This is a genomic window from Glutamicibacter sp. (genome assembly GCF_050701915.1).
In the GTDB taxonomy this organism is placed as follows: Bacteria; Actinomycetota; Actinomycetes; order Actinomycetales; family Micrococcaceae; genus Glutamicibacter.
On the sequence record NZ_JBOGEG010000028.1, the window covers coordinates 1 to 50,589 of the forward strand.

At 60.8% G+C, this 50,589-nt stretch carries 42 protein-coding genes; 24 read left to right on the forward strand and 18 right to left on the reverse strand.

The window, feature by feature from the left end; genetic code table 11:
- A partial coding sequence (locus ACRDT3_RS14465) for a choice-of-anchor G family protein (protein WP_431493639.1) occupies positions 1-2,227 on the reverse strand: 2,227 nt, incomplete at its 3' end.
- Between the two features lie 422 nt (positions 2,228-2,649).
- On the opposite strand from ACRDT3_RS14465, the gene ACRDT3_RS14470 reads away from it, so the two are divergent.
- Entirely contained in the window at positions 2,650-3,315 is a 666-nt protein-coding gene (locus ACRDT3_RS14470; protein WP_431493640.1) for a response regulator transcription factor, read from the forward strand.
- Between the two features lie 17 nt (positions 3,316-3,332).
- On the opposite strand, the gene ACRDT3_RS14475 is transcribed toward ACRDT3_RS14470, so the two are convergent.
- The 3 genes from ACRDT3_RS14475 to ACRDT3_RS14485 form a co-directional block, all read right to left on the reverse strand.
- Positions 3,333-4,046, reverse strand: a complete 714-nt coding sequence (locus tag ACRDT3_RS14475; protein WP_431493641.1) for an SH3 domain-containing protein — start codon at positions 4,044-4,046, stop codon at positions 3,333-3,335.
- A gap of 100 nt (positions 4,047-4,146) precedes the next feature.
- Positions 4,147-4,647, reverse strand: a complete 501-nt coding sequence (locus ACRDT3_RS14480) for a ferritin (protein WP_133834868.1) — start codon at positions 4,645-4,647, stop codon at positions 4,147-4,149.
- Positions 4,648-4,792: 145 nt separating this feature from the next.
- Positions 4,793-7,225: a Tex family protein gene (locus ACRDT3_RS14485; protein ID WP_431493642.1), complete on the reverse strand. Its 2,433-nt coding sequence runs from the start codon at positions 7,223-7,225 to the stop codon at positions 4,793-4,795.
- 126 nt (positions 7,226-7,351) lie between these two features.
- On the opposite strand from ACRDT3_RS14485, the gene ACRDT3_RS14490 reads away from it, so the two are divergent.
- A complete protein-coding gene (locus ACRDT3_RS14490) occupies positions 7,352-7,654 on the forward strand; it encodes a hypothetical protein (RefSeq protein ID WP_431493643.1) in 303 nt (100 codons plus the stop codon).
- Between the two features lie 43 nt (positions 7,655-7,697).
- On the forward strand, positions 7,698-8,108 hold the full coding sequence (locus ACRDT3_RS14495) for an RNA-binding S4 domain-containing protein (protein ID WP_431493644.1): 411 nt from the start codon (positions 7,698-7,700) through the stop codon (positions 8,106-8,108).
- Here ACRDT3_RS14495 and ACRDT3_RS14500 read toward each other — a convergent pair.
- On the reverse strand, positions 8,105-10,054 hold the full coding sequence (locus tag ACRDT3_RS14500) for a prolyl oligopeptidase family serine peptidase (RefSeq protein ID WP_431493645.1): 1,950 nt from the start codon (positions 10,052-10,054) through the stop codon (positions 8,105-8,107). The two genes, ACRDT3_RS14495 and ACRDT3_RS14500, sit on opposite strands and share 4 nt — an antisense overlap.
- 75 nt (positions 10,055-10,129) lie before the next feature.
- On the opposite strand from ACRDT3_RS14500, the gene ACRDT3_RS14505 reads away from it, so the two are divergent.
- Positions 10,130-10,669 carry a DUF1697 domain-containing protein gene (locus tag ACRDT3_RS14505; RefSeq protein ID WP_431493646.1) on the forward strand — a complete coding sequence of 180 codons (540 nt, stop codon included), beginning with the start codon at positions 10,130-10,132 and terminating at the stop codon, positions 10,667-10,669.
- A gap of 60 nt (positions 10,670-10,729) precedes the next feature.
- The gene (locus ACRDT3_RS14510; protein ID WP_431493647.1) at positions 10,730-11,386 is read left to right on the forward strand and encodes a trimeric intracellular cation channel family protein; all 657 of its coding nucleotides are present in this window, start codon (positions 10,730-10,732) and stop codon (positions 11,384-11,386) included.
- Here the strand turns inward: ACRDT3_RS14510 and ACRDT3_RS14515 are convergent.
- Both ACRDT3_RS14515 and ACRDT3_RS14520 read right to left on the reverse strand, forming a co-directional pair.
- On the reverse strand, positions 11,383-12,639 hold the full coding sequence (locus tag ACRDT3_RS14515; protein ID WP_431493648.1) for a CynX/NimT family MFS transporter: 1,257 nt from the start codon (positions 12,637-12,639) through the stop codon (positions 11,383-11,385). The two genes, ACRDT3_RS14510 and ACRDT3_RS14515, sit on opposite strands and share 4 nt — an antisense overlap.
- A gap of 17 nt (positions 12,640-12,656) precedes the next feature.
- Positions 12,657-13,211: a TetR/AcrR family transcriptional regulator gene (locus ACRDT3_RS14520; protein ID WP_431493649.1), complete on the reverse strand. Its 555-nt coding sequence runs from the start codon at positions 13,209-13,211 to the stop codon at positions 12,657-12,659.
- Between the two features lie 135 nt (positions 13,212-13,346).
- Between ACRDT3_RS14520 and ACRDT3_RS14525 the strand changes: the two genes are divergently transcribed.
- The 3 genes from ACRDT3_RS14525 (at position 13,347) to ACRDT3_RS14535 (ending at position 16,481) form a co-directional block, all read left to right on the forward strand.
- Positions 13,347-14,864 carry an MFS transporter gene (locus ACRDT3_RS14525; protein WP_431493650.1) on the forward strand — a complete coding sequence of 506 codons (1,518 nt, stop codon included), beginning with the start codon at positions 13,347-13,349 and terminating at the stop codon, positions 14,862-14,864.
- Between the two features lie 294 nt (positions 14,865-15,158).
- Positions 15,159-15,362: a cold-shock protein gene (locus tag ACRDT3_RS14530; protein WP_013349999.1), complete on the forward strand. Its 204-nt coding sequence runs from the start codon at positions 15,159-15,161 to the stop codon at positions 15,360-15,362.
- A gap of 126 nt (positions 15,363-15,488) precedes the next feature.
- Entirely contained in the window at positions 15,489-16,481 is a 993-nt protein-coding gene (locus ACRDT3_RS14535; protein ID WP_431493651.1) for an LLM class flavin-dependent oxidoreductase, read from the forward strand.
- On the opposite strand, the gene ACRDT3_RS14540 is transcribed toward ACRDT3_RS14535, so the two are convergent.
- The gene (locus ACRDT3_RS14540) at positions 16,468-16,902 is read right to left on the reverse strand and encodes a hypothetical protein (RefSeq protein ID WP_431493652.1); all 435 of its coding nucleotides are present in this window, start codon (positions 16,900-16,902) and stop codon (positions 16,468-16,470) included. The genes ACRDT3_RS14535 and ACRDT3_RS14540 overlap by 14 nt on opposite strands.
- 69 nt (positions 16,903-16,971) lie before the next feature.
- On the reverse strand, positions 16,972-18,216 hold the full coding sequence (locus tag ACRDT3_RS14545) for an MFS transporter (protein WP_431493653.1): 1,245 nt from the start codon (positions 18,214-18,216) through the stop codon (positions 16,972-16,974).
- Positions 18,217-18,435: 219 nt separating this feature from the next.
- Between ACRDT3_RS14545 and ACRDT3_RS14550 the strand changes: the two genes are divergently transcribed.
- The 4 genes from ACRDT3_RS14550 to ACRDT3_RS14565 all read left to right on the forward strand — a co-directional run bounded on the left by ACRDT3_RS14550 (position 18,436) and on the right by ACRDT3_RS14565 (position 21,405).
- Entirely contained in the window at positions 18,436-18,930 is a 495-nt protein-coding gene (locus ACRDT3_RS14550) for an Lrp/AsnC family transcriptional regulator (protein WP_431493677.1), read from the forward strand.
- A 135-nt stretch (positions 18,931-19,065) separates the two neighbouring features.
- Positions 19,066-19,329, forward strand: a complete 264-nt coding sequence (locus ACRDT3_RS14555) for a hypothetical protein (protein WP_431493654.1) — start codon at positions 19,066-19,068, stop codon at positions 19,327-19,329.
- A gap of 46 nt (positions 19,330-19,375) precedes the next feature.
- Positions 19,376-20,281 (forward strand): LysR family transcriptional regulator, encoded by a 906-nt coding sequence (locus ACRDT3_RS14560; RefSeq protein WP_105658862.1) that lies wholly within the window; start codon positions 19,376-19,378, stop codon positions 20,279-20,281.
- Between the two features lie 59 nt (positions 20,282-20,340).
- On the forward strand, positions 20,341-21,405 hold the full coding sequence (locus tag ACRDT3_RS14565) for an enoyl-CoA hydratase/isomerase family protein (protein ID WP_431493655.1): 1,065 nt from the start codon (positions 20,341-20,343) through the stop codon (positions 21,403-21,405).
- Here ACRDT3_RS14565 and ACRDT3_RS14570 read toward each other — a convergent pair.
- The 3 genes from ACRDT3_RS14570 to ACRDT3_RS14580 are packed head-to-tail and all read right to left on the reverse strand — an operon-like array spanning position 21,402 to position 26,728.
- Positions 21,402-23,168 carry an FMN-binding glutamate synthase family protein gene (locus ACRDT3_RS14570; RefSeq protein ID WP_431493656.1) on the reverse strand — a complete coding sequence of 589 codons (1,767 nt, stop codon included), beginning with the start codon at positions 23,166-23,168 and terminating at the stop codon, positions 21,402-21,404. The genes ACRDT3_RS14565 and ACRDT3_RS14570 overlap by 4 nt on opposite strands.
- A gap of 60 nt (positions 23,169-23,228) precedes the next feature.
- The gene (locus ACRDT3_RS14575) at positions 23,229-24,989 is read right to left on the reverse strand and encodes an amino acid ABC transporter ATP-binding/permease protein (protein WP_431493657.1); all 1,761 of its coding nucleotides are present in this window, start codon (positions 24,987-24,989) and stop codon (positions 23,229-23,231) included.
- Positions 24,989-26,728, reverse strand: coding sequence for an ABC transporter ATP-binding protein/permease (locus ACRDT3_RS14580; RefSeq protein WP_431493658.1), 1,740 nt, complete (start codon positions 26,726-26,728; stop codon positions 24,989-24,991). Before ACRDT3_RS14580 ends, ACRDT3_RS14575 begins: the two co-directional genes overlap by 1 nt.
- Positions 26,729-26,847: 119 nt before the next feature.
- Here ACRDT3_RS14580 and ACRDT3_RS14585 point away from each other — a divergent pair, with 119 nt between their 5' ends.
- Complete coding sequence (locus ACRDT3_RS14585) at positions 26,848-27,834, forward strand: acyl-CoA thioesterase (protein ID WP_431493659.1); 987 nt, start codon at positions 26,848-26,850, stop codon at positions 27,832-27,834.
- Positions 27,831-28,439 carry a phosphoribosylanthranilate isomerase gene (locus tag ACRDT3_RS14590; protein ID WP_431493660.1) on the forward strand — a complete coding sequence of 203 codons (609 nt, stop codon included), beginning with the start codon at positions 27,831-27,833 and terminating at the stop codon, positions 28,437-28,439. Before ACRDT3_RS14585 ends, ACRDT3_RS14590 begins: the two co-directional genes overlap by 4 nt.
- Positions 28,440-28,642: 203 nt before the next feature.
- Here ACRDT3_RS14590 and ACRDT3_RS14595 read toward each other — a convergent pair whose 3' ends face one another.
- Positions 28,643-29,194 (reverse strand): acyl-CoA thioesterase, encoded by a 552-nt coding sequence (locus tag ACRDT3_RS14595; RefSeq protein WP_431493661.1) that lies wholly within the window; start codon positions 29,192-29,194, stop codon positions 28,643-28,645.
- A gap of 149 nt (positions 29,195-29,343) precedes the next feature.
- Between ACRDT3_RS14595 and ACRDT3_RS14600 the strand changes: the two genes are divergently transcribed.
- From ACRDT3_RS14600 to ACRDT3_RS14615, 4 genes are all read left to right on the forward strand, one after another.
- On the forward strand, positions 29,344-30,714 hold the full coding sequence (locus ACRDT3_RS14600; protein WP_431493662.1) for a sensor histidine kinase: 1,371 nt from the start codon (positions 29,344-29,346) through the stop codon (positions 30,712-30,714).
- Complete coding sequence (locus ACRDT3_RS14605; RefSeq protein WP_431493663.1) at positions 30,711-31,376, forward strand: response regulator; 666 nt, start codon at positions 30,711-30,713, stop codon at positions 31,374-31,376. Before ACRDT3_RS14600 ends, ACRDT3_RS14605 begins: the two co-directional genes overlap by 4 nt.
- 79 nt (positions 31,377-31,455) lie before the next feature.
- Positions 31,456-32,337, forward strand: coding sequence for an ABC transporter ATP-binding protein (locus ACRDT3_RS14610; RefSeq protein WP_431493664.1), 882 nt, complete (start codon positions 31,456-31,458; stop codon positions 32,335-32,337).
- Positions 32,334-33,506 carry an ABC transporter permease gene (locus ACRDT3_RS14615; protein ID WP_431493665.1) on the forward strand — a complete coding sequence of 391 codons (1,173 nt, stop codon included), beginning with the start codon at positions 32,334-32,336 and terminating at the stop codon, positions 33,504-33,506. The genes ACRDT3_RS14610 and ACRDT3_RS14615 overlap by 4 nt, the downstream gene beginning before the upstream one ends.
- 59 nt (positions 33,507-33,565) lie before the next feature.
- On the opposite strand, the gene ACRDT3_RS14620 is transcribed toward ACRDT3_RS14615, so the two are convergent.
- From ACRDT3_RS14620 to ACRDT3_RS14635, 4 genes are all read right to left on the reverse strand, one after another.
- Complete coding sequence (locus tag ACRDT3_RS14620) at positions 33,566-34,939, reverse strand: amidase (RefSeq protein ID WP_431493666.1); 1,374 nt, start codon at positions 34,937-34,939, stop codon at positions 33,566-33,568.
- Positions 34,940-35,034: 95 nt separating this feature from the next.
- The gene (locus ACRDT3_RS14625) at positions 35,035-36,318 is read right to left on the reverse strand and encodes a M20 family metallo-hydrolase (RefSeq protein ID WP_431493667.1); all 1,284 of its coding nucleotides are present in this window, start codon (positions 36,316-36,318) and stop codon (positions 35,035-35,037) included.
- Positions 36,319-36,355: 37 nt separating this feature from the next.
- The gene (locus ACRDT3_RS14630) at positions 36,356-37,702 is read right to left on the reverse strand and encodes an MFS transporter (RefSeq protein ID WP_431493668.1); all 1,347 of its coding nucleotides are present in this window, start codon (positions 37,700-37,702) and stop codon (positions 36,356-36,358) included.
- 162 nt (positions 37,703-37,864) lie between these two features.
- Complete coding sequence (locus ACRDT3_RS14635) at positions 37,865-38,773, reverse strand: LysR substrate-binding domain-containing protein (RefSeq protein ID WP_431493669.1); 909 nt, start codon at positions 38,771-38,773, stop codon at positions 37,865-37,867.
- Between the two features lie 95 nt (positions 38,774-38,868).
- Between ACRDT3_RS14635 and ACRDT3_RS14640 the strand changes: the two genes are divergently transcribed.
- Entirely contained in the window at positions 38,869-39,468 is a 600-nt protein-coding gene (locus tag ACRDT3_RS14640) for a hypothetical protein (protein ID WP_431493670.1), read from the forward strand.
- A 73-nt stretch (positions 39,469-39,541) separates the two neighbouring features.
- On the opposite strand, the gene ACRDT3_RS14645 is transcribed toward ACRDT3_RS14640, so the two are convergent.
- Positions 39,542-43,060, reverse strand: coding sequence for a bifunctional proline dehydrogenase/L-glutamate gamma-semialdehyde dehydrogenase (locus ACRDT3_RS14645; RefSeq protein ID WP_431493671.1), 3,519 nt, complete (start codon positions 43,058-43,060; stop codon positions 39,542-39,544).
- 233 nt (positions 43,061-43,293) lie between these two features.
- Here ACRDT3_RS14645 and ACRDT3_RS14650 point away from each other — a divergent pair, with 233 nt between their 5' ends.
- From ACRDT3_RS14650 to ACRDT3_RS14670, 5 genes are all read left to right on the forward strand, one after another.
- Positions 43,294-44,256, forward strand: coding sequence for a LysR family transcriptional regulator (locus ACRDT3_RS14650; protein WP_431493672.1), 963 nt, complete (start codon positions 43,294-43,296; stop codon positions 44,254-44,256).
- Between the two features lie 135 nt (positions 44,257-44,391).
- Positions 44,392-45,897 (forward strand): sodium/proline symporter PutP, encoded by a 1,506-nt coding sequence (gene putP / locus ACRDT3_RS14655; protein WP_431493673.1) that lies wholly within the window; start codon positions 44,392-44,394, stop codon positions 45,895-45,897.
- A gap of 174 nt (positions 45,898-46,071) precedes the next feature.
- Positions 46,072-47,475: an NAD-dependent epimerase/dehydratase family protein gene (locus ACRDT3_RS14660; protein ID WP_431493674.1), complete on the forward strand. Its 1,404-nt coding sequence runs from the start codon at positions 46,072-46,074 to the stop codon at positions 47,473-47,475.
- 226 nt (positions 47,476-47,701) lie between these two features.
- Positions 47,702-49,327, forward strand: coding sequence for a biotin carboxylase (locus ACRDT3_RS14665; protein ID WP_431493675.1), 1,626 nt, complete (start codon positions 47,702-47,704; stop codon positions 49,325-49,327).
- Positions 49,317-50,552, forward strand: coding sequence for a serine hydrolase domain-containing protein (locus ACRDT3_RS14670; protein WP_431493676.1), 1,236 nt, complete (start codon positions 49,317-49,319; stop codon positions 50,550-50,552). Before ACRDT3_RS14665 ends, ACRDT3_RS14670 begins: the two co-directional genes overlap by 11 nt.
- The last annotated feature ends 37 nt before the right edge of the window (positions 50,553-50,589 follow it).

Sequence of the window (50,589 nt, forward strand, 5' to 3'; positions counted from 1 at the left end):
CAGTCGCGTCAGCGGTTGCATCGGCAGTCGCGTCAGCGGTTGCATCGGCAGTCGCGTCAGCGGTTGCATCGGCAGTCGCGTCAGCGGTTGCATCGGCAGTCGCGTCAGCGGTTGCATCGGCAGTCGCATCGGCGGTTGCATCGGCAGTCGCATCGGCAGTCGCATCGGCGGTTGCATCAGCAGTCGCATCGGCAGTCGCATCGGCAGTCGCATCAGCAGTCGCATCGGCAGTCGCATCGGCGGTTGCATCAGCAGTCGCATCAGCGGTCGCATCAGCCTCGGCGTCAGCGGTTGCATCGGCAGTCGCATCAGCCTCGGCGTCAGCGGTTGCATCGGCAGGACCAACGGTGATGGTTACTTCGTCGCTGGTAACACCATCGGTTGCGGTGATGGTGTGCTCGCCCTCAGGAACGGCTGGGAACGTAGCGGTCCAGTTGCCATTCTCATCCACAGTCACGGTCTGGGTGTTCTCGCCATCGAGCGAAACTTCAACCGTGGTACCTGGTTCGCCAGTACCGGTTACAGGAACATCGTCGCCGTCGGTAAAGGTATCAGTTTCTGTCGGGCTGGTAATGATAACGTCTGCGTATTCAGCCTGTGCGCGAACGGCCGAAGTACCGAGGTCAACTCCGACAGCTGCTGCACCAAGAACCGGCAGAACATCGATTGCGAGAGCGGTTACGTAGTTCAGTTCACCGTCTACAGCTGGATCTACAACCTGCGCAGCAGCCGGAGCAGCAACGTTGGCAGTCGTAGCAGGAACAGTCACTTCAGTCGAAGCCACGGTTCCCTGTTCGTTGAGGGTGATTTCCAGAACCTCTTCAAGAAGTGGCTCGACTGCACCATTGACTACTGGTGCGACGACTTCAGTGACCAGTGCTTGGATGCCTTCTGGGTAGCCATCAAGCAGTGCGTTCACTCCCTGGAAAGCTGGGCCGGTCACGCCAAGAACCAGTTCAAGAACGCTGTCGAGCAGCGATCCAACGTTGATACCATCGCCGAGACCTGGCAGGAGAGTCAGGTCATTTGCAAGAGTGAAGGCCTCAGTATTGCCGTTGAGCAGGTCGCTCAATGAGCCACTGATATTGACGCCGCCGTCGACAAGGTCACCAAGCAGCACTACTTCTGCGTTGACATCTGCGGTCAGGGTGAAGCTCGCTTCAGCAAGGATCTCGTTGACTGCATCAGTCAGGTTGGTGGTGACTTCGTCCAGCAATCCGGTCAGTTCAGCGGTAATGAGTGCTGCGGTTGCGTCGTCCAGCAACGGAGTGTTTGCAGGCTGGTCGTTCAGGCCACCTTCAATGATCTTGGACAGATCAATGTTGACGGTGCCTTCGCCCAAGTTCAGGGAAACTGCACCGGTGTCGGAAACCAGTTCCTGAGCAAGTACGGTGCTCAGGGTGCCGGTTACGTCATCCAAGCCGTTGACAACCAGGTTGGAGTTCGACAGGCCAATCTCTGCAAGGAGCAGATTTACATTGACAGCGTTCAGCGAGCTGCTGATCGTATCGGTCAGGCCACCGTCGCCAACAATCCCGTCCAGCGCAGTACCGAGAGCGGTAGTAGTGGTGGTCAGGTCTGCACTCAGCTGGGAAACCAACGGGCTATGCAGGTCTACAGTCGCGGAAGCGATCTTGTATTCGTGAGTAGGATCAGCGCCATCGGTGCGCTCGGTGGTGGAGCCAAGTGCGCCCAACTGGAGCTCAGCAACATCGAGGACTTCATTAGTCAAGCCGGCTACACCAACCTGGTCGAACAGCTTGGTCAGGTCGATCGAAGCTAGTTCTGCGGTATTGCCGTCAACGGCCAAGGCACCGTCGCCGCCCAAGACGCCGGCAGAAGCCTTGGCGTGGGTAGCGGTGTCCGCGATTGCGTACGAGGACAATGCGCCGGCCTGTCCCAACTGAATGAGGCCAGTTCCATCATCGCCGATGACTGGCAGGCTAAGGGAACCCAGATCGATACCTAGTGATCCGTTTAGCAATTCAAGGTTCAGCGGGTTCTCCTGAGCTGCAGGCGAACTTGGGTTTGCTGAGTAGGAGTAACCAGCATCGGCCACGTCTAGGGTCAGGCCGTCGACGTTAATGACCTTGCCGAATGCTTCCGACAGATCATCAGGAGCCGCAAAAGCGGCAGTTACGGTAGGAGCCACGAAAAGGCTTGCAACGACTGCACCTGCAAGAACGCGGCGTGCGGCACGCGGTTTCTTGCCATTCTTAGGTGGCAAATTGATTTCTTGCACCACTTGTCCTCCAAATGTTGAGAATGATCTAGGGAACTCCAAAGAGCTCCTATTTGACCCTATGCTGGATGAACCCCGACTCACAGGTTTCTTTCAGCCATTTCTTTGTATACTCAGGTCAAACTTCTTAGCCAGGCGGCCAAAAACGTTGGCTTTCAGGTAATACTGACCAGTAATTTAAGTTCTTGCCATTGGAGGAACTAATCTACTTTCAGGTTCTGACCTGAAAATTTACCTGAACAGTAAAGTAACATTATGACAACAGCCTTGTAATGCTATCTGTCAAGCCAAGGAATTAGGCTAGTTGGCCATAGACTGTGATTCACCTGCTAGCTCGCCTCACATCGGGATGTGTTGAAAAGGCTTGCCCGGGATAACTGTGGTTTTTAGGAACTGAGGATTCTTGTATGTCGCATATCCGTATTCATCTGGCCGATAGTGACCATTTTTCACGGGCCGGGATTGCTGGCGTCCTAGCCGAGGCCAACGACTTGGTGATCGAGCATGTTTCGGATTGCATGTCCGAGGCTGTTCAAGCTGCGACCGAATTGAAGCCGGACATCGTCATCCTGGAATCATCGCTGAACGGGACCGACCTGTATTGCTCGATTCGGGAAATCTCCGAAAGTGCACCGAATACCAAGATCGTGGTGTTGGCTACCCGCTACCAGCGGGACGATATCTCCAAGGCCTACGATGCTGGTAGCTCAGGACTGATCTCGAAAAGCTCCATCAGCTCAGAACTGCCCAGCGCCTTGCGCATGCTTGCTGCAGGCTACCAACTTTTTGCCCAGCCACTGGACGGCTGGGAATCGACCGCGAGAATCGTGCGCCGCTCGGGACAGCAATCCGTCGTGCGCAAGCTCAGCGAGCGCGATCGCGGCTTGGTGCGCCTGGTTGCGGCCGGGCTCACCAATTCTCAGATTGCCCGCATCGCGCACATCTCCGAGGGCTCGGTAAAGCTCCATTTGGCGCGCATCATGGAAGAACTGGGTGTCACCAATCGAGTGCAGCTTGCAGTAGTCGCTACGGAATCCGGTTTGGTCTCCTCGGCGGATCTGCAGATCGCCTAGCGGAAGTGCCCTGCCCGCTAGTACACCGTACGAAGCTGGCTGGCAGGGATCCACATTTCCTCGCCATCGCGGTCAATCTGCCGCCACGCGCCCTGACGGGCCACGATGATAACTGCCGTATCCGCTGGAAGAATCCGCACCAGCGAGTAGTGGTCGCCAGGACCGCGTCTCGCGTTCAGGCCGATGGTGGTCAGTGCCCGCTGGTTGGGAACGGCGATCAGCCCGCCCTTGGCTGGACGGGAGGGGATCTCCTGCAAGTACATGCTTGGAACCCAGCCCAGCAATTTGCCGCACTGCACCTGGGACCACAGTCCTTGCTGAAGCATCGAGCGGACCTTGGACCCCTGGTCAATGACCTTGAGCACCGGATACCCGGTGCCACTGCCCTTGCGCAGATTCAACGTTGCGGTCGTAACATGGGTGGCTTCGATCAATGAATAGCGTGAAAGAACTGGCTCGGCCAGCTCGTCATCCTCTTCGGCAACTACCGGCTCGTCAAAGACCGCCGGGATCGCTTCAAGATAGATATTCGGCAGCCAACCGTAGATTTGGTGCACGAGAACATGCGCCCACGAGCCCTTGACCTCAATCAATACCAGCTCTGTGCCCTGCTCCAAATGGCTCTGCACTACGTAGTGGCGGCCGGCGCCCTTGCGTAGCTTGAGCGAGGCAGTCGTCCGGTGGGTATTGGTAACGGACGACGTCCGAGCCGACTGATGTGGATAGCCCACCTGGTTCACAACCACCTCAAATGAAAAAACTTAGGGAAGCAACCACCGGTTGCTTCCCTAAGTTTATTCCATTTTTAGAAGATGCGTGCTTCGCAGCCTATTAGGATGCGGAAGAACGCGAGCCGAGCTCTGCATCCAGCCGCAGCAGACCGCTTCCATCGTTGCCGATCATCCTGACGCGGTCCAGGATTTCACCAACGGTGGCTTCCTCTTCGACCTGCTCATCGATGAACCAGTGCAGCAGCGGCAGGGAGTCAATGTCCCCCTCGGTCTGCGCCAAACGGTACAGCTCACGGATTGCTCCGGAGACCTTCTGCTCGTGGGCCAAGGAAGCTGCGAAGGCATCTGCAACGCTGTTCACGTTCACAGTCGGTGCAGGCTGCTCGCCAATCTTCGGGTGGGCCGAGCGGTCGGTCATGTGGGTCATGAACTTTTCCGCGTGCACGATTTCCTCGCCGGCCTGGGCACGGAACCAGCCAGCAATGCCTGGAAGGCTCAATACGTCCATTTCAACTGCCAGCTGACGGTAAACCGTTGCTGCGGTTAGTTCGAGAGTTACCTGGGTGCTGAAGGCTTCTGCCAGTTTTCCTGTAAGTTCCATGTCATCAGACTAAACCTGTTTCCCCACCTTGTCACCGAAGTTCGGACTCACTTAGTCAAACCGGAATTAGGGAATCATCCCTAGTTGGGATCAAGTTAACGTAGCCGATACTAACCTAAGTTAGGCACGCCGATACGCTCCTAATCTACTTACCCAGCCCTGCTCTGCGCAGTGCCTCAGCCATTGCGGTGTTACCCGGTGCACCTGGCTTGCCCTGCGCGGGCTGGGCCTTGCGATTCTGCCCATTGCGGTTCTGGCCCGAGCGCGCCGAACGGCCCGCTCCCGGTCCCTTGCGTTCGCGTGGCCCGGAGTTCTTGGACTCCTCGCCGGCAACTGGCAGCTCATCATCCAGGCGCAGGGTCAGCGAGATGCGCTTGCGCACGGTATCCACTTCCAGCACCTTGACCTTGACAATCTGGCCAGAACTGACCACTTCACGAGGATCAGAAATGAACTTGGTGCTCATGGCCGAGACATGAATCAGGCCGTCCTGGTGAACGCCCAGATCCACGAATGCGCCGAAGGCGGCAACGTTGGAGACGGTGCCTTCCATGATCATCCCCGGCTTGACGTCCTTAATGGTCTCGACGCCTTCCTTGAGCGTGGCCGTCACGAATTCGCCACGGGGGTCGCGGGCAGGACGGCGCAACTCGGCAATCACGTCGCGAATGGTTGGCTCGCCAAACTGGTCCGTGGCGAAATCCTGCGGGTTCAGCTCTTCAAGCCGGCGGCCCTGCGCTTCGGCGCTGGACTGCAGGGTCTTGGCCAGAACGTAGGCTTCGGGGTGCACCGAGGAAGCATCGAGCCGCTCTTTGCCACCAGTAATGCGCAGGAAGCCTGCGCACTGTTCAAAGGCCTTGGCTCCCAGGCGCGGCACCTTCAGCAGGTCCTTGCGGGTAGCGAAAGGGCCGTTGGCGTTACGGTGATCCACGATATTGCGGCTGAGCAGCGGTCCCACGCCGGCCACACGGGCCAGCAAGGCAGGCGACGCGGTATTCACGTCGACGCCGACGGCATTCACGCAGTCCTCGACCACCGCATCCAGTGCGCGGTCCAGCTTCGAGGCAGTGACGTCGTGCTGGTATTGGCCCACGCCAATGGACTTCGGATCGATCTTCACCAGCTCGGCCAGCGGGTCCTGCAAGCGGCGGGCGATCGAGACCGCGCCGCGCAGCGACACATCCATGTCCGGCAATTCCTGGCTGGCCAGCTCGGAGGCCGAGTACACCGAAGCGCCTGCTTCCGAGACGATGACCTTGCTAACGCCCTCGCCGCCAAGCACCTTGATGACTTCGGCCGCCAGGCGGTCTGTTTCGCGCCCCGCCGTGCCATTGCCTACCGCAATCAGCGTCGTGCCATGCTTCTGGGCCAGCTTGGCCAGCACCGCAATGGATTCATTCCACTTATTGGCTGGTGCATGTGGATAGATCGTTGCTGTTTCCACCGATTGGCCGGTCAGGTCCACCACTGCAACCTTCACACCGGTGCGCAGACCCGGGTCCAAGCCCAGCACGGCCTTGTTGCCGGCCGGCGCGGCCAGCAAGACATCGCGCAGGTTCGCCGCGAAAATCTTCACCGATTCATCTTCCGCGGCTTCGAACAGGCGTGAGCGCAGGTCGGATTCAAAGCGGGTCAGCAGGCGGGCTTTCCACGCCAGACGCACGGTCTGCGCAATCCATTTGGCAGCAGGCGCACCGGTTGGAACGTTCAGTCCCAAGGATGCGGCAATAGCGTTCTCGTAAGCGCTGCGGGCTTCGTCCAAGGCCTGTTCGTCCCGTGGATCAGCTTCCGCGAGCTGCAGATTGAGCACCCCTTCACGTTCACCGCGCAGCAGTGCCAGAACCCGGTGCGATGGCAAGTGATCAAGCGCTGCCACGTAGTCCAGGTAATCGGAGTATTTCCTCTGGCCTTCTGCGGTGGCGCCCGAAGCGACGCTGGCACCGATCTTTCCGGTGTTCCACAGGCGTTCGCGCAGTTCGCCGGCGAGAACGACATCCTGGGATACGCGCTCGGTCACGATGGAACGCGCTCCGGAGAGCACATCTGCGTCGGTGGCAAATCCGGCGTCGGCATTCAGGTACCCGGCCGCCGCCTGCACCGGATCCGTCATTGGGTCCGCGAGCAGCAGATCAGCCAAAGGTTCCAGGCCTGCCTCCCGGGCAATCTGGGCCTTGGTACGGCGCTTGGATTTGAATGGCAGGTACAGGTCTTCGAGTTCCGCCTTGGTGGTGGCGGCGCGAATCGCTTCGGCAAGCTGGTCGGTCAGCTTGCCGGCTTCGGCGATGGCTTCAAGTACAGCTGCACGGCGGTCTTCCAATTCACGCAGGTAGCGCAGCCGTTCTTCGAGCAGGCGCAGCTGGCTGTCGCTGAGCATGCCGGTAACTTCCTTGCGGTAACGGGCAATAAAGGGAACCGTTGATCCGGAGTCCAAGAGCTCGATAGCTGCCTTGATTTGCCAGGGGGCTACGGCGGACTCATCGGAGAGTTCATGGGCCAGCTGGGCGATGATTCGCTGCCTGGTCGCGCTGTCATTTGCGGTGTTCTTCTGCTCGCTAGTCACCGATCCATTGTGCATCATGCCATCCGATCTTCAGATGATCGACTCGGTTGGCATTCAGCAGAAACTCAATCTCCATGGCTATGATTTATTGTTATGGGGATTGAGAAAGTTCGAAAGGTAGCAGCGCTAATTGCTATCTCGTCTATGGCGCTATTGAGCACCGGATGCGCATTCGTTGAAGATACTGCTGCAGACGCGGCCAACCAGCTTACCGATGCAGCGTCCAAGGAAATCGTGCGCCAGGCATGCGCACCGGTCCAGGACGGCACCATTGACGCCAGCGAACTTCGCGTCCTCTCCTCCATTGTGAAATCAGTCCAAGGCGGTGGCCTGCCGCAGGACCTGGTTGACGTGCTCCAGGAACTGGCTAATTCAGGAGACCAGGCACCGGAAGCATTGCAGCAGCGCCTGGTTGAGATTTGCGACGAAGCTACAATTTCGAACTAGCAGCTTCAGCGGCACCAACCATCCGCTGATCTAGACTTTTCCCATGGTCGAAATTCCAAGAAGCGGCAAAGTACGTCTCGATGCGTGGCTGTGGTCGGTGCGTATCTACAAGACTCGTTCCTCCGCGACTACTGCCTGCCGTGCTGGACATGTTCGCTTGAACGGCGATCCGGTGAAGGCTTCGCAAACCGTTGTTTCCGGTGATCGCATCCGTGTGCGCAAAGACGGTTTCGACCGCGATCTCGAAGTCAGCGGGCTGATCTCCAAGCGTGTTGGCGCGCCAGTTGCCGCAAAATGCTATATCGACCACACCCCGCCGCGCGAACGCCTGGTCATCCCCCAGGTCCCGATTCGCGAACGCGGTGCCGGCCGGCCCACCAAGAAAGACCGCCGCGAAATGGATCGCTTGCGGGATTCCTGGCAGGCCCCGGAGTCCGGCTCAGATCTTTCCTAGGACAGCACGATCGCCGGAACGTCCGTCTGGAATCCGAAGATCTGCGCGTAGAAAGCCAAGGAGCTTTCCAACGCCTTGATGATGTTTTCCGACTTTCTGAAACCGTGCTGTTCTCCTTCAAAGAGGATGTAGGCATGGGCAATGCCGCGTTCGGCCAGCGCATCTGCGACCATCTGCGACTGCGCTGGTGGCACCACCTTGTCTTCATCCCCCTGCAACAGCAATACGGGGCAGGAAATCTTCGCCACATGGTTGATTGGCGCACGCTTCTCATATAGATCAGCAGCTTCCGGGTAGGGTCCCACCAACGAGAACATGTACTGCGATTCGAAGTCGTGGGTGTCCTGCACCAGGCCCACCAGATCCGAAACACCGTAGCGGCTGATGCCCGCGGTGAAGGCATTGGAGAAGGTCAGCGCGCACAGCACGGTCCACCCGCCGGCGCTGCCTCCTTCGATGCCGATGCGTGCGGGGTCGGCAATGCCCTGCGCTACCAGCGCGTTGACCACGGCGACGGTATCGGCCACATCGACTACGCCCCAGGAGCCACGCAGGCGGTTGCGGTATTCACGGCCATAACCGGTGGAGCCGCCATAGTTCACGTCGACTACGCCGATTCCGCGTGAGGTGTAATAGGCAACCGTGGCACTGAGCGTAGGCGAGGCCTGGCTGGTTGGACCGCCGTGCACAAAGGTGACAAATGGCGGCAGTTCGCCCGCCATCCCTGCGTAGCCTTCCTGGGAAGGCCGGTAGAGCAACGCATGGACGGACTGGCCGGCGAGGTTCTTGCACTCGAATTCTTCCACGTCTGGAAGCACCGCCGGATCTGGCAGCTGCGCAATCGCACGGGTCACCGGGTGGTGTTCCAGGGTGTCGAGGTCGATCAAGGTAATTTCTTCGCCCTGGGTCATTGACGACGTGCCAGCAAGCAGCCACCCATCACGCAGTGCGAAAGGGCGGATGCGGGTGAATGGCAGCGCGATGTCTTCCAGTCCCCCGGTGTCCGCGTGCAGGCGTGCCAGCTTGGTGGTGCCGGTGCCGTAGGAGCACAGCATGGTTCGGGCGCTTTCTGCCAGGTACCATCCGGTGCCTACCTGCCATAGCGGGCCGGCGAATTCTGCGGCACGGTCAACTAACCGGGTGGTGCGTGCAGAGCTGTCTTGGTAGAGGTAGGGATTCCACCAGCCGCTGGCATCGGAGATGAAGGCCAGCTGGTCGTCATCGAGCCATTCTGGTTGCATGACCGAGACTTCTGCTCCACCGGCAATGACAGTGTCCTGGAGTACGCCGTCTTCGGTGAAGTCAGCCAGGTGCAGCTCGGTGGAGTCCCACGGCATATTCGGATGCTCCCAGCTGATCCAGGACAGCCGGGTACCCGCGGGGCTCAGGCGTGGCGCTGCGACGAATCGTGCCGGGGCGCTGAGGACGCGGATCTTGCCCAGGACCTCGGCTGCGCTGCCGTCCAAGGGGATCTGCACGATGTGGCGTACCGGTTCTGCCCGCAGGTCTTCCATGATGGCCAAGATGGTGCCTTCTGGCCCCGGGGTGAATTCTGCGAAGCGCAGCTGCGGGTCTGCATCGGCTCCGCTGGCCGGGGTCAGGGCCGTAGCGTCGTGCTCGCCTACGGTTTGCCGGTAAACCCGCTGGTCAGCGAAGTTCGCAAAGACAATAGCCGGGGTGCTGCCTTCGATGAGCATCCAGCTGGAGCCACCGTATTCGTGGACCCGGGAGCGCACGTTGAATGGTGCCTGGATGAGCTCTGCACCGGCAGTGCCGTCGGTGCCGTATTCCATGAGCGTGATGCGCCCGCCTTCGGCAGGACGGCCTTCTTGGACAATGAGCCCGCCTGAAAAGAAGCAGGCGCCGCCCAGTGGTTTGGTTCCGGCTGCGACGTCATGCGCGGAAATCGATGATGGCCATGATCCGAAGGGTAAGTGCGTAGGCATATTCTTGATCCTAGCGATCTTTATGATTCATAACGACCCTCGACAAGCATCAATCCGATGCGCTTGGATTGATCCATGACCAGATATGCCGTATTCCTGCGTGGTGTGAATGTCGGCGGGGTCAAGGTTCTGATGAAGGACTTGGCCCAGCTGCTTCTCGATGCTGGTTTCACCGACGTGAAAACCCTTTTGGCCAGCGGCAATGCCGTGCTCAGCGCACGGAGTTCTGATCCGCTGGCAGTCCAGGAACAATGCAATGCAGTTCTGGCCGGGCACTACCGGCGGCCGATTCCCGCGCTTGTCTACACCGCCGCGGAGATCCAGCGGCTGTCCCAGCCCTTCCCGCTGCCCTTGCCTGACCCGTCCAGCGACCACCATGGCTACTTCACGCTCTGCGAATCGGAAGAGGATGCACAAGCGTTGGGCGCTGCTATCCAGGGACTTGCGCAGCCCGGAGCCTATCTGGTCCAGGGCCGTGCCGTGGCGTGGATTGTCCGCAAGGGCGAGAGCACCACGAATCCGATCGGGAAGCTCATGGCCGCACAGGCAAAGCAACGCATTGTGACGACCCGGAACCACAACACCTTGGTCAAGCTCGCCAAGATTCTTGGCTGAGATCACCGGTGAGCAATAATTGAGCCTTGTCCCACTGATTGACCTGCAAAAGGCCCTGGAATGTACATCCTGATCGAGCTCATTGGCATTTTCTTCTTCGCCGTCGCTGGTTCATTGATGGCCGCGCGCCGTGGCTTCGATCTGCTCGGTTCGGCCTTCCTTGGCGGGGTCTGCGGCCTGGGCGGCGGAGTGGTTAGGGATTTGATTCTCAATCAATCACCGGCGACTTTCGCGCATCCGATCTACTTTGTGCCCCCGGTGCTCGCGGCTCTTTGCGTCTACGCGTTTACCCCCGCGGTACAGAAGCTGCACCGCCTGGTCCAGCTGTTCGACGCGGCAGGGCTGGGCCTGTTCTGTGTCACCGGCACGCTCAAGGCGCTGGAAAACGAGTTCAATCCGGTCACCGCGGTCCTGCTTGGCGTCATCACCAGCGTGGGCGGTGGCTTGATGCGCGATGTCATTTCCAACGTCACCCCGGATCTGTTCAATCCGCGCGATATCTACGCGTTGGCCGCCATGGTGGGTGCGGCGCTCACCGCCGTGGTGTGGCACCTGGAGCTGATGAACGCTCTGGTGGGTGCCGGCATCGCCGCCTTGGCTTTTGCCATCCGCGTGGCTTCCATCCGCTTCGGCTGGTCGGTCCCGTTGGCCGCGGGCCATTGGCATCGTGCCCACCCCACGCCACCGTCCAACGAGGGTCCGCAGCGCCACTTCTAGTCGATGCGCTCGAGCTTGCCCAGGTCTTCGGTGCTTGGCGAATCATCTTCGATGGTGCGCGGCGGGTTGATGATGATCGCACCGACCAGCATCACGATGACGCAGGCGCCCAGCATGGAGAACGCCGCACCCCATGAATCGGTGGCTTTCTGCACCACGCCAAAAAGCATGGGAACCACCGCGGCACCGGCATAGCCCAGGCCCTGGGCGAAGCCCGAGAGCACGCCTGAACCGTAGGTAGTGCGCGAGCGCAGGTTCATCATCAGCAAGGCAATGGCGAAGGTGCCCTGGCCGAGGCCGGCCAGGCAGATCCACAACGCAGTGTTCTGCGTTGGCGACAGGTAGATGCCAAGGTGCCCGGCAATCCAGCACGAGGTGAAGACCAGGACTGCAACGATCGGGTGCTTCAGGCGCGGCACCCAGAGCGGGACCAGCAGGCTGACCGGCAGGCCGAGGATCGCGAAGAGCGCCAGCATGTTGCCCGCTGCCATTTCGTCAAGGCCGCGGTTCTGCAGGTAGGGCGGAAGCCAGGTGAAGTAGACGTAGGTCTGCGCCGAGTTGCCGGCCAAGAAAATCGCCAAGCCCCATGCCACCTTGGACTTCCAGGGATTGATCTTGGCAATAGGTTGCGGATGCCCGCTGGCGTGGACCGGGTTATCCGGGCGTTGCGTCCCGCGGTCGGCAACCAGCTGCACCAGCCATGGCACCAGCACGATGCCTGACAGGGCAGCCCAGGAGCCAATGGAGACCTTCCAGTCGCTGAGATTGGCCAGGGGAACGGAGAACTGCGGGGCCATCCAGGTGCCGATGGCCAGCATCGTGACATAGCCGCTGGTGACCATGCCGATACGGTCCGGGAAGTACTTCTTGACCAATGGCGGCAGCACCACGTTGCCCATGCCGTAGCCAGCCAAGGTGATGATCGACAGGGCGAGGAAGGAGTAGACCTCGGGCATGAAGACCCGGGCGATCTGGCCGCTGACGGCCAAGCCCAGCGAGATCATCAGGGTTTTTTCCAGGCCGAAAGCCTTGATCAGCCGCGGAGTGAGCAGGCCGAATACTGCGAAAGCAATGGGCGCGAGCATGGCCAGCAGGCCGGTGGTGAACTCCGTGAACTGGATATCCGCTTCAATGCGGGAGAGCAATGGGGATACGGATACCACTGCGGCGCGAAGGGAAAGGGCTAGCAGCAGGATGCCAAGCAGCGCTCCAACTCGTCCCCTGATTGGAGAAGCAACGCTCTGGTTCTTCATTGATTTCTACCTGCTCGCTATTCGTTGAGGTTCCCCAACTTTTTTATTTTCGAGACCAACTCTAGTAAGCGATTGAGCTCGCCATCAAAATTGCGCTCGTACCATGTCCCGGGCAGGGCCAGATTCGCGTAGAGCCCCTCGCCGGCGAGCATCACCAGATGCGCGATGTCCTTGCTGCCGACTTCATCCAGAATGCACCGGTACCAGCGCTCATTGGTGCTCTCGATCTTCTCCGTCGCGGCTTTGACCCCGGCCTGGGCCAGGCGCTGCAGGGCCACCAGGTGCCGATCCAATTCGGTATCGACTTCCGCGCTGGTGCGCACGTAATAAACGGATGCTCCTTCCGCTGCGGTGCGCATCTCCTCCACATCCCGGGCCACATGTTCCTCCGCAGCCTCGATGACCGCGTCGGCCAGGGCTTCCTTGGAGGCGAAGTGGTAGAGCAGTCCGCCCTTGGAGACTCCAGCGCGTGCGGCCGTGGCATCCAGCGTGGCTGCCCGTTCCCCTTCTTCGCACAATAGCGCGATATAGGCGTCAAGCACTTTGCCGCGGGCAGCAGGTGGGCGGGCCATAGTTCTCCGTTCCAAGGTGTAGTTCGTGATCGATCTGACTTTACCAACAATTGTAACTATACCGTCTAGACGGTACAGTTATAAATTGCGGGCAAACCTCCGCGCATTCCACCTCCTACCCCAAGGGCGAACGTCATGACCTCAAACATCTCCGAACGCGCATCAGTGCTCAGCAAGCCGCGCCGTTGGGCGGCCTTGGCGGTCCTGCTTTTCCCCGTACTGCTGATTTCAGTCGACAACACCGTCCTGTCATTCGCAGTGCCGGCCATCACCGCCGCACTCTCCCCTACCGGAAGCCAGCTGCTGTGGATCATCGATATCTACCCGCTGATCCTTGCCGGCCTCTTGGTGCCGATGGGCTCCCTGGGCGACCGGTTCGGTCGGCGCAAGCTTCTGCTGATCGGCGCAACCGGCTTCGCCTTGGTTTCGGCCATTGCGGCCTTTGCCACCGACGCCACCCAACTGGTTGCCGCCCGCGCATTGCTCGGCATCTTCGGCGCCATGCTGATGCCCGCTACCTTGTCGCTTATCCGCAATATCTTCCCGGACGACAACGAACGCCGTACGGCCGTCGCCGTGTGGGCTTCGGCCTTCTCCGGCGGCGCTGTCCTGGGACCAATTGTTGGAGGCATCCTGCTGGAGCACTTCTGGTGGGGTTCGGTCTTCCTCATGGCCGTACCGATGCTGTTGCCGCTGCTGATCGGCGGCATGATCCTGGTTCCCGAATCCAAGGACCCCAACCCGGGCCGGGTGGATCCGCTTTCGATCCTGCTGGTGGTCTTCACCCTGCTGCCCTTCGTCTACGCCATCAAGACCGCAACTACCGCTCCTTGGTACCTCTTGGCTGCCTCTGTTGCCCTTGCCATTGCTTGCGGTGCGGCTTTCGTCCGCCGCCAGCTCAAGGCTGAACAGCCGATGCTCGATGTGCGCCTGTTCTCCAACGCCCCCTTCTCAGGCGCGTTGATGGTCAACCTCATTGGCGTATTCTCACTGGTCGGCTTCATCTATTTCGTCTCCCAGCACTTGCAGCTCATTGCGGGATTCAGCCCGCTTCTAGCTGGCTTGTGGATGACTCCGGGGCTGGTGCTGACCATGGCATTCGGCCTGATCTCGGTGGGCCTATCGCGCCGCTTCGGCTCGCCGAACATCATGGCCCTGGGCCTGGTCTTCTCCGCTGTTGCCTATCTTCTGGTGATCTTGGCCGGAGAAGGAGCCAATCCGATCTTGCTGATGGCGGCCTTCGCCGTCTTGGGCACCGGCATCGGCATGACCGAAACCCTGTCCAATGACATGGTGCTCGCCGCAGTCCCGGCTTCCAAGGCCGGCGCGGCATCAGCGATCTCGGAAACCGCCTACGAGGTGGGGTCGGTATTGGGCATCGCAGTGCTGGGAACCATCTTGAATACGGTTTACACCTCGAGGTTGCTCGCCCCCGGTTCGCTGACCGATGCCCAGCTGCAAACTGCCGGCGAAACCCTGGGCGGCGCGCACCAAGTCGCTGCCACGCTGAGTGCCGCCGATGCGCAAGCACTGGTGGACTCCGCAGCCATGGCCTTCGACCACGGTGTTCTGCTGACTTCCGGCATTGCCGCCCTCTTGTCGCTGGTCGCCGCGGCAGTGGTGTTCCGCGTCATCAAACCGGCATTTCGGTGAACTCGGTGAACCTGTTTCCCAAATTTTTGATTAATTGGTAAAAAGTTGTTCAATTGTCGCCAGCAAACACGTAGGCTAGGCATTGTAGTTCCAAAGTAATTCGCGAAGTACCCGTTAGAAGTTTGTGAATGTCGTACCACCTCGGTTGACGCGAGCCCCTTCTAGACGTGAAGTGAATGACTTGGCTGCTTCGCATTGTTCGCATTCCATCCTTGGGATTCGGAGGGTGCGTAGATTACAACCAAGCTCGCCAACTAAACCGGCGAGAAACGTCTGAAAGGACCAAATAAGAAAATGGCAACCGGAATCGTCAAGTGGTTCAACGCTGAAAAGGGCTTCGGCTTCATCGCTCCAGACAGCGGCGATCCAGACGTCTTTGCACACTTCTCCGCAATCCAGACCCAGGGTTTCCGCACCCTGGACGAGGGCCAGAAGGTGGAGTTCGAAGTCGTTGAGGGTCCAAAGGGTCTGCAGGCTGCAGACATTCGCGCTCTCTAAAGAAGGTCTTTGGCGCTAACGCCAGACTTAGCCAGGGAACGGCTATCCGCACTGCGGATAGCCGTTCCTTGCGTTTGAGGCGGAAGTTACAGGAATACTTCCTGGATACCACCGGTTGTACCAAGTGTGAAGCTTTCTATCTTGGATCTGGCTCCGGTTGCACCCGGGTCAACTATTTCCGACTCTTTCAAGTCCTCCGTCCGCTTGGCGCAAACCGCAGAACGCCATGGGTATGAACGCGTCTGGTACGCGGAACACCACAATATGCCCACCATTGCTTCCAGCGCGACCTCGCTGCTGATCAGCCACATAGCCCACCACACCGAGAAGATTCGCCTGGGTTCGGGCGGCATCATGCTGCCAAACCACTCCCCGTTGGTCATTGCCGAGCAGTTCGGCACGCTGGCCGAAATCTACGGCGACCGCATCGACTTGGGCTTGGGCCGCGCCCCGGGTACCGATATGACCACCTTGCGCGCCTTGCGCCGTGATCCGTCGGCCGCCGATTCCTTCCCGCACGATGTGCTGGAACTGCAGGCCTACCTGGCCGGCGAATCCCGGATTCCCACCGTTCAGGCGACCCCGGGGGCAGGAACCAACGTTCCACTGTACATCTTGGGCTCTTCGCTCTTCGGGGCCAAGCTCGCAGCCCAGCTGGGACTGCCGTATTCCTTTGCCTCGCATTTCGCGCCGGCAGCGCTGCATGAAGCGATCCGCGTCTACCGCGAAGAATTCACCCCATCAGCGCAGCTGGCTGAACCATACGTAATTGCCGGCGTGGGCGTCCTGGCTGCGGAATCGGCCGAACACGCGCACGAACTGCTGGAAGTTGCCAAGCGCCATCGCGTGGCAAGCTTCATCGGCCGCTCCGCGAAGAAGGAGTTCACCGAAGCGGAAGTCGACATGCTCATGGATACTCCGCAGGCGCAGCAGATCCTGGACATGATGCGCTACACCGCGATGGGCACCGGGGAACAGGTAGCTGAATACCTGCGCCACTTCGCTTCGGCAGCGCAGGCGGATGAACTGATCACGATCCATTACCCCACCGAGGAGCAAGCTCGACTGGAATCGGTGATGATTACCGCCGAGGCCTGCCAGCTGGTTAGCGCTCAGTAATTCTGATCCAGCGCCTGGTTGCCATCAGCAGCAGCGCAATCAAGGCAAGGGTCAAGCAGAATTCCACGCCGATATAGGCGTAGTGCCATAGCGATCCGCCATCGGAGACTCCTGCAAGTACCGCTTCGGTACGCGCAGAGAGTCCCGGGCGGATCGCTACGGTTTTAATCAGCAGCAATAGGCCGACCACCCCTACGCCCCAACCCCAGGCCTTGCCGGTACCGCGCTTGGCCGTCCCGGCCACCAGCGCGATGAAGAAGAGAATCTCGACCATGTTCATGGCGAAGAAGACGCGGCGGCCAATGCCCAGACCCAAGGGAATGGTGATTCCGGGTGCGGTGAATTTCAGTGGCGCCTCGATGAATGAGATGCCGATAATCAGGCCGAGCCAAAGTGCAGGAATGTAAATGCGTGCAGCCACGGCCCACCTTGCACCCCTGGTAGCAGGCGCTGGAAGAGGACTAGTCATACCTCCACAGTACGCCGGGTTCTAGCGCGCTTTGCGCAGTCCTGACAGCGCCCAGGCCGCTAGCGCCGCGGCCACCACGGCGCAGAGGACGGAGAATACCAGGATGCTTTGCTGCTGCCCGAAGACGCCAACAGCCCAGCCCAGCGCGATGACTGGAACAGCGCTGCCCAGGTAGGTCACCAGGTAGATGGTGGACACGGTTTGGGCGTGCTGCTTGTCATTGACCGCGTCCACGGCCGAAGCAAAAGCGGTGCGGAAGGCAATACCCTGGCCCAGGCCCAGGAAAACCAATGCCACGACGGCCCATGCCAGCTGGCGATGCCCGGCAGCCACTGCCAGCACCACGGTGGAGGCTGCCATCAATCCCAGGCCAATAGGCAGCAAGGACTTGCCACCGCGCACAACCAACTGCGACAGCGCGGATATGCCCAAGGGAAGGCCGGCAATCAGGCCAATTACCAACAGCGAGTCCAGGCCGAAGGCCTGGGCGAAGTAGCCCGGTGCCAAGGACAGCACGAAGCCGAAGATGGCAAAGCTCAAGAAGCCGACGAGGGCAGCGAGCCAGAACTGCGCACGGGCCGAGCTGGGCACGCCCAAGCGGCGTGGGGCCAGTGCCTTGCTTCGTTGCCCGCGCTCAGCCAGCGCAATCGCAGGACGAGCCTGCAAGGTGCTCAATGGGATCAGGACCAGCAGCAGCAAGAACGCCTGCACCATGAACACGGTATGGCGCCCGCCAGGCAGATGAGCCAACAGCCCGCCAAGCACCGGCCCGAAGGCGACACCGCCCGAGGAGGCCAAGAGGGTGAAGCGCGAAGCCCACTCAGGCCGGGCAGGAAGCAGTTCGCGCAGGGCCGCAGCGCTAGCTCCGGTAGCCAGCGCGACACCGGTCCCCTGCAAACCACGGCCAAGGCACAGTTCCAGCAGGTTGCTGGCCGATCCGAAGACCAGGGTCCCGGCGAAGGAGACAACGACTGCGATCACCAGCGCTGCACGGCGGCCGATATGATCCGACCAATGCCCCACGGTGGAAAGGAACAGCATCAGCGAGCAGACGTAGCTGGCGAAGGCCACGGTGGTTCCCATGGCGCCAAGGCGCAATTCGGATTGGAGTGCCGGGTACAGCGGGGTGGCCAGGTTGGCGCCAACCAGCAGCAGGAAGCTGACGGCCACGGTGATCACCAGTCGAGCGGTCAGCCCCGGGTTCCAGGAGAGTACGCGATGGTTCATTGGCTGCATGCGCAGCTCGCTGATAACCGACAAGTTCACTCCCAGAATCAAAGTAGCCCAGAACAGCTGGGCACAAAGAATGCCCAGAAAAAGTTTTTACCGGTGGGGCCACTCGCTGCCCCACCGGTTAGTTGAGCGTTCTGCTTGCGTTTGTCTACTACAACAGACCGTTCACTCACTAATATCCGCCTATTGAAAGCAACCAGAGATATTTCTTGCTAGGATTTGAGCAGATTGTTCAAAAATTTGGCCCCGCAGATGACCCGGAGTGAGCATATAGTGCGATTAGACGATGTAGACCTGAAAGTACTGCTCTCGCTGATCAAGGATCCCCGCATCCAAATCTCTGAACTCGCAGATGAGGTCGGTGTTGCGCGCAACACAGCGCAGTCGCGCCTGCGCCGCTTGCAGCGCGCCGAAATCCTTCGCGACGGCGGCCGCGACATCGATTTGAGCAAGCTCGGCTACGATGTCCTGGCCTTCGTGACGTTGGAAGTGAACCACCGCGATCTGGATACCGTGGTCACCGCGCTGCGCCAGATCCCCAGCGTGCTGGAAATCCATGAGACCTCCGGACGTGGCGATGTCTGGGTGCGGCTCATCGCCACGGACACCCACCAGCTGCAATCAGCACTGCGCCAGATCTTGCGCATCAAGGGTGTCACCCGTTCGGAAACAACCTTCGCGCTCCATACGCACTTGGCCTACCGCGCCGCTCCCCTGCTGGAGCATTATGCCGAACATGACCACTGAGAAGTCATTCACTGTCAACTGCAGAAAACAAGTCTTTCGTTTCCAGAATTAGCGTCCTACTCTGGTGATACGAGAAGTCACGAGGTAAATCCCCGACTTCCGGCGGATCCCTCGTATTCGACGAAGGAGTACGCAATGACCAAGGATTTCGACACCACAGAATTTGCGCCGGAGTTCGGCAACGACATCTACGAACCAGATGACGGACGCGATTCCCAGGCTTACGAGGGCTCAAGCGACATGCCGGAAACCATGCGCAACCTCGACCCGCTGGCACAGCGCAATTACCTCTACGACGATGACCTGGAAACCGAGGACCAACTCGACAACGAATTCGCCGCAGACGATGAAGAGGAAGAGGAAAGCACAGAGCTTGTTGACCTTGAGGACGAACTCTAGGCCGTGGGCTAAGCAAATCTTTGGCTAAAGGCCATAGACTTTAGAAGTGATTAATCCAGTTCATCTGCGCACATTGCTCGAAGTGGTGGCGCATCGTTCCTTTGCCACGGCCGCAACCCGCTTAGGCTACACGGCCAGTGCTGTCTCCCAGCAGATGACAGCATTGGAGCGAAGCACCGGTACTACGCTGTTCCTGCGCGGCGCACGCTCCATCACCCCGACGCCAGGTGCCCTGCGCATGGTGCGCCACGCCAAACGAGTGCTTACCGACCTCGATGCCCTCATGGCAGACGTCGCCACCATCTCCACCGAAGCTACCGACCTTGAGGAAATCAAGCTCGGCATCTTCCCTTCCCTGGCGACCTACGCGCTGCCGCAGATCCTCAAGGCACCGGATTGGTCCTCCTTGGGTATCAACTTGCGCCTGTGGATCGGCGAACCCCAGCAAACAGTGGCGGGCCTTGGCACCGGCGGCGACCTCGACCTCGCACTGATCTTCCAGGTAGGACCCGGCGGACTGTCGTGGCCAGCATCCCTGGAACGCACCTGGCTGGGCGATGACCAGTTCCGCGTAGTGATCCCGGCATCCTGGCCTATCGCTGAAGACGCTCAGCTGACCGTGGACCAGCTGGCCGAATGGCCGTGGATCTTCCACCACCCGGGAACCTCGGACGCCACCTTGATTTCGCGCTTGTTCTCTTCATACAACATCCACCCGCAGGTCGCTGCCTATTGCGATGACTTCAATGCGTCGCTGAGCCTGGTTTCCTCTGGACTCGGCGCCGCACTGGTCCCCGATCTGGCCATGGCCAATGCTCCAGAAGGCATCCGCATTGTGGATGCCCCCGAGATTCGACTGGCCCGCTCCATCTTTGCGTTGAAACCGGAAAATTCCAAGAAGCCGAAGGCCGCGCTGGTATTGGACCGGCTCGCCCAGGTGCTCTCCCGCTGATTCGTTGCGCCGCGGCGCCAGCGATGCCTGCATTCGTCCCAAGAAAGGGGAATTTCCCGGTGGAGAACCCAAGCCCTGCTTCTTCCAGCGATAGCCTGGTCATCTCGGCCGTGCATGGCCACATCGGCCATATCGAGCTGAACCGTGCCAGCAAGCTCAATGCGTTGACCTTGGAAATGCTCGCCGAGCTGAGCCGGGTGCTGCGTGCGTGGGCCGTGGACCCATCGATTTCCCTTGTACTGCTCACCGGCCGCGGGGAGCGCGCCTTCTGTGCCGGCGGAGATATTGCCGATTTCCACGCAGCTGTCACCACCGGCCGCCATCAGGATTTCGTTGATCTGCTCGCGACCGAATTCGAACTTGATTACCTGATCTCCACCTATCCCAAGCCCTTGATCAGCTTGGCTCATGGCATCACCATGGGTGGAGGCATCGGCTTGGCCTCGCACGCACCGGTGCGCCTGGTGACCCCGAACGCCACCATGGGAATGCCCGAAGCGAAGATCGGCTACACCCCTGACGTGGGAGGCAGCCACCTGCTGGCCAGCGCACCGGGCCACTTCGGCGAGTTCTATGCCATGAGCGCGCATTCCTTCACCGGGGCAGATGCCGTACTTCTCGGTTTTGCCGATGTCGTTGTCACCGAGGACTTCGCCGAGAACATCCTCGATGAGCTCGATGAGTTCGCAGGGCTGCACGCCGGCGAGATCGCGGCCGCTATCGAGGTCATGCACGGTGCCCCCGAGTCCTTCGCCCTGGAGATGGACCGAGGCTGGATCGATCATGCTTTCGGCGCCGGCACCCCGCAGGAAGTATTGGAACGCTTGGAGCAGATGGTTCATCCTTCGGCGCAGCGTGCCGCGCAGATGCTGGCAGCGAATTCCCCGACCAGCGTGGCCAGCGCGTTCTACAACGTGCGGGCTGCACGCGAGGAGCAGGACCTGCGTTCGGCATTGGACCGCGAACTGCGCCTGGCTCGATACCTGATGCACCGTCCGGATCTTGCCGAAGGCATCCGTGCCCAGGTAATTGACAAGGACCGCAACCCTGCATGGATTCCGGCTTCGCTGGACGAAGTGGACCACGCAGCATTGCGGTCTCTGGCTGCTGATTCGGACAGCTAGCTGTCAACTCCCGGTTTGCCTTCTGGCCGGGTGACATCTGCATGCACCGGGCGCACCTTGGCCGAATCCCTGGGCTCAATGCGCGGTGCGTTCACTGCATCTGCGGGTTCGTGAACCACCGACGGTGTGATATCCACGCTCTTGGGCGCCGCGTAGTCCAGCGGTGCATGCTCGCCGAAGTGGTCCGCGTCTGCTTCATCCCAGTCTTCCTTCCAGGAACCAGGAATATCCTCGAGCAGTTCGCCGGGACGCAGCCACTGGAACAGCGAGGCGTAGGAGCGAGTGGACTGCAGATTCACCCGACGGCGCAGCATCCGGGTGTTCAGCTGTTCCGGGCTGGTCAGTCCCATCGATGCCATGATCTGCGCGCATTCGGTGACGGTCAAGCGGTGGTAGTTGTAGACGCGGTGGCCCTTGTCCTCCACATCCAGTGCACGCATCAGGCGCTTGTTCTGCGTGGCAACACCCACGGGGCAGTGGTTGGTGTGGCACTGCTGGGCCTGGATGCAGCCGGTGGCCATCATCATGGAACGTGCCGAGAAGGTGAAATCCGCGCCCTGGATCAGCCGCTTGATGATGTCTGAGCCGTTGGCGACCTTGCCTGCCGCGGCGAGGCGAATTTCATCGCGCAGTCCTGCACCCACCAAGGTGTTGTGCACCAGCATCAGTCCCTCGGTCAGCGGGGCGCCAACATGGTCTTCATATTCCAGCGGGGCGGCGCCGGTGCCGCCTTCAGCGCCATCAATGGTCATGAAGTCCACCAGGATGCCGGTTTCCAGCATGCCCTTGCACAGGGCCATGATGTCGGTGCGGGAACCAACGCAGAACTTAATGCCCACTGGCTTGCCGCCGGAGAGTTCGCGAAGCTTCGCTACGAAATGCATCAATTCGCGTGGGGTGGAGAATTCCGCGTGGCTGGCCGGGGAAATGCAGTCCACGCCCATCGGGACGTTGCGGGCCTCGGAGATTTCCTCGGTGACCTTGGCTGCAGGCAGCACGCCGCCGAGCCCGGGCTTTGCGCCCTGGGACAACTTGATGGTGATGCCCTTGACGTTTTCATGGTTCGCCTTGGCAGCGAAGGTTTCAGGGTTGAAGCGGCCCTGCTCGGTACGGCAGCCGAAGTAGCCTGAACCGATTTCCCAGAACAGGTCGGCACCGTATTCCAGGTGGTACTTGGTCAGTCCGCCCTCACCGGTTTCGTGGACGAATTCGCCCATCGCGGCGCCCTTGTTCATGGCCAGCACGGCGTTGGAAGAGAGCGAACCGAAGCTCATCGAGGAGATGTTCATCAGCGAAATCTCGTAGGGCTGGAGGCACTGGCTGGATCCCACGCGCACGCGGTGCTGCGATGCCACCGGGGCAACCGGGGCCGCCGAATGCAGCAGGTATTCGTGGCCGACTTCATTGACATTCAGCTCCGTGCCGAAGGCCTTGTGGCTATCTGCGCCCTTGGCCCGTGCGTAGATCAGCGAGCGGGTGTCGCGGTTGAAGGGACGGCCATCGGTATTGCGCTCAATGAAATACTGCTGGATCTCGGGGCGGATGAACTCGAAGAGGTAGCGGGCGTGCCCGACGATCGGGAAATTGCGGAGAATCGCGTGCTTCTTTTGCACCAGGTCCCTAATGCCCAGCAGCACCAGCAAACCGGTGAGCACGACGAGGATCCACCACACCCATTCTCCGGAGGTGCCGGCAAGGATTGCGGTCACCACGAAGCCTGTGAATAGGACGGCCAGGAACAGGAGAACCACTATTCGCATCATGATGCGAGCCTAGTACCTCCCTGCCACCTTGTCAGTTCCATCCGCAGAGCATGGCGTGGATCAGCTCGGCAAAATCCGGTCTGCTTCACGCACGGCCATGCGGGCGAACAAGGATTGCCCATCGGCCAATAGCGCGGGCGCCGCACCGCGTTCCAGCACCGCTCCTTCATGGAGCACCAGTACGTTCTGTGCCCGGTTCAGGATCGATAGCCGGTGGCTGATCATCAACACCGCCAGCCCTTCACCGCGTCGGCGTTCCACCGCATCCAGGACCAGCTGCTCGCTGCTTGCATCCAGGGCGCTGGTGGATTCATCAAGGATCAATACCGCAGGCTTGCGCAGCAGCGCCCGGGCCAGGGCCACGCGCTGGCGTTGGCCGCCGGAAAGCCTGGCAAAGCGATCCCCCAACCGGGTCTGCAATCCGGCCTTCTGCTTGCGCAGCCACGGACCCATTCCCAGTTCTTCGAGGACTTCTTCCATCTCGGCGTCGCTGATCCCCTCCGCACCCAGCAAGAGGTTCTCGCGCAGCGTGCCGCGGATCATCACCGCTTCCTGGGAAACCAGGATTATCCGGTTGCGCAGTTGCGCCAAGCTTGCGGCCTCCAGCGGCACATCGCCAAAGCTAGCGGTGCCAGCAGCTTCCACCGAGCGCACCAGGGCGGCGGCAACCGACGACTTGCCGGAGCCGCTTTCGCCCACCAGGGCGAGCAAGGATCCCGGTGCCAGCTCGAAGTCCACGCCGTGTACTACCCGATGGCGTTCGAAGGCGACCGCCAGGTCCGCTACGCGCAGGGTGCCAACAGCAGGAAGCGGAACCGGGTTGTCGGTTTCACGAACCGGATGGCTGGCTATCGCGGTGGCATACAGCCGGCGAGCGCTGGCCAGCGAATCCTGCAGGCCCACGATGAAGCCGTCTACCGCGCGCACCGCTTCATAGGATGGGACCAGCGAACAGCACAGTACGATCAACGGGCCGAATTGCCCTGCGGTTCCCAGCAGGGCAAAGAGCGCGAGCAGGCTGCCCCAGACCACCAACTGGGTCAGAGTGGCCCGTACCGCGCTCAGGGCTCCGGCCGATCGCGCGGCGTGCCGGGTTTCCTGCAGGCTTTCGCGCATCCGCGCCATGACGGGTTTGCCGGCATTGAATCCGTGAATCACCTCGATGCCGGCAAGCGTGTCGGTCAGCAGCTGATTCTGGGTGCCGCGAGCCGCGGCGGTGGCCCGCGCGGTGCGGCGCAGGGCGCCGACGCCAATGGCCGGAATGGCCAGGCCGATCAGCGCATAACCGGCGAGCAGCACCAGGGCCGGTTCCATCCCGAAGACCGCCCAGGTGCCCCAGGTTGCCAGGCCGCTGACCACCACGGCCGCCACGGCCGGGGGCAGGGTGTGGGCGAAGAACACTTCGACCTTGTCGATGTCGCTGGTGGCCTTGGCGAGCATGCCGCCGGAGTTCTTGCTGCCCGCGGCAAAGGGCGCTTGGCGTTCGAATGCCTCGTACATGCTGTTGCGCAACCGCGCCAGGGAAAGGAAGGCGACCCGATGGCCTACGTACTGCTCGAGGTAGCGCACTGCGCCCTTGATAAGTCCTAGCAGGATGACCGCAGTGATCAGCGGTCCCCAGCCAAGGCCCAGTGGCAGCTGCGCAGCACCCAGGTGCAGGGCCTTGGCCAGGCCGAGCCCGGCAACGGCGTAGATCCCCAGGGAGGCCAGTCGAGTGGCGCAGGCCAGCACGCAGGCAAGCAGCAGCGGCGGGAGCAGATCCCTGGTGCTGCCAATCAGCCAGGCCACGGTTTTGAGGGTGGAGATTTTCTGCGTGTGCATTAGTTCCCCTCCCCTAGCTGGCTCCGGCCACTGGCATGCAGCGCATCGGCGCGTTGGCGGAATCCATCCATGGCCTCCTTGAGATAGCCGTCGGCGGCCAGCAGTTCTTCGCGGCTTCCGGCCTGGACGAGCTGTCCGTGGTCCATGACCAGCACGTAGTCGTAGTCGGCCAGCAACCCCAGCCGGTGGGTGACGGTGATGACCGTGGTGCTGCGGTCCAGGGCTCGCAGGGTCCGAAGCACTTCCGCTTCGGTCTGGACGTCCAAGGCGCTGGTGGGCTCATCGAGCAGCAGTACCGGACGCTGGGCGAGCAGGGCGCGGGCTAGCGACAGCCGTTGGGCCTGTCCGCCAGAAAGGCGTGCCCCGCCCTCGCCCAGGGGTTGTGCCAATCCCCCGGGTTGCCCATCGAACCACGATCCCATGCCGACCTGGCGCAGCGCCACGAGCAGTTCGCCGTCGGTGGCCTCGGGTGCACCGAGCAGGAGGTTCTCGCGCAGGCTCATGCCAAAGAGCGTTGCGTGCTGTTCCACCACGGCGGTATTGGCCTTCAAGGTTGCCGGGCCCATGGCTTGGCGGGCATCGCGGATGGTGCCTGCCGAAGCTTCGAGCTGGCCCTGGAGCACGCGCAGCAAGGTCGTCTTGCCGCTGCCCGAGGGGCCGATGACGGCAGTACGCGAACCTGCCGGGAAATGCCACGAAATGCCGGCCAGCGCGTGCTGCTCGCTGTCATAGCCGGCGCTGACTTCTTCCAGGATCAGGTCGCGGTGGCGCAGGTCCACGTGCAGCGGGTTGGCCATGGAGCGGTGCATCGGGATTTCGGCGACTGCGGCCAGTTTCTTCTCGGCCGCCTTGCCGGTCATCCCGATGTAGAAGAAGCTGCCGACGTAATTGACCGGGGCGAGCATCAAGAAGCTCAGGATCACCAGGGACAGGGCAGAGCCCGGGGTGATGGCGCCGGAGCCCGCGCGCCACCAGGCCAGCAGGGCGGCACTGGCGAGCAGCAGCACGGCGAAGCTGGAATCGATGACCAGCAGGATCAGCTGGTTGCGGGCCAGCAGTTTCATCACTTGCTGGCGCACGCGTTCGGTGGCCTGCTGGATGCGGGAGCCCATCCACCGGCTGCCGCCGTTGAGCTTGAGCATGCCCAGCGAGCGCAGTGCGTCCAGGAAGGTCGCCGAGAGAATGCCCTGGGCTCGGCGGTACTCGCCGTTCGAGGCGCCGAAGCGCCGCTGGAAGCCCAGGACGATGACCGGGACCAGCGCGGTGGGAATCAGCATCATCAGCGCGCTGAGCGGGTCAATGGCAAAGGCGATGAAGCACAAGATCAATACCGGGGTGGCTACCGCGGAGATTGCCGGGCCGATGAAGCTGGAACGGTATTTCACTGACCGTTCCACCGAGTCCATGGCCGCATGGACCAGCTCCCCCTCGCCGGCGGCGCGCACCGCCAGCGGGCCGATGGACAGATAGTGCTTGAGCAGCTTCATGCGGTGGTAGTCGGTGAGGTCATGGCCGTTGCGCGAGATCACGACCGGGACCAGGAAGGTGGCTACGGCCATGATCAGCAGTTCGCCGATGGCGCTGAAATACCATTGGGTGCCCAGCGGGCGATGGGCCATGAGTTCATCAAGGCCTTGGCCCACGACGATCACCAAGCCGGCGGTTCCGGCCGCGGCAATGAGGCTCAGTGCCACCACGATGGCTGTTGCAGCCGAAAAAATTCCAAAGACCCTACGCACCCTCCTATCCTAGGCCAGAGCCAACCGGCAGCTCCCAGCTACGGGCGCTTGCAGGCAAGGCTGGGCCGTGGAGCGTCATACATTGCCCGTGATGTCCGATGTGCGCGAAACTGGAGTGCATGAGCACTCCGGAGCTGAAACAACGTCCGCATTCTGTCACCTTGCGATTCCTCGCCGCACCGACCGACGTCGATGTCACCGGGATTGTTCCTGCGGGCACCGTGCTGGAGTGGGTCGACAAGGCCGCCTACGCTGCAGCGGTGGGATGGTCCTCCAGCTATTGCGTCACCGCCTATGTAGGCAATATCCACTTCGAAGACCCGATCCACTCCGGGGATCTGGTGGAAGTCACCGCTTCGGTGGTGTACACCGGTACCAGCTCCATGCACATTCATACCGAGGTATCCTTCAGCGATCCGCGCGAATTGCGGCCGGTGAAGTCCAGCAGCTGCCTGGTGATTTTCGTAGCCGTCGGCGAGAATGGCAAGCCCACTCCGGTCCCGGCGTTCACCCCGGGTACGGCCAAGGAAATCGCCATGCGTGAAAGTGCGTTGGCGCGCATTGAGATCCGCGAGCAGATAGTCGCGTCCATGAATGAACAGGTATACACCGATGAGGGTACCGCCGAGCGCATTACCCTGCGCTTTTTGGCGGCGCCCACCGATGTGAACTGGGGCGGCAAGGTCCACGGCGGCATCGTGATGAAGTGGATAGATGATGCCGCTGAGCTATGCGCTGCCCGCTACTGCCAGCAAGAAACCGTCGCGGTATTCTCCGGCGGGGTGCGCTTCTACCGTCCGTTGCTGATCGGCCACCTGGTAGAGGTCGAGGCTCGCCTGGTCTACACCGGGAACAAGGGGATGCACATTGCCGTGCATGTGCGCTCGGGCGATCCGAAAACCACTGACATGCAGCTGACGACCTACTGCCTGACCGTAATGGTGACCCGCGATGAAACGGGCACCGCTGTTCCGGTGAAGCCATGGGTCCCCGTCACTGATGAAGACAAGCGGCTGTGGAATCACGCACGCGACTTGTTGGCCATCCGCGCCAACGCGCCTGGCGGTTACACCCCAATCCATATGTCCAAGGAGAACGCCCAGTGAGTGCAGCGAAGCCCTTCGTAAAAGTTTGCGGCTTGTCCACGGCCCAGGATGTGGAAACCGCTGTCGCCCATGGCGCTGACGCCATCGGGTTCGTGCTGACGCCAAGTGCCCGTGAAATTTCCGTGCACCGGGCCGCCGAATTGGTGAAGGCAGTTCCTGCAGGCATTGCCACCGTGGCGGTTTTCCGCAGCGAGGAGATCCAAGCGGTGCTGGAGCATGCCGCGCAAGCCGGCGTGAGTTGGGTGCAGCTGCACGGACAGCGCACGGCAACGGATGTAAGCGCCGCTCATGAGGCCGGGTTCAAGGTCATCCGCGCGGTGCGGCGCAACGACCCGGAAGAGCAGTTTGCCGATTGGGGCGAAGATCTGCTGCTCATTGACGCCTCGGTACCCGGCAGCGGCGAAAGCTGGGATTATGCGGCAGTGAAGGATCTGGCCGCTGGGCGGCGCTGGCTGGTGGCCGGCGGGCTTTCCGCGCAGAATGTGGCTGATGCCCTGGCTGCGTCCAGCGCCTTCGGCGCCGATGTCTCCTCCGGGGTGGAGTCCTCCCGCGGTGTCAAGGATCCCGAGCTGATCGCCATGTTCATTGATGCGGCCAAGGCTTAGCCGAAGCAGCCGCTGCATGCTCCGCAGGCTTCGCCAAACCCCGCACATCGAATCCCCCGGCAGGGCGTTCGCGCCAGTTGAGAGTGCCTGGATAGCGGGGTTTTCGTTCAGGATTCATGTCCCGCCGGTACCGCTGCCGCGGTGCATTGCCCCAGCCCGGGCCATGGCAGCGCTGTTCCCAGGGGTTCCGCGTGCTGGTTGATTCAGCGGATCCAATTGTGCGGGGCAGGCTTGCGGGTGCTGGGCAGCGCGCCGTCTTCACGCCACTGGTGCAACCACTCGGGCAGCACCATATCTGTTGGCAGCTCCAAGCCGACTGCGGCCAAGATTTCCTCATTGGAAACCGCACCCTTTTTGGAGGTCATCCGGGTGGCCACATAGGCGCGAGCGTAGATCTCGCCCTTCACGACGATGCGCTGCTCGAAGAAGATGCACTTGTCGTCCATGCCGATCAACCGGGTCTCCTGGGAGAACTTGGTTCCCAGGCGTACCGATTTGCGGAAGGTGATGGTCTCGGTCTGCACGACCGGGACCCATTTATTCTTGGACATGATGTCCCAGACACCTGAGCGGAACATCAAGTCAAAGCGCCCGAGATCGAAAATCGAGAAGTACATGCCGTTGTTGATGTGGCCGGCAAAGTCGATATCGGTCAGCGTGGCACGCATGCCCACTGAGCTGGTGTCGAACATGGACAGCTTGGACGCCTTCTTGCTGTTCAGGTAAACCATGAGGATTCGGAATATCATGTGCATACCATCACATTACTGCTTAGTAACCCTTCTGCCTAGCGCATTTCCTCCCGGGTCAACGCCAGGCGTAATCCTTCCGGCTCATGCCCGGAAAACCGCAAAACGGTAAAGTCGATTTCAATGCCTGGCCAACGAAATGATCAAGGAGCACCATGCGTCGACTCCCCGAACTAGTGCACCGGCGGCTCCCAACGCTGCCACCGGTGGATTGGGAACGTCCGTCTCCGGATAAGAAGAGCTTGCGCCGCGATGCTGTCGTCGCATCGGGCTTCCTTCTCCTGGCGCTGACCATGCACGAACTCTCGCTGTCCCTGACCGAGCAAGAGAACGCGCCTGATCGTCTCCTCGCGTATCTCGTGCTGGCATCCCTGATCGTGCCGCTGATGTTCCGCCGGCGCTGGCCCATTTCAATGATGCTCATCGGTTCGGCTGCATTCGTGGGTGCCGGAAGCGAAAATACCTACCAAGTCGGCATGGAGCTCTGCGCACAGCTTGCCTATTTCATTGGCATCTACACGGCGGTCACCTGGTCGAAGAACCGCAGGGGCATGTGGACCGCTATGAGCGTGGTGCTGTTGTTCATGGCCACCTGGGTGATAATCACCTTCTTCACCTCTGATTTGCTCAAGGCCACCGGCACAGCAATGGTCCAGGAACCAGCAGGCGTCCTCCCGACGCCCACGGCTTTCATCTTCTACAACCTGCTGATGAACCTGTTGTACTTCGGCGGCGCGATCTTCTTGGGCATGGTCAGCTGGACCAACGCCTACGCCAGTCAAATAGTGGAAACCCAGGCTCAGCGCATTGCCGATCAGTCCCAGCAGCTGGCAGACCGTGCGGTCAATGAGGAACGGCTGCGCATCGCCCGCGAGTTGCACGATGTCATTGCCCACCACATTGCCTCGGTGGGAATCCAGGCCTCGGCCGCCCGCATGGTGCACGAGCGAGATCCCGAGCAGTCAATTGAACTGATGCGCGGCATTGAATCCTCGGCACGCAGCGCAGTCAGTGAAACGCGGGCACTGCTAGGCGTATTGCGTGAGCATGACGGTCCGGGCGATGTGCCGAACTCCACTGAGCGGGCACGCAACCCCGAACCATCCATGGCGCAGCTGGATGAGCTGATCAGCGCGAATGAGCGGCAGGGACTGAGCATCCAGCTCTCTCGCGATGAACACCAGCCCGGCTTCATTTCTGCCCTGCCAGCCGGCCTGTCGCTCGCGCTCTACCGCATCAGCGGCGAGGCTTTGGCCAATGTCCGTGCGCATTCCACGGCCCGCACCGCCACCTTGTCGCTGCGTTCGGGAACCGATGCGGATGGCGCATGGATAGAAGTCGAGGTCACCGACAGCGGCCGTCCCCGGCCAGATTCCGCCGGTGGCGGCTACGGCCTGCGTGGCATTCGCGAACGCGCCAAGCTGCATCACGGGCTGGTGGAAATCGGTCCGCGCATTCCGCATGGTTGGCGTACCCGAGCCCGGTTGCGCGTGGTTTCCGACGCGGCAACTAGACTATCAACATGAGCAAAATTACCGTGGTGATCTGCGATGACCAGTCGCTGATCCTCTCGTCGTTGAAATTGATCTTGCAAACCGATCCGCAGATCCAAGTCATCGGCACAGCGGACAACGGCCACGCGGGCCTGGAAATGGTTCGCGAGCTGAACCCCACGGTGGCGCTGATGGACATCCAGATGCCGCAGATGGACGGCATCGAGGCCACGAAGCTCATCGCCAGCACCACGCAGACCAAGGTCATCGTGCTGACCACTTTCAACCGCGACGACTACCTCTTTGATGCCATGGACGCCGGTGCCAGCGGTTTCCTGCTGAAGAATGCAGAGCCTGAAATGCTGGTCACCGCCGTGCACCAGGTAGCCGCCGGCCACGGGTTGCTCTCCCCCGAAGTCACGCTCAAGCTCATCCAGCGTGGCACCGGGGCGGTCCCTGCCACGGATTCGGCAGCCGCAACTACCGAGGCCCAGCAGCTTGGAACACTCACCGAACGCGAACGCCAGGTACTCTGCGAACTGGCCCAGGGCAAGAACAACCAGGAAATCGCCGCGGTGCTCTGCCTGTCGGAGGCCACGGTGAAAACCCACCTGTCGAACCTGTTGGCGAAGCTGCACCTGCGCGACCGGGTGCAGGGTGTCTTATTCGCCCACCGTGCCGGACTCATCCAATAGTTTCATTCCTCAGACGGAGCGCAGATGCGGCTTCCTTTCCTAAGCTGATGAGTAGAAACATTACTTGGCAGAGGAAAACATGCTTGAGCTACACGATGTGTCACGGTCATTTGCACAGAATTTGGTGCTCGATGACGTCAGCTTCACCGTACCTGGCGGCGCGCTAACCGGATTCGTTGGTGCCAACGGTGCCGGCAAGACCACCACCATGCGCATCATCATGGGATTGCTCGGCGCCGATTCCGGTTCTGTTACGCTCAACGGCCTCACGCTCGATGGACCCACGCGCCCCAATTTCGGCTACATGCCCGAGGAACGCGGCCTGTATCCCAAGCAACCGGTCATTGACCAGCTGGTCTACCTTGGACAGCTCCATGGCATATCCCGCCCCGGGGCACGCAAACGAGCCATGGAACTGCTGGCCCGTTTCGGCTTGGCTGACCGCGCCAAGTCCAAGCTCGAATCCTTGTCCCTGGGCAACCAGCAACGCGTGCAAGTCACCGCAGCGCTGCTGCACGAACCCGACGTGCTCATCCTCGACGAGCCTTTCAGCGGCCTTGACCCGATCGCGGTAGACGCCATGAGCTCCATCCTGCGTGACTATGCGGCGCGTGGTGTTCCGGTGCTTTTCTCTTCGCATCAGCTGGATCTGCTCGATGTGCTGGTGGACCATCTGGTGATCATCCAGCACGGCAAGATCCTCGCAAATTCTTCGGCTGCAGGGCTCCGTGCGACGCAGGCTTCCCGGCACCGGTTGTCCCTGGGCTCCGACACGGGGTGGCTGCGCAATGAACCGGGCGTCACCGTCATCGATATTTCAGGTCATGAGGCGTTGGTGAATTTCGATTCCGAATCAGATGCCCAACGCGTGCTCGCCACCGCCATGAGCCGCGGGCCCGTCGCAGAGTTCGCGGTCCACCGCCCTTCGCTGGCCGATATCTACCGGGAGATCATCAAGTGAACACCTCCACAGCTCCATGGCTCATTGTTGCCCTGCGCGAAGTCGAAACCAAGCTGCGCGACAAGGCTTTCATCGTCAGCACCATCGTTACCGTGCTATTCATCATTGGCTCAGTCGCCGTTACCGGTTTCCTCGCAAATCGCACTTCCAATTTCGCCGTGGCGGCCACCGATGATACTAGTTTCCAGGTGCTGGAGCAGGTCATCCAGGATCGTCCCGAAGACGTGGAATTGAGCATTTCAAGGCTCACCGCGGAACAGGCCGAGCAGCAATTATCCGCTGAGCAGCTGAACGCGACCTTGTCCAGTTCCGATGATGCGCAGGAATTCACGCTGACCGGTTTCAACGAGGTCGACCAAGAACTCAGCTCCCTGGTCCGCGAGGCAATGAAATCGGTGATGGCCGATCAGCTGCTAGCCGAGGCCGGTCTGGAATCAGCGAGCCTGCCCGATAACGAGAACCTCGTCCTCGACCAGCTTCATGGCGATTCCGAACGATCCGCAATGGTCAGTGTCATGGCCTTGGTCTTCTCCTTCCTCTTCTACATGGCCGCGTTCCTCTTCGGCATGCCCATAGCCAACTCGGTAATTGAAGAGAAGCAAAACCGTGTGGTCGAGATCCTGGCCAGCACCATTCGCCTGCGCCAGCTGCTGGCGGGAAAAATCGTCGGAAACGTCATTCTCGCGATGATCCAGCTGCTGGCCTTCCTCAGCATTGGCTTGCTGGCTGCCTACCTCTCCCCGATTCAGATCCCCTTCCTCGGAATTGTCACCCAGGTGGCCGGGTGGTTCGTGGTGTTCTTCTTCGGAGGTTTCCTGCTTCTTGCCGGGATCTGGGCGGCCTTGGGCTCCTTGGCTACCCGCACCGAGGACCTGCAGCAATCCAGCGGACCGGTGGTAGGGCTCTTGATGGCGGTCCTGTTCATCGGGTTGTATGCCAAGGGCAGCTTCCTGGTGATCGCTTCCTACATCCCCATCGTCTCCTCGGCGGCGATGCCTATCCGCTTGCTCTCGGGCGAGGTAGCGGTCTGGGAACCGATTCTTTCCTTGGTAATTCTCCTGGCAGCCTGCTGGCTCGTGCTGCTGTTCGCGGAGAGGATCTACCGCCGGGCAGTGATGCACACCGGTGGCGCGCTGACCTTGCGCAAGGCCCTGAAGCTTGAGCTCTGAGCTAGCAAGAAAAAGGTGGGGACCGGTTCTGTGAACCGGTCCCCACCTTTTCCCTGGGGTTAACTGGTCAGTGTTCCTTCCAGTGCTGGGTATGGATTGCTGCTGGAAAATTGGATGACTCGTTCCATAGCGAGTGCAGTTTGGAATACGGTCTTTTCATCCCATGGCTGGCCGACAATCTGTATTCCAATCGGAACGTTGGCTTCTCCCACACCGCACGGAAGATTCATCACCGGTCGATGATTGGCGATGTTGAAAGGACTGGTCATATGACCCTCCCAATAGTGCTTGAGCTTCCGTCCTGCCGCGCTGATCCCATCCAGGTAGTCTCCGTCGGCCCGCAGCCAGTCGACTGCGTTCGTCGGGCAAAGCAAGACATCCACGCCTGACATTGCCGTGTTCAATTGCTGATTGAACCGTGCGTCCAAGCGAAGCGAATCGACCAATGGCGTTGATTCTGCCTGGGCCAATGCGTCGGCAATGAATTGATCGGTATAAGCGGCTCTCGGATCTTTCGAGTCGCCGATGATCTGGGTCATCGCTGGGGCAAGTATTTGGCCGAAGTGGGCAAAGCTTGTTTCCCTGACCTGATCCGTCGTCCAGGGCAGGTCGACTTCTACAATGTTCGCGCCCAGATCCCGCAACCGCTCGATCGTCGAGGCGAACGCTGCGGCCACCGATTGGCTTACCGGGTAATTGCCCAGTTCCAGGGACACCCCGATCTTCAATCCGGCGAGAGACGCTTCTTCAAGTTGGGGGCTGGGATTTGTCGGTCCCCAAGAGTTCGAATCGGCCGGGTGCGTACCGCTGATGATTGATGACATGAGCAGAACATCCGCGACGGTTCTTCCCATTGGCCCATCGCCTCGGTAGCGATCAGCGGCCAGTTCCCCAGCCCCGGGGATCCTTCCATACGGTGCCTTATACCCAACGGTGCCGGTAAAGGCGGCCGGGATTCGGGTTGATCCTGCAATGTCCGAGGCGGTAGCCAACGTGGTAAATCCGGCCGCCAGCGCTGCACCCGATCCCCCGGATGATCCGCCCGGTGACATTTGGGGGTTCCAAGGGTTGCGCGTGACTCCCCAGATCGGAGAGTGCGTTACAGTGGCGCAGCTGAACTCGGGACTTGTCGCCCGCCCGTGGATAATGGCTCCGGCAGTTCGGAGCCGTTCGATGATCGGATGGTCGACGTCAGCAACGAACTGTTTCTGCGAAAGCAGCCCCATCGAAAGGCTGTGCCCGGCTAGCCCGTGTTTCTCCTTTGCGACGACACTGATGCCTAACAATGCCGGCAGCTGTTGCACTTCATTTGCGCGACGGGCTTTGGCGTACGCTTCCGTAGTTCTGGCTGCTTCCGCACGAGCTTCGGCTTCCATGGTCTCGGTCAACGCGTTGATTTTCTCGACCCCGCGGTCCCGGTCGGCATTGATCAATTCGAGCTGTGCTTCAAGCACCTCCGCCGGAGAGATTTCTCCGCTGCGGAAAGCTGGTAATTGTTCCGTGGCACTGAGGTAAGCCAGATCAGCCTTCATGCGGGAATCCCATGAATCGAGTTGCTCTCATTGCCAGCAAGTGCCGCGTTTTCCTCCAAAGCACCGAAGATCATTTCCCAGCCGATCTCAGTGAGGACTTCCAATCCATGGATCATGTCGTCGTCTGTAGAGAATTCTCGTTCGCAATGGCTAACGCCGTCGATTGAGGGAATGAAGAGCATGACCGTCGGCACGATTCGGTTCATTGCAACCGAGTCATGCCCAGCCATCGTGCGGATACGACGAACGCTCTTGCCCAGATTAGCGGTCGTTTTCTCGGCTAATTCAAGCCCAGACTCCGGATAGTACTGAATCTCTCGAACATCGAAATCATTGACGTTGATCCTGATGTCGTGTTCGCGGGCAATCTCCGCAATTTGCCCAATCAGAATCTGTCGCGCCCGCAGGACGTCGGCTTTCAACTCGGCGCGAAGATCAGCAACCAAGTGCACTCGACGGGCTACGACAATCGGGGAATTCGGTTCCAGCGTCATTTGCCCGACCGACGACACGATGCTGCCCTCAGCAAAGTGTTCTACGACGTCGTGGACTTTCAAGATCACCTTGCTCGCAGCAACAAGTGCGTCATGGCGATCGGCCATGGCCGTTGCACCGGTATGGGATTGTTCCCCGAGTACCTCGACGTCCAGCTTCTGCGTGTGCCAAGAAAAGTCGACGGCTCCGATGCTGATCGATTCCCGTTCCAGGATGCGTCCCTGTTCGATGTGGATCTCCGCATAGCCTGCAACTTCTGGACGCTGGTCGTGGCCGAGGTATCCAATAGATTCCAGGGCTTCTGCGACGCTGACTCCCGCCAGATCCCGGGTTTGCAGCATCTGTTGTTCGTCCATGGACCCCACGAACACTGAAGAGCCCATGATGGACGGGGCGAACCGGCCGCCTTCTTCATTGAACCAATTGACTACCCCAATGTTGAAGACCGCCTGCTGGGATTCCGCTTTCAACCTTGACTCGATGGCCTTGGCAGCGTGCAGGCCTGCGAGGACTCCATAGGCACCATCGAAGCGTCCACCCAGTGGTTGCGAATCCAAGTGCGATCCCAGCAATATGTACGGGGCGCCTGGCGTAAGTTCGATCAATGCGAACATGTTGCCAATAGTGTCGACACGAAGTTCCCAACCGTGCTCCCGAGTGAATCGCGCGAACCAATCTCGACTGAGTTTGTCCTCGGGAGTCGCTGCCTGCCGATCGACACCGTTTTTCTCCGTTGCTCCGAATTCGGCAACGTGGTGGAAGTCAACGAGAAATTCGTTGTGCATGGTGAATTCCTTTCTGTGAAGCTAAAGTTCGATGCTTTTACTGGCCGGTAGCTGGCGAGGACTTGGCATATAACGGGTGGGTTTCTGGCACCGGGGTGAAGACCAGCAGGCACAGCACGATAAGTGCGGCTGCGGCCATGTACACGCCTGGAATCATCGCGATACCGGTGCCCGAGACCAACCACGTTCCGACAAATGGAGCAGTGCCGCCAAAGATCGCGTAGGCAACGTTGTAGCTGATGGCTGAGGAAGTGTATCGAGTTCTAGTGGTGAAGATTTCCACGAAGAAGGTGTAGCAACCGCCGCCGTATATGCACATGGGGACCACAAAGAGCAACTGCCCGATGATTGCCAGGGCGAGTGATCCGCTGGTGACCAGCATGAAGCATGGAATGCTGAGTATCATCAGTGCCGCGGAACCTGCGATAAGCATCGGCTTACGTCCGTAGCGGTCACTGAACCGTCCGCCAATAGGCAGCAGGACCGCGTAGCTGGCCATGGCTACGGCGTTGGCCACTAGCGACATTTCCAGGCTCAGGTTTCCGGTTACCTGGACATAGGACACGAAGTATCCGGAGAGGAAGTAGAACCCCATGGCTGTCAGCGCCATGACGAAGATGACCTGGAGCATCCGAAGCTTGTTCTGTGCGAATGTCTGTCGCAGAGGACTGTATTCCTTGTGCTCGTTCTTCTTGAGCACCTGCTGGAAGGCTTCCGACTCTTCGGTTTTGGAGCGAATCCAAAGGCCGAAAAGTGCTAGCGGGAGTGCGAGCAGGAATGGTATGCGCCAGCCATACGACGCGAAGTTTGCGGGGTCCATCGTTGTGGACAGCACCAGGATCAGGGTGCCGCCGATTACCGATGGCAATGCGGTTGCTGCCAGCGTGATGTTCAGCCAGAAGCCTCGTTTATCAATTGGCGCATGTTCAAAGACGAAGGCTGGTGCACCGACAGATTCGCCGCCAGCCGAGAATCCCTGGATCAGTCGGCACAGCACTAGAAGTGCTGGAGCCAGGGCGCCAATTTGCGCGAAGGTCGGCAACAGTCCGATAGCGAATGTTGCCAGGCCGATGGTCATCAAGGTGATGAACAGGACCTTGCGGCGGCCGAGCTTGTCTCCCAGCACGCCGAAGAACATTCCGCCAAGTGGTCGCACGAAGAAGGCGACTCCGAAGGTCGCGAACGTAGCGAGCAGGCCTGCCAGCGGGCTGTCTGATGGGAAGAAGAGTGCTGAGAGCGTGACTGCCGACAAACCGTAGAGCGTGAAGTCATAGAATTCGATGAACTGTCCGATGCTGCCACCGGCCAGCACACGGCGCTTCTGTTTCATGTCGGATTGCGTCGTGGACGGCACAGAGCCGGCATCAATGCTATTCAGGGTCACGAGTCTGCCTTCTTTCGGGCTAAGCTCCACCGATTTCTCAGGAAGCGGCTGGGGAAGGAGCGGACGAGAAGTCCGGCCTCTTAGTACTCAACGATCTGTGATCCACGCCATATCGTCCAACGCAAAAGTTTTATTAGCTTGATCGTTAAAAGCGATCAGCTATTACCCGTCATTCAGGATCTCGCCCGCAAGGTCGGCAAACGCCCGTGCTTTTCGCGTCATCTGCATTTCCTTCGGATAGGCGACGACAATTGAAATAGGAATAACCGGATCCCTGATTTGCAGTGGCACTACAGCTCTGCCGGTATATGTCAGGTCATGCGACAACCGCCGATTGAGAACCGAATATCCCAACCCCATGGCCACATAGGAGCGGACAGTCTCGTATCCGGAAACCCAATACGCCACATTTGGTTGCAGCCCTAACGACGAAAAGAGCTTGAGAAAGTACTCTCTTGAATGCTCTTGATCAAGCAGAACCAGGGGCTCGTCAACGAGCTCTTCAAGCGATACTGTGCCGTTGCCTTGCGCCAGCGGATGCTCATGAGCCACGATGACGTGCGCACCTAGCCGGTCGACCTGGTCCATCGAAAACTCTGCCCCGACGCCGAGGTCATACATGAGCGCTAATTCGCACTCGCCCTTGCGCAAGGCATCGAGAACTTGTTGTTGCTCGCCTTCAATGAACTGCAGTTCAATACCGGGAAATTTCGATTTGAATGCTGCGAGCAACCGCGGAGCAACGAAGGGTGCCAACGGCGCGAAAATACCTACGCGCAACCTTCCGCTAAGTTCATGGCTTGCCCCGCTCAACGACGAGTGCAAGATCTCCGCATTTTCCAAAAGGTTCCGGGCACCTGCCACGAGCCGTTTCCCGTCCTCGGACAGATTCAAAGCACGGTTTGGCAAACGCAGGAACAGCTGCACGCCCAAGTCGTGTTCCAAGTGGTTGATGGCGGCAGATAATGTCGATTGCGAGACATTCAAGGACGCTGCTGCGGCACGCATGTTTTCGAATCGAGCAACCTCAATGAAATACCGCAACTGGATCAGAGTGAATGAACGCGCCATGCAAGTCATCCTAGCCACTGCAATGGCCTACTAATCGGTACTCCATTAGGGCGAAACCAAGAAGATGCACAGCCAGCGTCATTAGACTTGGCTAAGTGAGCGAAGAAAAACCCTTGTTGCATCTGCCGGCCCGCCTGATCATTGTTTGGCTGGTGCTGATCGTTGGCATCACCGGATCCACGCTGCTGTCCACCGCCGACTATGTCACCGGCGGCAGCCTGCTCTCCCTGATCGCCTTATGGGTGATCAGGCTCGTGGCGATCGGCAGCTTCTGGTTGCTCGAAGCGCGCAAGGACACCAAAGTCTTTGCGATGCTGCTGGTCCTGCTTTCGCTGGTCCTGGATATCCTGCTGAAGCTGCCGGTGCTGGACACCGTGGAGTATGGCGATTGGTTCTTGGTCTCCGCGCTGGATCTGAGCGGGATGTACACCGGCTACTTCACCGTATGGGGACTGGCCCTTCCGGTGCTTTCGCTGGTCGGCTGGTTCGTCTTGCGTCCCCGGAAGCTCGCTGGCTGGATCGTCGGCCTGCTCTCCGCGGTGGGCTTGGGATTCGCGGCCCTGTCGGTGGCTGGTTCGGCCAGCGGATCAGTATTCGCCTTCACCCTGGTGACCTTGGCGCGCTACATTCTTCCGGCGGTCCTCTCCGCCACCGCAGATTTCCTGGTCGCTAAGCTCAAGGATCGCAAGAAGTAGGAGTTTTCAGGCAAAAAGCAGTGGCCAGCATCCACATGAATGGATGCTGGCCACTGCTTTTTGCGCTTGCTGGCTAGATCAGCGAATCACTGAGGTGATTCGGGGTGCCGAAGCGGTGCGCGGTGATGGATACCGCCTGCTCATGCAGGAACGGAAGCATCTCCACACGGCCGGCTGCGGTGACTGGCGATCCGTAGATGGCCACATCAGGCTTGCCGTTGGTTGCCTCTGCGACTGCCTTCATCGAGCCGCCGATCAGGCGGATGCGGGCAGCGGACTCGGGGCCGGTCTTCGCAGCCAGCTTCGCCGCACGGGCGGCGAAAGCCGCAACGTCTTCGCGCACCACGGTGACCGAGTTCTCGGCCAACAGGTTGCGCACGCCCAAGGGCAGCTGCACGTCAGCGGAGAAGATCACCCGGGAACCTGCGGTAACACCGGCGGCAACTACGCGCAGCGCCTCGGCCAGGCCGTGGCCGCTGGTGGCTTCTTCGAAGCGCACGGTCACATCAACGGCGCGGTATCGGAAGATGTTGCGTTCGGCGATCAGACCCGAGCGGTCCTTGGCCTGGTTGAACTCGTTGTTCCACCACAGCTTGTCGCTGGCCAGTGCCGAGCCCAGCCACTGGGCCTGCTCCGAATCCAGTTCTGCGGTGTTCAGCAGGCGCTCGTCGAATGCCGAGAGCGCTGCGCCCTGCTTGGCGGGGGCATCCACCCAGGAGCCCATGCCGACCAGGTAGTTCGGGCCGCCGGCCTTGGTGCCTGCGCCGATGGCCGACTTCTTCCAGCCGCCGAAGGGCTGGCGCTGCACGATGGCACCGGTGATGCCGCGGTTGGCGTAGATGTTGCCCGCCTGGATGTTCTCCAGCCAGTAGCCCATCTCCGCCGAATCCAGCGAATGCAGGCCCGAGGTCAGGCCGTAGTCCACCTCGTTGACGATTTCTGCCGCTTCTTCCAGGGTTTGCGCGGTCATCACGCCGAGGATCGGGCCGAAGTATTCGGTCTTGTGGTATTCGCTGCCGCGGGCCACGTCGTAGCGCACGCCCGGTGAGTACAGCTTGCCCGAGTCATCGAGCTGCTTTGGCTCGATGGCCCAACGCTCGTCAGCGCCCAGGGTGGTCAGGCCCCGCTTGAGCTTTTCGCCCGGCTCGCCGATCAATGGACCCATCTGGGATTCTGGGTTCCACGGGTAGCCGACCTTCAGCGACTTCACCGCATCGATCAGCTGGTTGTTGAAGCGCCGTGATTCAGCCACCGAGCCAACCAGCACCACCAGCGAGGCAGCCGAGCACTTCTGGCCGGCGTGGCCGAAGGCCGACTGCACGACGTCGCGCGCGGCCAGGTCCAGGTCGGCATTCGGGGTGACGATGATGGCGTTCTTGCCGGAGGTCTCTGCCAGCAGCGGCAGGTCCTTGCGGAAGGAGCGGAACAGTTCCGCGGTCTCGTAGCCGCCGGTGAGGATCAGGCGGTCCACACGCTCATCGGAGACCAGCTGCTGGCCCAGGGAGCGGTCGCCCACGAAGACCAGCTGCAGCACGTCCTTCGGCACGCCGGCATCCCACAGGCACTGCACCATGACGGCACCCACGCGGGCGGCCTGGCTGGCAGGCTTGATGATGACCGGGGAACCGGCGGCCAGGGCCGAGAGGGTGGAACCGGCCGGGATCGCCATTGGGAAGTTCCATGGCGGGGTGACCACGGTCAGCTTCGACGGGACGAACTTCGCGCCATCCACGGCATCCAGTTCGCGGCCCTGTTCCGCGTAGTAGTGCGCGAAGTCGATGGCCTCGGAGATTTCCACGTCGCCCTGGTCAATGGTCTTGCCGCATTCGGAGCCCAGGACCTCGAGCAAGGTGGCGCGGCGCTCCTCGAAGAGCAGGCCGGCACGGTGCAGGATCTGCGCGCGCTTGCCCGAGCCCAGCTGCTGCCAGCCGGCAGCGGCGTCCACGCCCATGGCGATGGACTCGTCGAGCTCGCCGGCACTGTTCAGGGTGTTGTTCTTGACCAGTTCCTTGCCCAATGCAGATTCCTGCATCTTGGCCAGGATCTCCCGTCCCCAGGCCCGGTTCTGGTCCAGATCCGGATCGGTATCCGGGGTGTTGAAGAATTCGGTGGAGCCGTCGGCGAAACCGGCCACGCGCGTGCTCAGCGCCGGATCCTCGACCCGGCGGTCCTGTACGCGGTGCGGGGCAGGGACCACATTGGTCATGGCTTCCAGGGAAGCGAGGAAACGGTTCTTCTCGCGTTCGAACAAGGTCTCGTTCTTGGACAGCTCGAAGACTGCGGACATGAAGTTTTCCTGGCTGGCTCCCTCTTCGAGGCGGCGGATCAGGTAGGCGATGGCCACGTCGAATTCCTGCGGGTGCACCACCGGGGTGTAGAGCAGCAGCGAGCCGACTTCCTTGCGCACCGCTTCGGCCTGGCCGGTAGCCATGCCCAGCAGCATCTCGAATTCGATGCCGTCGGTGACGTTGCGCGACTTGGCCAGCAGCCAGGCCAGGGCCACGTCGAAGAGGTTGTGCCCGGCGATGCCGATGCGGATGTTCTTCACATGTTCCGGGCGCAGCGCGTATTCCAGCACGGACTTGTAGCTGGTGTCCGAGTCCTGCTTGGTGTGCCAGGTGGCCAGCGGCCAGCCGTGGATGTCCGCTTCCATGGTTTCCATTGGCAGGTTGGCGCCCTTGACCACGCGGACCTTGATCGGTGCGCCGCCCTCGGCGACGCGGGCTGCGGAGAATTCCTGCAATTCGATCATTGCGGACAGGGCATCTGGCAGGTAGGCCTGCAGCACGATGCCTGCAGGCAGGTCCTTGAATTCCGGCTTGGACAGGATCTTGGTGAAGACCGCGATGGTCAGCTCCAAATCCTTGTACTCTTCCATGTCCAGGTTGATGAATTTCTTCTTCGGGCTGTTGGCAGCCAGCTCATACAGCGGCTGCAGCTTTTCCACGATGTGCTCCACGGCTTCATCGAAGGCCCAGTGGTTGTGCGGTGCGACGGTGGAGGAAACCTTGATCGATACGTAGTCCACGTCATCGCGTTCCAGCAGCTTGATGGTGCCGCCCAGGCGGCGTTCGGCTTCGCCTTCGCCGAGGATGGCCTCGCCGAGCAGGTTGACGTTCAGATCCACGCCCTCGCGCTTGATCTTGGTGATCGCGCCGCCCAGCTTGGCATCCGAGGCGTCAATGATCAGGTGGCCGACCATCTCGCGCAATACCTTGCGGGCGATGGGAACAACTACCTGCGGCAGAACTGGGGCCATGGCGCCGCCAACTGCGACGGCCTTGCGCATGTACCAAGGCAGGAAGCCTGGAACCATTGGAGCCAGCTGCTTGAGGTTGGCTGCCGCGACATTCAGGTCTTCGGGGCGGATCACGCCATCGACGAAGCCTACGGTGAAGTCCAGGCCCTTGGGGTCCTTGAGCACGCCGGCCAGGCGGGCCGCGGCAGCATCTACAGGGTATTCGGAAGCTTCGGTGAGCCAGCGGCGCACCAGCCTAATGACGTCGTCAGCAAGTTCGGCCGGCGAGGTGAGCGGGTTGCCGTTGGCATCTAGTGCGGCTGGCACTACGTGCTGGGTGGAGGTGAAAGACACTGGTGGTCCCTTCGATGCAATTCGTACTTGTGGTTCGGCACCGAACGCTGATTTCGTTATGGCTAATCCGGTGTTCCGCTGTCGCCAGTGAACCGCCAAGAAAAGCTGTGTGCAAGATCGAGTATGAACCTATATTGTCTTAAGCAAAAGTGAACAAAACCGAAGATCTTCGTTCGGTTTTGCCAAAGTGTTTAGACTCCGTGAGTCCCCATTAACTGAATGGCAGGAAATCCGTGCTTGAACTGAGAAGATTGCGCTTGCTTCGCGAGTTGCATATCCGCGGAACCATTGCCGAGGTGGCCGATGCGCTGAGCTATTCTCCCTCCTCCGTATCGCAGCAACTGAGCCAGCTGGAAACCGAAACCGGAGTGGAGCTGTTGCGGCGCACCGGGCGCACCCTCAAGCTCACTCCCCAGGCGCAGATCCTGGTGGCCCACACCGAAGAACTGCTCGACTCCATGGAGCGCGCCGAAGCGGATTTGTCCGCGGCCATGTCCACCGTCTCTGGAACCGTCCGACTAGCGGTTTTCCAGACCGCGATGCTTCGCCTCATGCCACCGGTACTGCGCGAACTGCGCACCAAGCACCCCAACCTGCGGGTGGAAATGAGCCAGCAGGAACCAGCCGACGCGCTGAATGAAACCAGCAGCCGAAGTTTCGATTTGGTGGTCGCAGAGCAATATTCGGGGCACTCTGCACCGCATTACGACAACCTCGATCGACGTGTTCTGACTCACGATCCGATCCGCCTGGCCTTGCCGGCACGAGGAGCGGCCGGAAACGCCGAATTCGACCGCGTGCACACCCTGGAGCATGCCAACTCCATGCCCTGGGTGGTGGAGCCAGCGGGCGCCGCCAGCCGGCACTGGGCCCTGCAGGCTTGCCGGCTGGCAGGGTTCGAGCCGGACTTGCGCTATGAAACCGCTGATTTGCAGGCTCACGTGCAGTTAGTCGCCTCAGGCAACGCCGTGGCGATGCTCCCTGAGCTGGTGCTGCGCGACCAGCGCGGCAGCCTGCGCACGGTGGATCTTCCCGGCTCTCCCGAGCGCACCATCTTCACCGCCATGAGGCATTCCTCCACCCAGTCCCCGGCCATCCGCGCGGTGCGAAAATCGCTGCACGCGCAGCCCGGTATGAGTGATGCAAGCAACTCCGCGATTTTGGCTACCCCCGCAGACTTCGATACGGTCGACTAGATAACAGAATGATCACAGACCAAATGGCACCCGGCGACAAACCGGAGAATTAGTGCCATAGTGGTGACTCGCACCACAGAAATCCGCGCCTATGGCGGCTGAACAAGCCGCAGGCACAAACGGTAATGAGGAAAAATGTCCGACCAGACTTTCCAGATGATTGCGATCGCAATTTACATGGCCGCGATGCTTGGCATCGGCTACATTGCATATCGCCGCACCAACAACATTGACGACTACATGCTGGCCGACCGCGGCCTGAAGCCATGGGTCGCAGCGCTTTCCGCGGGCGCATCCGACATGTCCGGCTGGCTGCTCATGGGCCTGCCCGGCGCCATCTACCTCGGCGGCTTGCACGAAGCATGGATCGGCATCGGCCTGCTGATCGGCGCATGGCTGAACTGGAAGTTCGTCGCTCCGCGACTGCGCTCCTACACCGCGATCTCGCAGAACGCCATCACCATCCCGAGCTTCTTCGAAAAGCGCCTGAAGGACAACAGCCACCTGCTGCGCATCGGCGCATCGGTCATCATCCTGGTGTTCTTCACCTTCTACGTTTCCTCCGGCATGGTTGCCGCCGGCAAGTTCTTCGAGGCTTCCTTCGGCTGGCCATACCTCTCCGGTCTGCTCTTCGTCGGCTTCATCACCTTGCTCTACACGCTCTTCGGCGGCTTCCTCGGAGCCTCGCTGACCGACATGGTCCAGGGCGTGCTGATGTTCGCGGCCCTGATTGCCGTGCCAATTGTCGCTGCCATCCGCATCGGGGATATCGATTCCCTGGGATCGAAGATCAGCGCTGTGAACCCGGACGCCTTCAATCTGTTCTCGTCCTTCAACGACAACAGCGCCATCCTGGCCGCCGTGGCCATCTTCTCCACCGCCGCGTGGGGCCTGGGCTACTTCGGCCAGCCGCATATTCTCGTGCGCTTCATGGCGCTGCGCACCCCGGGCGAGGCGAAGACCGCACGCCGCATCGGCATCGGATGGATGTTCCTGACCAGCGTGGGCGCCGTATGCACCGCACTGATCGGCGTTGCCCACTTCGCCAGCGAGCCACTGGACAAGTCCAGCAGCGAAACCGTATTCCTGCTGCTCAGCCAGATCTTCTTCCACCCGCTGATTGCCGGCCTGGTGCTGGCAGCGGTACTGGCGGCCATCATGTCCACCATGTCCTCGCAGCTGATCGTCTGCTCCTCCGCGCTGGTGGAGGACCTGTACAACATCACCGGCCGCAAGGCCTCGCCCAAGGCCCTGGTCAATCTGGGCCGCTCCGGCGTGCTGCTGGTGGCCATCGTCGCCGTGCTGCTGGCATTGAACCCGAACTCCTCCATTCTGGACTTGGTCGCGTTCGCCTGGGCCGGCTTCGGTGCAGCCTTCGGCCCGATCGTGTTGCTGTCGCTGTACTGGCGCAAGCTGACCGCCGTGGGCGGTTTCGCGGGCATGGTCACCGGTGCAGTCGTCGTCTTCGTCTGGGGCAACGTCGATGCCCTGGCAAGCAACATGTACGAAATCGTTCCCGGATTCATCGCCGCACTGGTTGTTGCATGGCTGGTTTCGCGGGCAACTCACCGCCCGAATCCAACCGTCGATGCCGAGTTCACCGAGATGGAAAAGGAAGTCGGCGCGAAGGTTACCGTCTAGCCAACGCCCCTGTTCAAAGCTCCCTTGGTCCGCACGGGCCAGGGGGGCTTTTCCCTTTCCGGGACCTTGGCATAACAGTTCGGGCAGGCTTCTATGTCTATGCCGACTAAGTGCCCCGGGCACAGTAGCCTAGGATTATGGCCGAGGAACCGAGCTGGAAGGAACTATTCCAAGATGAGCACCACGAGTAAATTCACGCACTGGCAGCGCACCGAGTCCCAGTTCCTAGCCGCCGAACCGCAGGCCGTCTACTCGATCGTGGGCAACCTGTCGCAGACCGGCCAGTGGATGAAGAGCTTCGATGGCTTCGTCGTGCATGACGACCAGCGCGGAGTGGGCACCAAGGTCGATCTGCTGCCGCCGGGCAAGTTCTTCGGCCCGTTGCACCGCAGCACCGCCCCTTCGGGCTCCATCACCCGGCGCAACCAGGACACCCTCATGGTGGAGTTCACCCAGCCGCAGCCGGCCGGTGAAATGGTTTTGCGCTGGCAGGTAGAGCCGCATGAGCACGGATCCGTGCTGCGCTTCACCGCAGAGCTCAACGGCCCGGGCACCACAGCTTTCAAATTCACCGTGGCCAACGCGCTATGCAAGGACTTCGCCATCGCGGCGGCCCGCCTGTACCGGATCATCGCCCCCAGCGCGCACCGCAAACGCGATGCCCATGTGGTGATCTCCGGCGGGCGCGGTTTCCTTGGCCGCAATCTCGTCGCCGATCTGGTCTGCCGCGGAATTTCCGTATCGGTGCTGACCCGCAACCCCGAGAATGATTTCCCCGCTGAGCAGTACAGCTGGGACGGCGTCCACCAGGGTGCTTGGGCCAATGTGCTGGCCAGCAAGAATCCGGTGCACCTGGTCAACCTGGCCGGCGAGCGCGTCGACAAGCGCAACACTCCGGAGATTATCGCAGCGCTCACCGACTCGCGCGTGGCCTCCACCAAGACCCTGGCCGAAGCCGCAGCCGCGGCACCCCAGCTGGCCACCTGGATCCAGGCCAGCACCACCGCCATCTTCGGTGATGCCGGCGAGGAAGAGTTGACCGAGTCCAGCCCCGTTCCCAGCGATCAGCGCGCCCTGCCGGAAATGACCGGGGTCGCTTCGGCATGGGAGCAGGCCTTCGCCGAAGCGGCGGTCAATGCCAAGCAGCGCTACGTCTTGCGCACCTCGCTGGTGATGCACCCCGATGCTCCCCTGCTTGGCCCGCTGAACCTGCTGGTGAACACCGGCATGGGCGGTCCCATGGGTGACGGCAAGCAGTGGTTCAGCTGGATTGGGCTGGAAGACTGGCTGCGCTTGGTCCGTTGCCTGCTCGGCTTCGAAGAGCCCTCGATCCCTGCCGGCCTGGTCCATGCCACCTGCCCGAAGCCGCTGCGCAATGCCGAGGTCATGGCCGCCCTGCGCTCCATCGCGGGTCTGCCTGGCCTGCCCACCGGTTCGGTGCTGCCCAAGATTGGCGCGGCGGTCATGGGCTCCAACGCCCGGGTCGCGTTGACCGGCCGCAAGGTCACCAGCGAAGTGCTGCAGCAGGCCGGATTCGAATTCCAGCAGCTGGATTTCGTCTCGACGGTGGCTGGCTAGCCGCCGCCAGCTAACGCAATAAGGAGTAACCTTTACCTCGCTTTGAGCCCGCATTTGCCCTTGCATGCCAAGTCACAGGCCGCAATGGCGGGTGCGGGCTCAATGTTCACCACGCGTTAAGCAGAACGTGTGCCGTTGCTTACGATCAGCGCTGAGCATGAAACTGTCACGCATTGCGCCGTGCCATCGCCCTTCTTCGGACAGTTTCAAAGGACATCTGCACATCATGGCCAACATTCTTGAAGCCCACGCCCCGGCTTCTCGCCACCGCATGCCCAAACCCAGCGATCTCGACAAGCTGCGCCACAAGGCGCGCACTGTCACCGATCAGCTCAGCGCCAACGTCGCGGTAGACGCCGCCTACAACGAATCCGAACCCGCGAATCTCCCGGCCAAGGTCCTGCGCATGGACCGCAAGCTGAAGAACATGAGCGAAGTACGCCATTTCTTCCGCACCAACACCACCCCGATCTTCTTCCTCGGCGCCACCCCGGTCAATTTGCTGGGCCTGGACCGCTGGGTCCGCAAATTCAGCTACATCACCTACTACGATGGCTGGGACGGTCACCACCCGCGGGTCTTCACCCCCGCCGAGAAGCCCTATGTCGATTTCCAGAGCGCGGAAGAGATCAACAACTGGCTGCTGGAGAACTCCGAGGTCCGCGAATACATCGATGCCCAGTGCACCCCGGGCGGTCCCCGGCCGAAAATCGCGATGGTCTTCTTCGACGAGGAAACCGAAGCAATCTGCGAGGAATTGGGCTACGACCTGATCCTGCCCTCGGCCGCGTTGCGCACCGAGCTGGATTCGAAGATCGTCACCACCAAGCTGGGCAACGCCGCCGGCGCGCCATCGGTGCCCAATGTGCTGGGCACAGCGGATAACTACGACGAGCTCATGGAGCTGGCCGAGGACGCCGGCCTGGGCAAGGACCTGGTAGTCCAAACCCCCTACGGCGATTCGGGCAAGACGACCTTCTTCATCGATTCCAAGGCGCAGTTCAAGGCGCATTCCAAGAACATCATCGGCGAACAGCTGAAGGTCATGAAGCGCATCAACAACCAGCCGGTGGCCGTTGAAGCCGTGCTGACCGAATGCGGAACGGTGGTGGGCCCGATCCTGACCGAACTGTCTGGCTACAAGGAATTGACCCCGTACAAGGGCGGCTGGTGCGGCAATGAGATGCATCCGGATGTGGTCACCGATTCGCAGCGTTCGCGCGCCATCGATCTGGTCCGCAAGGTGGGCAATGGCCTGAAGGACACCGGCTACCGCGGCTTCTTCGAGGTGGACGTGCTGGTGGACACCGACACCGACGAGGTGTACCTGGGCGAACTGAACCCGCGCATCTCCGGGGCCAGCGCCATCACCAACGTTACAGCCGGCGCCTACGCCGACGTGCCGCTGTTCCTCTTCCACCTGCTTGAATTCCTTGATGTGGAATTCGAGCTGGACGTTGACGAGATCAATGCCCGCTGGGAAGAGATGAGCGGGGCCGATGTCTGGAGCCACATGATCATCAAGGAAACCGATGACATCTTGCAGTACATCACCCATGCCCCACGCACCGGGAACTACTACCTCGATTCGCGCGGCAAGCTGCAGTTCTCCCGTTCCGCCCTGGACTGGCACCAGCTGCAGACCCACAAGGAAGCATTCTTCCTGCGCATCTACGGCGTAGAGGATTACCGATGGAAGGGAGCCGATCTTGGGGTCCTGGTCACCAAGGCCAAGCTGCAGTACGAAGGCAAGAAGAAGACCAAGCTCAGCATCGATGCCAAGCACTTCATTTCCTGCATCCGATCCCAATACAAGGGAATTGACGTTCCGCCATCAGAGCATGGCAACTGAAGCGACTGATGCCGCCGGGCACATGGCGGCTAACTTGGCAGGTCCTCCCAGCAAGGCGCTGAACATCGCTACCTGGCAGTACCCGCAGAATATCAAGCGCTCATTCCAGAACATCGCCAGGATCCATCCCACCGTGAAGGTTTCGCGCGGCGATGGCCCGATCGTCAAGCTGCACCTGGCCGAGGAGAAGCTGGGCAAACTGGAAGTCGCCAAAGCGAGCATTACCGACCCGGCACAGACCGTGCGCGGGGTAATGCACGCGACGAATACCGACGCCGTGCTGGTCATGCACAATGGACGGATCCTCTGGGAGAAGTACTACAACACCATGACCTCGCTGACCGATCATCTGCTGATGTCGGTCAGCAAGACCCTGGTGGGCAGCTTGGCTGGCGCGCTGGTGGACGCCGGAAAGCTGGATACCGAGCAGGCGGTTACGACCTACGTACCGGCCTTGGAACGCAGCGGCTATGCCGGTGCCCGCGTGCGGGACCTGCTGGATATGCGCTCCGGGATCAAATTCTCCGAGGAGTACCTGGATCCCAATGCCGAGGTGCGCCAACTGGAGGAAGCGATCGGCTGGGCCCCGTCGCGTGGCGGCATCGGGCCTATCGGGATGTACGAGTTCTTGCTGACCTTGCAGGCCAAGGGACCGCACGGCTCGGTTTTCGAATACCGTTCCTGCGAAACCGATGCCCTGGGCTGGGTGCTGGAAGCCGCCGGAGGCGCCCCGCTGCAGGAACTGCTTTCGGACTACGTCTGGTCCAAGCTCGGTGCCCAGCAGGACCTGGTCATGGGCATTGACCAGTTCGGCACCGGAATGTTCGATGGCGGCTTCAACGCCTGCCTGCGTGACTTGGCGCGTTTCGGCCATCTCTATGTCAATGGCGGGCGTGCGCTGACCGGCAAGCAGGTGCTCTCCGAGGCATGGATTGCCGACACCTTCGTCACCGACCCGGCGCTGGTCCAGGCATTCGCCCAGTCCCCTGGCGATAACATGATGCCCGGCGGGCACTATCGAAACCAGATCTGGTTCCCGAACCCTGCTACCGGGGCCGCGGTGGCCCTGGGCATCCATGGCCAGATGATCTACATGGATCCGGCGACCAACCTGGTTGCGGTCAAGCTTTCCAGCTGGCCGCTGCCGCAGGATGCTTCCAAGCTGTTCCCGACCATCCGTGCGTTCGAGGCGATCTCGGCGCATCTGGCCGGACGGAAAATATAGCCTTCGGGCGGCTTGGGACCAAGGCCCTGGTTCGCGC

What these genes read in the sequence shown, in the direction of transcription:
- ACRDT3_RS14470 (WP_431493640.1), top strand. Translation starts at nt 2,650, where the DNA reads ATGTCGCATATCCGTATTCATCTGGCCGATAGTGACCATTTTTCACGG.
- ACRDT3_RS14480 (WP_133834868.1), bottom strand. Translation starts at nt 4,647, where the DNA reads ATGGAACTTACAGGAAAACTGGCAGAAGCCTTCAGCACCCAGGTAACT.
- ACRDT3_RS14485 (WP_431493642.1), bottom strand. Translation starts at nt 7,225, where the DNA reads ATGATGCACAATGGATCGGTGACTAGCGAGCAGAAGAACACCGCAAAT.
- ACRDT3_RS14490 (WP_431493643.1), top strand. Translation starts at nt 7,352, where the DNA reads ATGGCGCTATTGAGCACCGGATGCGCATTCGTTGAAGATACTGCTGCA.
- ACRDT3_RS14495 (WP_431493644.1), top strand. Translation starts at nt 7,698, where the DNA reads ATGGTCGAAATTCCAAGAAGCGGCAAAGTACGTCTCGATGCGTGGCTG.
- ACRDT3_RS14500 (WP_431493645.1), bottom strand. Translation starts at nt 10,054, where the DNA reads ATGCCTACGCACTTACCCTTCGGATCATGGCCATCATCGATTTCCGCG.
- ACRDT3_RS14505 (WP_431493646.1), top strand. Translation starts at nt 10,130, where the DNA reads ATGACCAGATATGCCGTATTCCTGCGTGGTGTGAATGTCGGCGGGGTC.
- ACRDT3_RS14510 (WP_431493647.1), top strand. Translation starts at nt 10,730, where the DNA reads ATGTACATCCTGATCGAGCTCATTGGCATTTTCTTCTTCGCCGTCGCT.
- ACRDT3_RS14515 (WP_431493648.1), bottom strand. Translation starts at nt 12,639, where the DNA reads ATGAAGAACCAGAGCGTTGCTTCTCCAATCAGGGGACGAGTTGGAGCG.
- ACRDT3_RS14520 (WP_431493649.1), bottom strand. Translation starts at nt 13,211, where the DNA reads ATGGCCCGCCCACCTGCTGCCCGCGGCAAAGTGCTTGACGCCTATATC.
- ACRDT3_RS14525 (WP_431493650.1), top strand. Translation starts at nt 13,347, where the DNA reads ATGACCTCAAACATCTCCGAACGCGCATCAGTGCTCAGCAAGCCGCGC.
- ACRDT3_RS14530 (WP_013349999.1), top strand. Translation starts at nt 15,159, where the DNA reads ATGGCAACCGGAATCGTCAAGTGGTTCAACGCTGAAAAGGGCTTCGGC.
- ACRDT3_RS14550 (WP_431493677.1), top strand. Translation starts at nt 18,436, where the DNA reads ATGACCCGGAGTGAGCATATAGTGCGATTAGACGATGTAGACCTGAAA.
- ACRDT3_RS14555 (WP_431493654.1), top strand. Translation starts at nt 19,066, where the DNA reads ATGACCAAGGATTTCGACACCACAGAATTTGCGCCGGAGTTCGGCAAC.
- ACRDT3_RS14570 (WP_431493656.1), bottom strand. Translation starts at nt 23,168, where the DNA reads ATGATGCGAATAGTGGTTCTCCTGTTCCTGGCCGTCCTATTCACAGGC.
- ACRDT3_RS14575 (WP_431493657.1), bottom strand. Translation starts at nt 24,989, where the DNA reads ATGCACACGCAGAAAATCTCCACCCTCAAAACCGTGGCCTGGCTGATT.
- ACRDT3_RS14585 (WP_431493659.1), top strand. Translation starts at nt 26,848, where the DNA reads ATGAGCACTCCGGAGCTGAAACAACGTCCGCATTCTGTCACCTTGCGA.
- ACRDT3_RS14595 (WP_431493661.1), bottom strand. Translation starts at nt 29,194, where the DNA reads ATGCACATGATATTCCGAATCCTCATGGTTTACCTGAACAGCAAGAAG.
- ACRDT3_RS14600 (WP_431493662.1), top strand. Translation starts at nt 29,344, where the DNA reads ATGCGTCGACTCCCCGAACTAGTGCACCGGCGGCTCCCAACGCTGCCA.
- ACRDT3_RS14605 (WP_431493663.1), top strand. Translation starts at nt 30,711, where the DNA reads ATGAGCAAAATTACCGTGGTGATCTGCGATGACCAGTCGCTGATCCTC.
- ACRDT3_RS14610 (WP_431493664.1), top strand. Translation starts at nt 31,456, where the DNA reads ATGCTTGAGCTACACGATGTGTCACGGTCATTTGCACAGAATTTGGTG.
- ACRDT3_RS14625 (WP_431493667.1), bottom strand. Translation starts at nt 36,318, where the DNA reads ATGCACAACGAATTTCTCGTTGACTTCCACCACGTTGCCGAATTCGGA.
- ACRDT3_RS14635 (WP_431493669.1), bottom strand. Translation starts at nt 38,773, where the DNA reads ATGGCGCGTTCATTCACTCTGATCCAGTTGCGGTATTTCATTGAGGTT.
- putP (WP_431493673.1), top strand. Translation starts at nt 44,392, where the DNA reads ATGTCCGACCAGACTTTCCAGATGATTGCGATCGCAATTTACATGGCC.
- ACRDT3_RS14660 (WP_431493674.1), top strand. Translation starts at nt 46,072, where the DNA reads ATGAGCACCACGAGTAAATTCACGCACTGGCAGCGCACCGAGTCCCAG.
- ACRDT3_RS14665 (WP_431493675.1), top strand. Translation starts at nt 47,702, where the DNA reads ATGGCCAACATTCTTGAAGCCCACGCCCCGGCTTCTCGCCACCGCATG.
- ACRDT3_RS14670 (WP_431493676.1), top strand. Translation starts at nt 49,317, where the DNA reads ATGGCAACTGAAGCGACTGATGCCGCCGGGCACATGGCGGCTAACTTG.